Annotated in this window: 30 protein-coding genes and 1 pseudogene; 11 read left to right on the forward strand and 20 right to left on the reverse strand. The window is 73.0% G+C overall.

All coding sequences use genetic code 11. From position 1 onward, the window contains the following. From AB0J72_RS53335 to AB0J72_RS53385, 11 genes are all read right to left on the reverse strand, one after another. Positions 1-11,942 (reverse strand): amino acid adenylation domain-containing protein (locus AB0J72_RS53335; protein ID WP_363415103.1); only part of this gene is annotated, 11,942 nt, incomplete at its 3' end. 52 nt (positions 11,943-11,994) lie between these two features. After that, on the reverse strand, positions 11,995-12,276 hold the full coding sequence (locus tag AB0J72_RS53340) for an acyl carrier protein (RefSeq protein WP_363415106.1): 282 nt from the start codon (positions 12,274-12,276) through the stop codon (positions 11,995-11,997). Further along, a complete protein-coding gene (locus AB0J72_RS53345; RefSeq protein WP_363415109.1) occupies positions 12,273-13,907 on the reverse strand; it encodes an acyl-CoA dehydrogenase family protein in 1,635 nt (544 codons plus the stop codon). Before AB0J72_RS53345 ends, AB0J72_RS53340 begins: the two co-directional genes overlap by 4 nt. Continuing rightward, on the reverse strand, positions 13,897-15,693 hold the full coding sequence (locus AB0J72_RS53350; protein ID WP_363415112.1) for an acyl-CoA dehydrogenase family protein: 1,797 nt from the start codon (positions 15,691-15,693) through the stop codon (positions 13,897-13,899). The genes AB0J72_RS53345 and AB0J72_RS53350 overlap by 11 nt, the downstream gene beginning before the upstream one ends. A 29-nt stretch (positions 15,694-15,722) precedes the next feature. Beyond that, positions 15,723-17,498, reverse strand: coding sequence for a fatty acyl-AMP ligase (locus tag AB0J72_RS53355; protein ID WP_363415115.1), 1,776 nt, complete (start codon positions 17,496-17,498; stop codon positions 15,723-15,725). Between the two features lie 60 nt (positions 17,499-17,558). Then, positions 17,559-17,789: an MbtH family protein gene (locus AB0J72_RS53360; RefSeq protein WP_363415118.1), complete on the reverse strand. Its 231-nt coding sequence runs from the start codon at positions 17,787-17,789 to the stop codon at positions 17,559-17,561. 200 nt (positions 17,790-17,989) lie between these two features. After that, positions 17,990-18,787, reverse strand: coding sequence for an alpha/beta fold hydrolase (locus AB0J72_RS53365; RefSeq protein WP_363415121.1), 798 nt, complete (start codon positions 18,785-18,787; stop codon positions 17,990-17,992). A 201-nt stretch (positions 18,788-18,988) separates the two neighbouring features. After that, a complete protein-coding gene (locus tag AB0J72_RS53370) occupies positions 18,989-20,071 on the reverse strand; it encodes an ABC transporter permease (protein ID WP_363415123.1) in 1,083 nt (360 codons plus the stop codon). Then, positions 20,068-20,982 carry an ABC transporter ATP-binding protein gene (locus tag AB0J72_RS53375; RefSeq protein WP_363415126.1) on the reverse strand — a complete coding sequence of 305 codons (915 nt, stop codon included), beginning with the start codon at positions 20,980-20,982 and terminating at the stop codon, positions 20,068-20,070. The genes AB0J72_RS53370 and AB0J72_RS53375 overlap by 4 nt, the downstream gene beginning before the upstream one ends. Further along, a complete protein-coding gene (locus AB0J72_RS53380) occupies positions 20,979-21,440 on the reverse strand; it encodes a GntR family transcriptional regulator (protein WP_363415130.1) in 462 nt (153 codons plus the stop codon). The genes AB0J72_RS53375 and AB0J72_RS53380 overlap by 4 nt, the downstream gene beginning before the upstream one ends. A 167-nt stretch (positions 21,441-21,607) precedes the next feature. Beyond that, positions 21,608-21,859 (reverse strand): MbtH family protein, encoded by a 252-nt coding sequence (locus AB0J72_RS53385; protein ID WP_363415133.1) that lies wholly within the window; start codon positions 21,857-21,859, stop codon positions 21,608-21,610. Positions 21,860-22,188: 329 nt separating this feature from the next. On the opposite strand from AB0J72_RS53385, the gene AB0J72_RS53390 reads away from it, so the two are divergent. After that, a complete protein-coding gene (locus tag AB0J72_RS53390) occupies positions 22,189-23,778 on the forward strand; it encodes an MBL fold metallo-hydrolase (protein WP_363415136.1) in 1,590 nt (529 codons plus the stop codon). 58 nt (positions 23,779-23,836) lie between these two features. On the opposite strand, the gene dpgD is transcribed toward AB0J72_RS53390, so the two are convergent. From dpgD to dpgA, 4 genes are read right to left on the reverse strand one after another with little or no spacing between them, the layout of a single operon-like run. Further along, positions 23,837-24,643 (reverse strand): enoyl-CoA-hydratase DpgD, encoded by an 807-nt coding sequence (gene dpgD / locus AB0J72_RS53395; protein WP_363415138.1) that lies wholly within the window; start codon positions 24,641-24,643, stop codon positions 23,837-23,839. Beyond that, the gene (gene dpgC / locus AB0J72_RS53400; RefSeq protein WP_363415141.1) at positions 24,640-25,962 is read right to left on the reverse strand and encodes a (3,5-dihydroxyphenyl)acetyl-CoA 1,2-dioxygenase DpgC; all 1,323 of its coding nucleotides are present in this window, start codon (positions 25,960-25,962) and stop codon (positions 24,640-24,642) included. The genes dpgD and dpgC overlap by 4 nt, the downstream gene beginning before the upstream one ends. Further along, a complete protein-coding gene (gene dpgB / locus AB0J72_RS53405; RefSeq protein WP_363415144.1) occupies positions 25,959-26,669 on the reverse strand; it encodes an enoyl-CoA-hydratase DpgB in 711 nt (236 codons plus the stop codon). The genes dpgC and dpgB overlap by 4 nt, the downstream gene beginning before the upstream one ends. An 11-nt stretch (positions 26,670-26,680) precedes the next feature. Then, positions 26,681-27,838, reverse strand: a complete 1,158-nt coding sequence (gene dpgA / locus AB0J72_RS53410) for a 3,5-dihydroxyphenylacetyl-CoA synthase DpgA (RefSeq protein WP_363415147.1) — start codon at positions 27,836-27,838, stop codon at positions 26,681-26,683. Between the two features lie 532 nt (positions 27,839-28,370). Here dpgA and AB0J72_RS53415 point away from each other — a divergent pair. After that, a complete protein-coding gene (locus AB0J72_RS53415; protein WP_363415150.1) occupies positions 28,371-30,260 on the forward strand; it encodes an ABC transporter ATP-binding protein in 1,890 nt (629 codons plus the stop codon). Between the two features lie 48 nt (positions 30,261-30,308). On the opposite strand, the gene AB0J72_RS53420 is transcribed toward AB0J72_RS53415, so the two are convergent. Both AB0J72_RS53420 and AB0J72_RS53425 read right to left on the reverse strand, forming a co-directional pair. After that, positions 30,309-31,520, reverse strand: a complete 1,212-nt coding sequence (locus tag AB0J72_RS53420; protein WP_363415153.1) for a cytochrome P450 — start codon at positions 31,518-31,520, stop codon at positions 30,309-30,311. A gap of 86 nt (positions 31,521-31,606) precedes the next feature. After that, positions 31,607-32,188 (reverse strand): TetR/AcrR family transcriptional regulator, encoded by a 582-nt coding sequence (locus AB0J72_RS53425; RefSeq protein ID WP_363415156.1) that lies wholly within the window; start codon positions 32,186-32,188, stop codon positions 31,607-31,609. Positions 32,189-32,255: 67 nt separating this feature from the next. Between AB0J72_RS53425 and AB0J72_RS53430 the strand changes: the two genes are divergently transcribed. Both AB0J72_RS53430 and AB0J72_RS53435 read left to right on the forward strand, forming a co-directional pair. Beyond that, complete coding sequence (locus AB0J72_RS53430) at positions 32,256-33,293, forward strand: hypothetical protein (protein WP_363415159.1); 1,038 nt, start codon at positions 32,256-32,258, stop codon at positions 33,291-33,293. A 340-nt stretch (positions 33,294-33,633) separates the two neighbouring features. Next, the gene (locus AB0J72_RS53435) at positions 33,634-34,086 is read left to right on the forward strand and encodes a hypothetical protein (RefSeq protein WP_363415162.1); all 453 of its coding nucleotides are present in this window, start codon (positions 33,634-33,636) and stop codon (positions 34,084-34,086) included. A gap of 19 nt (positions 34,087-34,105) precedes the next feature. Here AB0J72_RS53435 and AB0J72_RS53440 read toward each other — a convergent pair whose 3' ends face one another. After that, positions 34,106-34,228, reverse strand: coding sequence for a hypothetical protein (locus AB0J72_RS53440; RefSeq protein ID WP_363415165.1), 123 nt, complete (start codon positions 34,226-34,228; stop codon positions 34,106-34,108). Positions 34,229-34,322: 94 nt separating this feature from the next. Between AB0J72_RS53440 and AB0J72_RS53445 the strand changes: the two genes are divergently transcribed. The 3 genes from AB0J72_RS53445 to AB0J72_RS53455 all read left to right on the forward strand — a co-directional run bounded on the left by AB0J72_RS53445 (position 34,323) and on the right by AB0J72_RS53455 (position 36,973). Beyond that, positions 34,323-35,000, forward strand: coding sequence for a hypothetical protein (locus tag AB0J72_RS53445; RefSeq protein WP_363415168.1), 678 nt, complete (start codon positions 34,323-34,325; stop codon positions 34,998-35,000). Between the two features lie 133 nt (positions 35,001-35,133). Next, positions 35,134-36,411, forward strand: a complete 1,278-nt coding sequence (locus AB0J72_RS53450) for a nucleotide disphospho-sugar-binding domain-containing protein (protein ID WP_363415171.1) — start codon at positions 35,134-35,136, stop codon at positions 36,409-36,411. 73 nt (positions 36,412-36,484) lie between these two features. Further along, positions 36,485-36,973 (forward strand): flavin reductase family protein, encoded by a 489-nt coding sequence (locus tag AB0J72_RS53455; RefSeq protein WP_363415174.1) that lies wholly within the window; start codon positions 36,485-36,487, stop codon positions 36,971-36,973. Positions 36,974-36,979: 6 nt separating this feature from the next. Here the strand turns inward: AB0J72_RS53455 and AB0J72_RS53460 are convergent, their stop codons facing one another. Then, complete coding sequence (locus tag AB0J72_RS53460; RefSeq protein ID WP_363415177.1) at positions 36,980-37,813, reverse strand: phosphotransferase; 834 nt, start codon at positions 37,811-37,813, stop codon at positions 36,980-36,982. Positions 37,814-37,836: 23 nt separating this feature from the next. On the opposite strand from AB0J72_RS53460, the gene AB0J72_RS53465 reads away from it, so the two are divergent. Beyond that, positions 37,837-38,223, forward strand: coding sequence for a nuclear transport factor 2 family protein (locus AB0J72_RS53465; RefSeq protein ID WP_363415180.1), 387 nt, complete (start codon positions 37,837-37,839; stop codon positions 38,221-38,223). Positions 38,224-38,232: 9 nt separating this feature from the next. Here AB0J72_RS53465 and AB0J72_RS53470 read toward each other — a convergent pair whose 3' ends face one another. After that, the gene (locus AB0J72_RS53470; protein WP_363415183.1) at positions 38,233-41,103 is read right to left on the reverse strand and encodes a CHAT domain-containing protein; all 2,871 of its coding nucleotides are present in this window, start codon (positions 41,101-41,103) and stop codon (positions 38,233-38,235) included. Positions 41,104-41,187: 84 nt separating this feature from the next. On the opposite strand from AB0J72_RS53470, the gene AB0J72_RS53475 reads away from it, so the two are divergent. The 3 genes and pseudogenes from AB0J72_RS53475 to AB0J72_RS53485 all read left to right on the forward strand — a co-directional run. Further along, positions 41,188-41,592 (forward strand): hypothetical protein, encoded by a 405-nt coding sequence (locus AB0J72_RS53475; RefSeq protein ID WP_363415186.1) that lies wholly within the window; start codon positions 41,188-41,190, stop codon positions 41,590-41,592. Between the two features lie 52 nt (positions 41,593-41,644). After that, a pseudogene (locus AB0J72_RS53480) lies at positions 41,645-42,106 on the forward strand (cadherin-like domain-containing protein); the annotation flags it as partial. Between the two features lie 84 nt (positions 42,107-42,190). Next, the coding region (locus tag AB0J72_RS53485) for a hypothetical protein (protein WP_363415189.1) at positions 42,191-42,604 on the forward strand (414 nt) is incomplete at its 3' end.

Here is a 42,604-nt window from a genome sequence, read left to right on the forward strand (position 1 = left end):
ACGGCGACCTGCTGCACGTCAGGGTGCGCGGCCAGGACGGCCTGCACCTCACCCGGCTCGATCCGGAACCCGCGGATCTTCACCTGGTCATCGGCACGGCCTACGAACACCAGATCACCGCTCGTAGTCCACCGCGCCACGTCACCCGTGCGATACAACCGTTCGCTGTGCCCGAACGGGTCCGCGACGAACCGCTCCGCCGTCAACCGCCGCTGACCGACGTAACCGCGAGCCAAACCAGCACCGGCGACGTACAACTCACCGGCCACGCCCACAGGCACCGGCGACAACGCGTCATCCAGCACATAGACACGCGTGTTCACCACCGGACGGCCGATCGCCACCAACCCGGCCACGGCGTCACACCGCCACAACGTGGCGTCCACCGTCGTCTCCGTCGGACCGTACGAGTTGAACATCCGCCGACCCGGAGCCCACCGCGCCACCAGGTCCGGCGAGCACGCCTCACCAGCCACGATCAGCGTCACCGACGGGTCCACCGACGCGGGGTCGAGCATGCCGAGGACCGCGGGTGGGAGTGTCACCACGGAGACCCGCTCGCTCTTCAGCAGACCGACGAGCGCCGCGCCGAACCGCCGCTCGGCCGGGATTACGACCAGCGCCGCCCCTCGCAGCAGCGCCATCATCCATTCCCAGCCGAACGTGTCGAACCCGGCCGACGCGAACTGCCCAACCCGATCCCCGGGGCCGACGCCCAGCCAGCGTTCGTGACCTGCGACCAGGCTCGCAATGCCGGCGTGCGACACCAGCACGCCCTTCGGCACACCCGTCGAACCCGACGTGTAGATGCAGTAGGCCGGATGCGACGGCAACAGCCGCACGTTCTGGTCGAACGCCATCGGCAGGACCGTCTCGTCCAGCACCACGGCACCGTCAAACAGGCCTGCCGTCGCTGACGAGGCCAGCACAACGGTCGGGGCGGCGTCGGCCACCATGAACCGGACCCGCTCCACCGGATACTCCGGGTCGATCGGCAGATACGCACCACCGGCCTTCGCCACGCCGAGCAGCGCCACCATCAGGTCGATGCCGCGCTCCATGCAGACGCCGACCAGCCGCTCGGGACCAACACCCAGCCCGGCCAGCAGCGCAGCGACCCGATCCGACCGCGCATCAAGCTCGCCAAACGAGATCGTGACGCCGTCACACACCACCGCTGGGGCCTCCGGCGCCCGCGCCACCTGCACCGCGAACAACTGCGGAATCGTCAACGCATCCACGGACGCATCGGCCGTGGCGTTCCACTCGGAGAGCACGAGGGCGCGCTCGGCCGAACCCAGCGCGTCCACCGCGGAGATCCGCAGGTCAGGGTCGGCAAGTAGCGTCTCCAGCACCTGCACCCAGCGCCCGGCGATCGACGCGACGGTGTCGGCGTTGAAGAGGTCCGTGGCGCCGGTCAGGACGCCGCGCAGGCCGGCGGGGGTGCCGTCGGCGGCGAAGGTCTCGGCGAGGATGGTGTTGAGGTCGAACCTGGCCGAGACGTCGTCCGCCGCAGCGTCGAGTTCCTCGACGTCCACGCCGGGAAGGTCCACCACGGCGCCGGCGATGTTCTGGACGGTCAGCATCACCTGGAACAGGGCGTGCCGGGCCAGGGAGCGGCTCGGCGCCAGCTCCTCCACCAGCCGCTCGAACGGCACGTCCTGGTGCTCGAGCCCGGCCAGACTCGTCTCGCGGACCCGTGCCAGCAGCTCCGCGAACGTCGGGTCGCCGGAGACGTCGGTCCGCATCACCAGCGTGTTGACGAAGCTGCCGACGAGGTTGTCGAGGGCTTCGTCGGTACGGCCCGCGACCGGCGTGCCGATCGGGATGTCCGTGCCCGCGCCCAGCTTCGACAGCAGGACCCCGAGCCCGGCCTGCAGCAGCATGAACACCGTCACGCCCTGCTCCCGCGCCACCTCCAGCAACCGCGCGTGCAGCTCCGCACCCGTCTGCACCGGCGCCGTGAACCCACGATGACTCGCCACCGCCGGCCGCCGCCGGTCCACGGGCAGCGTCAGCTCCTCCGGCGCACCCGCCAGGGCCGCACGCCAGTACGCCACCTGCCGCGAGATCAGGCTGTCCGGGTCGGACTCGTCACCCAGCAGCTCCCGCTGCCACAGCGCATAGTCCGCGTACTGCACCGGCAACGGCACCCACACCGGCGCCTGCCCGGCCAGCCGTGCCTGGTAAGCCACCGACACGTCCGCCGCCAACGGCACCATCGACCAGCCGTCACCGGCGATGTGATGCACCACGACGACCAGCACCGAAGCGCCGGACCCGTCGCTGATCAGCGACGCCCGGATCGGCACCTCGACCGCCAGGTCGAACGCGTGCCGGGTCGCCACGGCCACCTCGGCACGGACCTCGGCGGGGTCCGCGTGGAGCAGTTGCAGCCGCCAGTCCAGGTCGTCGACGGCGATGACGTGCTGGTAGGGCAGGCCGTCCGGGGCGGTGCGGAACACCGTGCGCAGCGCCTCGTGCCGGCCGATGACGTCGCGGAGCGCCGCCTCGAGCGCCGCCGTGTCGAGGTCGCCGGACAGGCGCAGCGTGACCGGGTCGTTGTATGTCGCGCTGGGGCCTTCCAGCTGGCCGATGAACCACAGCCGCTGCTGCGCGGAGGACAACGGCAGCCGCTCGGGACGCACCCACGGGACCAGCGGCTGCCGGGCCGATGCCGCGCTCGCCAGCCGGCCGGCCAGTGCGACCGGCGTCCGGGCCTCGAACAGCACCCGGAGCGGCAGTTCGACGTCGAAGACCGCCCGGACCCTGCTGACGAGACGCACCGCGAGCAGCGAGTGCCCGCCGAGGGCGAAGAAGTCGTCGTCGACCCCGACCGTGTCGAGCCCGAGGACTTCGGCGAACGCGAGGCACAGCAGCTCCTCGTGCACGCTGCCCGGCCCGCGTCCGGCCCCGGCGTTCGCCGCGAAGTCGGGCGCGGGCAGCGCCTTGCGGTCGAGCTTGCCGTTCACGGTGACCGGGAGCGCGTCGAGCGTCACGACGGCGGCTGGCACCATGTACTCCGGCAGTCGCACCGCGGCGAACTCCCGCAGCGCCGCACCGTCGGCGGCGCCGACGACGTACGCGACAAGCCGCCCATCCCGGGCCAGCACCGCGACCTGGTCCACGTCCGGGTGCTGCGCCAGGACCGCTTCGACCTCGCCGGGCTCGATCCGGAACCCGCGAATCTTCACCTGCTCGTCCGAGCGGCCCAGATACACCAGGTTGCCGTCCGTGTCCCAGCGGACCACGTCGCCGGTGCGGTACAGGCGACCACCATCACCGAACGGGTCCGCGACGAACCGCTCCCCCGTCAACCCGGCACGGTTGTTGTACCCGCGGGCCAGCTGGACGCCGGCGAGATACAGCTCGCCCGCGACCCCAGCCGGCACCGGAGCGAGCCGGTCGTCCAGGACGTAGGTGCGGGTGTTGAAGACCGGCTTGCCGATCGGCACCACCGGAGAACCGTCCGCCACCACCTCGAACTCGGTGACGTCCACAGAAGCCTCGGTCGGGCCGTACAGGTTGAACAGCCCGACGCCGGGCAGCACCTGGAAGAACCTGTCCCGCGCGGCCGCACCGAGGGCCTCGCCGGAGCACACCACCCGCCGCAGGTCCACGCAACCGGCGGCCTCCGGGGTGGCGAGGAACGCTTCCAGCATCGGCGGCACGAAGTGCACCGTGTCGACCCGCTCCGACCGGATCAGCTCGGCGACATACGCCGGGTCGCGGTGACCGTCGGGGCGGGCGATCACCATCACCGCGCCCTGGATCAGCGGCCAGAACAGCTCCCACACCGACACGTCGAACCCGAACGGCGTCTTGTGCAACACCCGGTCCCCCGGCTGCAGCCCGAACCGCGCCTGCATCCACACGAGACGGTTGACGATTCCGGCGTGCGGGACCACCACGCCCTTGGGCTGTCCCGTCGACCCAGACGTGTAGATGACGTAGGCCGGGTTCGCCGGCAGCACCGGCACGTCCTCGGCGGGCGACAACCCGCTCGCGTCCGTCTCTTCCGTGACCACGTAGGCCGCGTCCGCGGTCATCAGCGCCACCCGCGACTCCGGCAGGTCCGGGTCGATCGGCAGGTACGCCGCCCCCGCCTTCAGCACGCCCAGCAGCGCCACCACCATGTCCACGCCACGGGGCAGGCGGACACCCACCACCGACTCGGGGCCGACACCACGGTCGGTCAACAGCCGCGCCAGCCGCGCCGCACGGTTGTTCAGCTCCGCGTACGAGACCGACTCGCCCTCGAAGACCAACGCAGCGGCGTCCGGCGTCCGCGCCACCTGGGCCGCGAAGAGCGAGTGCAGCGTCGCGTCGGCGACCGGGACGCCGGTGTCGTTCCACTGCACCAGCAGGCGGTCCAGGGCGGCGGCGTCGAGCGCGTCGATGCCCGACAGCGGGGTGGCTCCGCCACCGGCGAGGCCGGTATCGAGCGCGGACACGAGGCCGGCGACCACCGTGTGCAGCATGTCGGCGACCGCCCGCGGGTCGATCGGCCCGACCGCGTCGACGACGAACCCGAAACCGTCGCCGTTGTCGTCGACCGCCACGGACAGCGGGTAGTTGGTCCGCTCGCGGAGGAACACCTGCCGCACGCCGTCGAACAGCACCGCCGAATCCGGGCGGGCGGTGTTGTGGCGGTAGTTCAGCAGCGTGGTGAACAGCGGCTCGTCCGAGGGCAGCGCGCTGGCCCGTTGTGCCAGGGCGAGCGGGGCGTGCTCGTGCTCCAGCAGCCCCGCCAGCTGGCCGCGCATCGCCGTGACGGCGGCGACGGCGTCGAGGTCGGCGGTCGGCACCCGGACGGGGAGCGTGTTCATGAACAGGCCCGGCACCCGGTCGGCGCCGGCACCGGCGTTCAGGCGGCCCAGCAGCACGGTGCCGAACACGACGTCGTCGCGGCCGGACATCACCGCCAGGGCCCGCGCCCAGGCCACGTGCATGACGGTCGCCGGGCTGACGCCCAGCTGCCGGGCCGCGTCGCGCAGCCGTGCGCCGAGCTCCGGGGCGAGCGCCGCGTGTGCGGTGACGACGTCGGTGCCGTCGCGGCGCACGTCGCTGATGCCGAAGGCCGCCGTGGGCTCGTCGACCCCGGCCAGCAGCCGGCGGAAGTGGTCCTCGTGGGCGGCGCCCGGCAGGCCGGCCCGGGTCTGTGCGACGAAGTCGCGGTACGGCAGCGGCTCCGGCAGCTCGTCGCCGTGGCCGGCCAGGATCGCCTTCGCCTCGTCCTGGAGGATCTCGAGTGTCGTGTGGTCCTGCACGACGTGGTGCATCAGGATCAGGCCCAGCCACCGGCCGTCGGCGCGCTCCGCGATCCGCAGGTCGAGCAGCGGGGCGGTGCGGAGATCCCGGACCAGCCCGACCGACGCGATCAGGTCGGCGAGCGGGTCGGCGCCGCCGCCGAGGCCGGCCTCGGTGACCGGCAGGGTGGCCGAGCGCCGCACGACCTGCACCGGTGCCCGCAGCCCTTCCCAGTGCACCGAGGTGCGGAACACGTCGTGCCGCTCGATGATCTGCCCGAGCGCCGCGATGAACCGGTCGAGCCGGTCACGGTCGTCGAACTCGATCGCGAGCGGCGTGACGTAGACGTCCTCGCCGCCGTCGGCGAGGAGGTGGTGGAACAGGATGCCTTCCTGCAGCGGCGTGAGCGGGTAGATGTCCTTCACGTTGCCGGCGCCGCCGGGGACCGTGCCGACCACCGTCTGGATCTCGGCATCGGTCAGCTCCACCAGCGGCAGCATGTCCGGCGTGATCGCCTTCGCCTCCGCCGGGATGCGGTTCGCCGGTGCCTGCGTGGTCGCCGTGCGGGCGACCGCCGCCAGCCGGGCCGGGGACGGGGCGTCGAACAGCGCCCGAACGGGCACCGAGATGCCGTGCGTCCGGAGCCGTTCGGACAGGCGCACCGCGAGCAGGGAGTGCCCGCCGAGGGCGAAGAAGTCGTCGTCGACGCCGACGGCGTCGACGCCCAGGACGTCGGCGAACGCGAGGCACAGCAGTTCCTCGCGGGCGTCGGCCGGTCCACGACCCACACCGGCGGCCGCGGCGAAGTCGGGTGCGGGCAGCGCCTTACGGTCGAGCTTGCCGTTCACCGTGACCGGCAGCGCGTCGAGGGTCACGACGGCCGAAGGCACCATGTACTCCGGCAACCGTTCGCCTGCGAACGTCCGCAGCGTCGGGCCGTCGGCGGCACCGACAACGTACGCCACAAGCCGCCCATCCCGAGCGAGCACCGCGACCTGGTCCACGCCGGGGTGCTGCGCCAGCACCACCTCGACCTCGCCCGGCTCGATCCGGAACCCGCGGATCTTCACCTGCTCGTCCGAGCGGCCCAGGTAGACGAGATTGCCGTCCGCGTCCCACCGGACCACGTCGCCGGTGCGGTACAGGCGGCCACCATCACCGAACGGGTCCGCCACGAAACGGTCCGCCGTCAAACCCGGACGGTTCGCGTAGCCACGGGCCAACTGGACACCGGCCAGGTACAACTCCCCAGCCACGCCCGCCGGGACCGGTGCGAGCCGGTCGTCAAGGACGTAAGTGCGGGTATTGAAGACCGGCTTGCCGATCGGCACCACCGGCGAACCATCCGCCACCACCTCGAACTCGGTGACGTCCACCGACGCCTCGGTCGGGCCGTACAGGTTGAACAACCCGACGTCCGGCAGCACCTCGAAGAACCGATCCCGCACGCTCGCGCCCAGCGCCTCACCGGAGCACACCACCCGGCGCAGACCCACGCACGACCCAGCCTCCGGTGCGGCGAGGAACGCCTCCAGCATCGACGGCACGAAGTGCACCGTGTCGACCCGCTCCGACCGGATCAGGTCCGCCACGTACGCCGGATCCCGGTGACCCTCAGGGCGGGCAATCACCATCACCGCACCCTGGATCAACGGCCAGAACAGCTCCCACACCGACACGTCGAACCCGAACGGCGTCTTGTGCAGAACACGGTCCCCCGGCTGCAGCCCGAACCGGGACTGCATCCACACGAGACGGTTCACGATGCCGGCGTGCGACACCACCACGCCCTTGGGTTGCCCGGTCGAGCCGGATGTGTAGATGACGTACGCCGGGTTGTCCGGCAACACCGGCACATCGCCGACCGGCGGTAGCCCCGACGCGTCGAGCTCCTCTGTCACCACGAAGGCGGCGTCCGCGGTCATCAACGCCATCCGCGACTCCGGCAGGTCCGGGTCGATCGGCAGATAGGCGGCGCCGGCCTTCAGCACACCCAGCAGGGCGACGACCAGGTTTACGCCGCGGTGCAGGCGGACACCCACCACGGACTCCGGGCCGACGCCGTGGTCGATCAGGTGCCGCGCCAACCGCGACGCCCGGTCGTCCAGCTCCGCGTACGACACCGGTACACCGTCGAAAACGACGGCAGGGGCATCCGGCGTCCGCGCCACCTGCGCCGCGAACAACGCCGGCAACGTCGAGGCCGCCACCGGGACAGCGGTGTCGTTCCACTCCACCAGCACGCGGTCCAGCGACGCCGGGTCCAGGACGCCGACCTGGGACAGCGACGCCTCCGCGTCGCCGTCCAGCGCGCGTTCCAGGGCCGTCACCACGCCGTCGAGCGCGACGGACACCATCGCCGCCACGGCGGCCGGGTCGATCGGTGCGACGGCGTCCACGATCACGCCGAGGCCCGCACCGTTGTCGTCGACGACGACCGACAGCGGATAGTTGGTGCGCTCGCGGACGAGGAGCGTCCTGATGCCGGCCAGTTCGACGGCGCCGGGCCGGTTGTGCCGGTAGTTCAGCATCGAGCTGAACAGCGGCGTGTCCGACGGCAGTCCGCTCGCCCGCTGCGCCAGCGTCAGCGGCACGTGCTCGTGGGCCAGCAGGCCGGCCAGCTGGCTCCGCATGCCGGCGACCGCGGACAGGACGCCGGTGCCGCCGGTGCGGACCCGGACCGGCAGCATGTTCATCAGCAGCCCGGACCTGCGGTCCGAGCCGGTCCCGGCGTTCATGCGGCCGAGGAGCATCGTGCCGAACACGACGTCGTCGCGGCCGGAGACCACGGCCAGCACCCGGGACCACGCGACGTGCGTGATCGTCGCCGGGCTGGCGCCCAGCCGGCGGGCGACGTCGCGCAGCCGGTGCACCACGCCGGCGTCGAGGTCGATGGTGGCCGTCGCCAGCCCGGACCCGTCGCCGCGCACGTCGGTCACGCCGAACGCGGCGGTCGGCTCGTCGACGCCGGCCAGCAGCTCCCGGAAGTGGGCGTCGTGGCTGTCGCTCGACAGCCCGGCCCGGGTCTGGGCGACGAAGTCGCGGTACGGCACCGGTTCGGTCAGCGCGTCGGCGCGACCGGCGAGGATGGCGCCGATCTCGTCCTGCACGAGTTCGAGCGTGGTGTGGTCCTGCACGATGTGGTGCAGCCGCAGCAGCCCGAGGCAGCGCCCGTCGGCGCGCTCGGCGACGTGCAGGTCGAGCAGCGGCGCCCGGCCGAGGTCCATCACCAGCCCGACGGCCGACACCAGCGCCGCGGCCGGGTCCGGGGTGTCCTCGGCGAGGCTGACCGGGGTGACCGGCAGCGCCGCTGAGCGCAGCACGACCTGGACGGGCTCGCGGAGCCCGGTCCACAGCACCGCCGTGCGGAACACGTCGTGCCGGTCGATCACCTGCTGCAGCGCGGCGGCGAACGCGTCGACGCGGGTGCGGTCGTCGAACTCCAGGACGAAGGGGGTGACGTACGCGTCGTCGCCGCCGCCCGCCAGCAGGTGGTGGAACAGCAGGCCTTCCTGCAGCGGGGCGAGGGGGTAGACGTCGGCGACGTTGGCCGCTCCCCCGGGCACGGCGGACAGCACCGCGTGCAGCTCCGCGTCGGTCAGGTCGACCAGCGGCAGCATCTGCCGGGTGATGACCTCCGCGCCCGGCGGGATCAGGTTGTCCGGGACCGCCGCGGTGACGGGTCCGGCCACGGCGGCAAGCCGGGCCGGTGACGGTGCGTCGAACAGCACCTGCGGCGACACGGAGACTCCCCGGGCGCGCAGCCACTCCATCAGCCGGGCGGCGAGGAGCGAGTGCCCGCCGAGGCTGAAGAAGTCGTCGTCGACCCCGACCGCCGGGAAGCCGAGGATCTCGGCGAATCCCTGGCACAGCAGTTCTTCCCGGGCGTTCGCCGGCGCGCGCCCGGGTGCGGCGGCGGCGAAGTCCGGTGCGGGCAGCGCCTTGCGGTCGAGCTTGCCGTTGGCGGTGACCGGCAACGCGTCGAGCGTCACGACGGCGGCGGGCACCATGTACTCCGGCAGCCGCGTCGCAGCGAACTCCCGCAACGCTCCACTGTCGACGGTGCCCACGACGTACGCCACGAGCCGCCCGTCGCGGGCGAGCACCACGACGTGGTCGACGTCAGGGTGCTGCGCCAGGACCGCTTCGATCTCGCCGGGCTCGATGCGGAACCCGCGGATCTTCACCTGGTCGTCGGACCGGCCCAGGTAGACGAGGTTGCCGTCGGTGCTCCACCGGACGACGTCGCCGGTGCGGTACAGGCGACCACCGTCGTCGAACGGGTCCGCCACGAACCGGTCAGCGGTCAGACCCGGACGGTTCGCGTAGCCACGGGCCAACTGGACACCGGCCAGATACAGCTCCCCAGCCACGCCCACCGGGAGCGGCGCGAGCCGGTCGTCCAGCACGTACACCCGGGTGTTGGACACCGGGCGGCCGATCGGCACGACCGGCGAACCGTCCGCGACGGCCTCGAACTCGGTGACGTCGACGGAGGCCTCGGTCGGGCCGTACAGGTTGAACAACCCTGTGCCGGGCAGGACCTCGAAGAACCGGTCCCGCACGGCCGCGCCGAGGGCCTCGCCGGAGCACACGACCCGGCGCAGGCCCACGCACGCGGAGGCCTCCGGGGTGGCGAGGAACGCCTCCAGCATCGACGGCACGAAGTGCACGGTGTCGACCTGGTCGTCGAGGATGAGGTCGGCCACGTAGGCGGGGTCGCGGTGGCCGCCCGGGCGGGCGATCACCATGACGGCGCCCTGGATGAGTGGCCAGAACAGCTCCCACACTGAGACGTCGAACCCGAACGGCGTCTTGTGCAGCACGCGGTCCCCAGGCTGCAGCCCGAACCGGGACTGCATCCACATGAGACGGTTGACGATCCCGGCGTGCGACACGACGACGCCCTTGGGCTGTCCCGTCGAACCCGACGTGTAGATGACGTACGCCGGGTTGCCCGGCAGCACCGGTACATCCTCAGCGGGAGCCAAGCCGGACGCGTCGGTCTCGTCGGTGACCACGTAGGCGGCGTCCGCCGTCATCAACGCCACCCGCTCGGCCGGCAGGTCCGGGTCGATCGGCAGGTACGCCGCGCCGGCCTTCAGCACACCCAGCAGGGCGACGACCATGTCCACACCGCGGTGCAGTTGAACACCCACCACGGACTCCGGACCCACGCCCCGCTCGATCAGCAGCCGTGCCATCCGTGCCGCGCGGTCGTCCAGCTCGGCGTACGACACCGGTACACCCTCGAACACCAGCGCGGGAGCGTCCGGCGTCCGCGCCACCTGCGCCGCGAACAGCTCCGGCAGCGTCGCGTCCGCGACCGGGACCGCGGTGTCGTTCCACTCCACCACCACCCGGTGCAGCTCGGCGTCGTCGAGCAGCGGGATGTCGCCGACCGCGGCGTCGGGGGCGGCTTCGGTGAACCAGTCCAGCACCCGCAGGAAGTGCCGGCCGACGGTCTCGCCCGCCGCCTCGTCGTGCAGGTGCCGGTTCAGCTCCATGGTCGCGAAGATCTCGTCGACCGCCGACCGGTAGTACACGTTGAGCCGCAGTTCGTCGACGGGGCCGGTGACCATGCCGGTGTACGTCGCGGCGCAGTTGCCGAACCGGGCCGGGTGGTTGAGCGGCAGGACGTTGACGACCGTGTCGAACAGCAGGCCGCCGCCGACGAGCCCGAGGTCGGCCATGGCGTCGGTGTACTGGTACCGCTGGTGCCGCAGCCCGCCCCGGATCGACCGCGCGACCTGACCGAGGAGGTCCGCGACCGACGTGTGCGGGGTCACGGCGACCCTGACCGGCACGATGTTGGCGGTCATGCCGGGGATGCCGAGCTCGCGCAGCTGCGTGCGGCCATTGACGGCGACGCCGAGGACGATGTCCCGGGCGCCGGTGACGCGGTGCCGGTAGGCGGCCGCGGCGGCGACCACCAGGCCCGCGAAGGTGGTGCGCAGCCTGCGCGCCGCGCCGGTCAGGGCGACGGTGTCGCCCGTGCCGATGTCGTGCCGGTGCTGCACCGGCCGGTCCGCCAGCCGGCTGGTCTGGTGTCCCCGCGTCACGCCCGGTTCGGGGGCGCCGGACAGGACGTCGAGCCAGTGGCCGCGGTCCCGGTCGCGGCCGTCCGACCGCCGGTACTCCTCGTCGGACTCCAGCAGCACCGACAGCGGCGCCAGGGGGCTGCCGACGGGTGCGCCGCCGTCGACCAGCCCGCCGAACACCTCGGCGAGGCGGTGCCCGAAGGCCGACATGCCGGACCCGTCGACGGCGAGGTGGTGCGCCCGCTGGAACCAGATGGTGTGCTCGTCGTCCAGCCGCAGGACGGCGTTGCCGGTGAGCCAGTCGCCGAGCAGGTCGACCGGCCGGTTGACGTCGGTCCACATCCACCGCTCGGCGGCCGCCCGCGGGTCGGCCTCGGAGCGCAGGTCGACGACCTCGATGGGGTAGGCGGCGGTGGGCGCGACGTACTGCCGCGGGGTCCCGCCGTCGAGGCGGAGCCGGATCCGGTACGCGTGGGCCTCGTCGAGCGTGTGCCGCAGCGCGTCGGCGAACAGCTCGACGTCGAGCGCACCCCGCAGCTCCGTGTACTCGCCCAGGTTGTACGCCGGGCTCGCGGGGGCGAACTGCTGGGCGTACCAGACGCCGAGCTGCCCGGACATCAGCTCCCGGAGTTCGTGCTCAGACCCACCCATGACGGTCAACCCCAAATCCTCGACACGACAACGCGGTTTGGTTCGGACAAGGTCAGTGCGACGGCGGGGCGCCGGCCGCCTCGACGACGAGGTCGGCGAGTTCGGCGAGGTTCTCCACGTCCCAGATGTGGCTCGGTTCGATGTTCACGCCCCACGCCTCGTCGATCTCGCCGCAGAGCGCGAAGGCGTACACCGACTCCAGGCCGTACCGGGCGAGGTCCGCCTCGGCGTCGATGGCCTCCGGCGGCTCCTCGAGGTAGTGCGCGACGCGTGCGACGAGCCAGCCGCGGACGGCGTCGCGCGTCGGCGCGGCGCCGGTCATCTGTTCGGTCATCGGTCTCCTCCAGGGCCTGGCGTGGGCCGTGCGGTCAGGTCGAGCGGTGCGCCGCCGCGGTGGCGTTCGGCGGCGGCGGCGAACAGGTGCTCCTCGGTGCGTTCGCGTTCGGCGTCGGTGAGGACGGCACCGCCGTCGAGGCGGCCGGCCAGCCGGTCGAGGACGCCGAGCAGTTCGGGTTCGCCGGGCCGGTCGCCGCCGTGCTCCCACACGGCGAGCGCGGACGCCGCCGCGAGCAGCACCGTGTACCGGTGCGCGAGGGTGACGCGGTACCGCGGTGGCACGGCCGCACTCTGCTCCCGCAGTGACCGCAGTTCGTCGCGGAAGCGGGCAACGAACCGGCCCACCGGCCCACCGTCCGGTTCCCGGCCGGCGATCGCACCGATGACGGGGTCGCCGCCCGGCTGGGCGGGGACGGCCCGATGCAGGTCCAGCGGTGGGAGGTCGCCGCCGAGCCGGAACAGCCGCGGATCGGCCGGCGGGTCCTGCGGCGCGTGAAGTCCGGCCGGCCGGGCGAGATGCGGGAGGACGGCCGGCAGGCAGGCGGTGCCCGGCAGCTGGATGACGGCGGCCGCCGCAAGGTCACGGGTCATCTTCTGGAAGATCGCGTAGGTGCCCTCGCGCAGGTACCCCTGGGCGCCGAGCACCGAGCGCAGGTCCTCGCACGCGTCGAGGGCGAGTCGCGACGTCAGATACCGGGCCGCGGGGGCGTACACGGCGGCGGCCGGCGACAGGTGCACCGCGCGCAGCGTCACCGCCGCGAGGGCGTCGGCCGCCAGCAGGTCCGCGTAGGCGCGGGCGATGACGGCGCGGACGTACGGGATGTCGGCGGCGGTCGCGCCGTAGAGCCGGCGGCCGGCCGCGAACCCGAGCGCGCAGCGCAGCGCGGTGTCGAGCGGGCCGACGGTGCACGACGCCAGGACCGCCAGGACGAGCTGCGTCGCCCGGGCCGTGCCGTCGGGCCGGGCGTCGTCACCGATGAGCGTGTCGGCGGGCACCGCGCAGTCGCGCAGCTCCACGCCGCCGAGGACCACGCCGCGCAGCCCGGTGCTGCCGCGGCGCGGCAGGTCCCGCACGCCGGTGGCGCGCAGGTCGGCGCGGGACACCAGGAAGCGGCGGCGGCCGGGCGACTCGGTGGTGCCGGCGGTCAGCACGGCCGCGTCGGCCCCGGCGAGGTTCGCGACGAGCTCGTGGCGGCCGTCGAGCCGCCAGCGCCCGGTCTCCCGCCGGGCGGTGCCGGCCGCGGCGCTGTCCTCGTCGGGCTCCCGCAGGGCGGTCGCGATCCTGCCGCCGGCCAGGAGCAGGTCGGCGGTCTGGCGCCGCTGGTCCTGCGTGCCGGCCGCCCAGACGGCGGCGGATCCGGCGAACGAGCCGAACGCGTGGCCGACGGCCAGGCTCGGGTCGCGCCGCCACAGCGTGCGGTGGACGGCGGCGAGATGGTCGGCGCGTTCGAGGCGGCCGCCGAGGTGGGCGGGGACGGACTCGGCGTGCACGTTGAGCCGGTCGAGCAGCCGCTCACCCTCGGCCAGCATCTCCAGCCGCTCGTCGGCGTGGATGACGGCGGCGTGACCGACCGGGTTCGCGGTGTCCCACGGGTCGCCGAGCAGCGCATCGAGCTCCTCAGCGCGCATCGGCACCCCCGCCGGCAACCGACGGCCGGTCGAACGCCACGGCCGGCATCGGGTCGCCGAACGGCGTCACCGGGGTGCCTCGCTCGACGGCGTCGGTGACCGCCCGCACCAGCGCGTCGTCGATCTGCTCGTCGCCGGGGGCGGCGGCCGGCGGCGGCGTCCGCAGGGTGCGGGCGAGCCGGGCCAGCAGCGCGCGGAGCGCGGCCCGCGCCCACAGGGCGTCCTCCCACAGGGGTTCGCCGCGGTGCGCGGTCTGCCCGGCGCTCCACGCATGCAGGCAGGCGGCGCCGGCGTAGCAGAGTTCGTAGGCGGCGGCGAGCTCGTACGCGGCCATGGCCGGCCGGGCCGCGAGCCGGGTGCCGGCCATCCGCGCGTGCAGCAGGTCGGCGAGTCCGCGGAGCGCGGCGGCCTGGTGCGCCAGGCCGAGCGTCGCGTCGCCGGCAGCGAGGTCCGCGGCGCCGGCGCTGGCGGCGAGGGACGCGGCGCCGGCGCTGGCGGCGAGGGACGCGGCGAGCCGCGGGAGTGACTGGACGAGGGAGCAGCCGTGGCGCGAGACGAGCGTCAGCGCCGCCGGGTGCAGGGCCCGCACCGGCGAGCCGACGGCCGTGGCCTGCCGCAGCCCGTCGGCGTCCACGGCCGCGTCGGCGTAGCCGCGCACCAGACGGGGGAACTGCTGGATCAGCGCGGCCCGGTTGACGGGCGTGCTGCCGTCGAAGATCGAGACGACCTGGTGGTCGCGCCGCACCTTCTGGAACGCGCCGGTCCCGCCGGCAGCCGTCCCGCCGGCGGCGGTCAGCACGGCGTGCTCGCCGAGCAGGTCCGCCAGCCCCGCCAGACTCGCGTCGACCAGCGTCGGGGCGAGGCCCTTGACCACGGCGGAGACGACGCTCATCTCGGCGGTCAGGCCGTGGATGGCGCGGCTGCTGACCAGCGCGGCCGCCTCGACCGCGGCGAGGAACGCGGCGCAGCGGGCCAGTACCGGGGCGTGCGGCGCGTGCTGACGGCCGGGCCGGGTCGCGAGGTGGCGGGCGGCGAGCCGGACGGCGTGCTCGCCGGCGCCGAGCGACAGCACCGCGCACATGGTCCGGGTCAGCTGCAGCGCGCGCAGCACCGTCTCGACGCCCGACCCTTCCGCGCCGATACGGGCGCCGGCCGGGATGTCGGCGCCGGCGAACTCGATGCCGGACACGTCGAGGCCCCGGTTGCCGTGCGTCGGTGCCTTCGGCAGTACCCGCCAGGTGCCGGGCGCCGCCGTGGTCTTGTCGAACAGCACGAGGCTGTGGCCGCGCGCGCCGCCGCGTGGGCTGGTGCGGGCCAGCACGGTGAGCAGCCGCGCGCGGGTGGCGTTGTTGATCGGCCACTTCACGCCGTCGAGCCGGTAGCCGCCGCCGTGCGGGGCCGCGGTGCATGCGCCGTTGGTCAGGTCGGCGCCGTGCTCCCGCTCCGACAGCGCCCAGCTCACCACGGCGCCGTCGAGCACCAGTCCGGCGACGCGGGCGGCCTGGTCCGCGCGCCCGGCGATCCAGACCGGTGCGACGCCCAGGTACGTCTTGGCGTGCGCGACGGCGGTGCTCACGTCCCGGCGCGCGACCGCCCGCCAGAGCCGCAGCAGCAGTTCATGGTCGGCGAGCCTGCCACCGGCCTCGACGGGCACGTAGTAGCCGGCCAGCCCGAACGCGTCGAGCCGGGCGCAGATCGTGGCCGGGAACGCCTCCGCGGCGTCGAGCGCCGCGACCTCGCGGGCAGTGCTGTCAGGATCGCCGAGCATCTCTTCCAGGACCGTCACGACCGTCCTGGCCCCCGTGGCCGGCGCCGTCACCGCGGTTCGACCGCTATCAGCCGCTGTACCTGTGGATCCAGCACGCTGTGCAGCGCCGCGACCTGACCGGCGAGGAACTGTTCACGCATCGCGCGGCGCTGGATCTTCCCGCTCGTCGTGCGGCGGACGGTGCCCCGGCGGACCAGCACGACGTTGCGGACGGGCACGCCGAACGAGGTGGTGAGGTGCCGCAGGACGTCGTTGGCGACGCCCGGCAGGTCACCGGCCGGCACCCGCGGGTCGACCTCGTGGATCACGACGATGCGCTCGTCGGGCGCGTCGACGCCGAAGGCCGCGCCGACGAACCCGTCGAGGGCGGCGTTCGCCAGCCGGGCGTGCTGCTCCAGGTCGTGCGGGAACAGGTTGCGCCCCCGGACGATCACCATCTCCTTGGTCCTGCCGGTGATGAACAGTTCGCCGTCGACGACGGCGCCGAGGTCGCCGGTGCGCAGCCAGCCGGGCGCGTCGTCCGGCTCGCCGTCCAGACGCGCCTGGAAGATCTCGGTGGAGAGCTCCGGCTTGTCCCAGTAACCCCGGCCGATCGCCGCGCCCCGCAGCCAGATCTCGCCGATCGCCGTGTCCGGCAGCGCCGCGCGGGTCTGCGGGTCGACGACGCGCAGCTCGTGGGCGCCGGGCGCGCCGACACCGACGACCTCCTTGCCGGTGCCGCCGGTGCTGCGCACCAGCCGCGGGTGCCCGGCGGTCTCCGCCTCGCGGGGGTCGACGACGAGCACGGCCGGCTGCCGGTCGCGCGGGCAGGAGGACACGAAGACCGCCGTCTCCGCCATGCCGTACCCGGGCGTGAAGATCTCCGGCCGCAGGCCGACCCGGGCGAACCGCTTCGCGAACGCGGCCATCGTTGGCGCGTGGATGGGCTCCGACCCGTTGATGAACGAGCTCATCGCCGACAGGTCGAGGCCGTCGAGGTGCTCGTCCTTGATGAGCCGCAGGCACAGGCCGAATGCGAAGTTGGGCCCGGCGGTCACCGTGGCGCCGAACCGGTCCAGCATCCGCAACCACTCCACCGGCCGCCGGACGAACTCCCCCGGCGACATCAGCACCGACGGGACGCCGTGCAGCAGCGCGACGGTGAGCTGGCCGAAGAGGCTGAAGTCGTGGTGCAGCGGCATCCAGTTGCCGAACACGTCACCCGGCGCGCCGAGGCCGGCGAACCTGCGCAGCGCCGCGATGTTCGCCAGGACGTTGCCGTGGTCGAGCATCACGCCCTTGGGCGAGCCGGTGGACCCGGAGCTGTACTGCAGCACGGCGAGCATGTCGGGTGACACGTTGCGGGCGGGCCGCGCCGCCGGGTCGCCGGTGCCCGCGTCGCCGGGCGCCTCGACGGGGACGTGGCCGAGTCCGTGGGAGCGGAGCCGCTCGACGACCGCGTCCCGGTCGGCGCCGGTGGCGTACACCAGCGCCGGCGTGCAGTCCGCGACGATCACCGCGACCCGCTCCGCGGCGACGGGCGAGCCGGCGAGCGGCGGCGTCGGCACCGCGACGAGCCCGGCGAGCATGCACGCCAGGTACAGCTCGACGAACTCGGTGCCGGTCGGCAGCGAGATCAGCACCCGCTCGCCGGGGGCCAGCCGGGCCGCGAGCGCATCCGCGCGCAGACCGGCTCGCCGGGCGAGCTCCGCATAGGTGAGGGCGGGGTGCTCGGTCTCGTTCGAGCCGCGGTACAGCGTCAACGCCATCGCGTCGGCGTGCCGCCCGGCCTGGTCGAGAAAGGCGGCGCCAACGGCCCGGCGACCTGCATCGTCGATGATCATGGCTGTCCTCCTTCTGCGGGCTGTGCCGTCACCGCGCCCATCGCGGCCCGGCCGGGTGGCTCAGGCGGTCTGACGCTCGAGGTCCTGCCGCTCCATCGCCTCGATGAGGCTCTTGGGGCGCATGTCGGTCCAGTTCTTCTCGATGTACTCGAGGCACTCCTCGCGCCCCGCCTCGCCGAACACGGTGGTCCAGCCCTTCGGGACATTCGCGAAGACCGGCCACAACGAGTGCTGCCCTTCGTCGTTGACCAGGACGAGGAACCTGCCGTCGGGATCGTCGAACGGGTTCATGACGCCGCCCTTTCTCAAGGCACAGGAGTGGGGATCGCGCCGGATCTCGTCCGGCGCCGCGACGCTACAACAGGATTCCGCCGTTCAGTCGTGTGAACGCGGCGGCGTCCTCGCCCACGACGCACACCGCGGACGGACCCGCTATGCAACCCGCGGGCGCACTGTTCAACCTCGGCGCCCGTCAGTTGAACACCCGTGGGTCAGAACTTGTCGAAGAAGTCGATGACGGCGGTGTTGACCTCGTCCGGCCGTTCCAGGTTCCCGAGGTGACCCGCGTCGCCGATCTCCACGAAGTCGCAGTCGGGGATCGCGTCGGCCACCTCGGCACCCAGATGCGGCGGGCAGATCAGGTCATCGGTGAAGGCGATCACGCGGCACGGCACGGTGATCCCGCGCAGCAGCTCCCGCCGGTCCGCGCCGACGTCGACCCAGTCCTGCCCGTTGGGTTCGGTGTCGCCGGACAGCTCGAACACGTCGAGCCACAGCGAGACGGTCGCGTCGTCGTTCAGGGTCTTCGGCGAGAACATCTGCAGCACCGTCGTGGCCGCCGCATAGCTTCCCGGCAGCCGCAGGCCGCTCTCGTTGAGCGCCTGGTCCGCCCGGCCCAGCGCCCGGCGGGCGAGGTCGGAGCGGGACCTGGTGGCCATCAGCACCGCGGACCGCACCAGTTCCGGGCGGCGCAGCGCGATCTCCTCGGCGATCACGGCACCGAGGGACGTGCCGAGGAGGTGGCACGGCCCGGCGTCCAGCGCCTCGACCAGCCCGATGGTGTCGGCGACCATGTCATCGAGGCTGTACCGGCCGGGCGGGACGTCCGACGGCTTGATGCCGCGGTTGTCGAAGGTGATGGTCTGGTACCCGGCCCGGTTGAGCGCCGGCGTCTGATGCGCCGTCCAGGTCCGGCCGCTGGCCCCGGTGCCCATGATGAGCAGGACGGTGTCGCCGGTGCCGGAACGGTCGTAGGCGAGCCTGATGCCGTTGGCGGTTACATAGCTCATGGTCCGGCCACTGCCCCTTCGCGTGATGGATCGGTCGGCCGCGCCGTCGACTCAGACAACGGCGATCGTCGGAGCGGGCCACGCCATCATCGCCAGGCAGCCGGGCGAAGGTACCAACGCGCAAACGAAAACGGTGCATGGTGTTCAACCGCGCCGCAGCGACAGTTGAACACCATGCACCGTCCACAAGGGACTGTCGGATCAGCCGGCGCTGAGGTCCGTCCGGCGGACGATCATCCACACCGCGACGAGGGCGACGACGGCGAGGCCCACGTAGCCGCCGGCGATGATGAGGTGGAAGACCGGGATGCGGTCGCTCGGCTGGTACGTGGCGAAGGTCAGCAGGTGGTTGCTGAGCATGCACGCCTCCGCCGCGGGCGGGTTGTCCAGGTTGGCGTCCGGGCACATGCGCTGCAGGTCGGCGAAGGTGATCGGGTGCCCGGGCGCGTCGAACACGTTCTCCACCTGGCCGCCGCCGATCAGCACGTTGTTGGTGAGCACCAGCACGTTGGGGTCGGCGAGCTCGTTGCTGGGCGGCTGGTCCATGCGCCAGTACATGGACTTCGGCTGCATCAGGTTGGGGTACCGCCACTGGACGGCGAGCATCACACCGATGAAGCCCACGAGCGTGGCGAACATGGCCGGCAGCGTGCGCTTCGTGACCGCGCCCAGGGCGACGCCGACCGCGAACCAGCACAGGCCGCCGGCGAGCGGGAGCATCCCGGTGACCAGGAAGATCGAGTCACGGAACAGACCACCGCCGACGACGGTCGTGTAGGAGTCCGCCACACGCTCGCTGACCAGCGACAGCACCGTGGTCATCGCGGCCACGAACAGGCCGAGCACGGCCAGCTTGCTCCACAGCCAGCGCATCGGTGAGGAGTCCTGGCTCCAGGCCAGCAGCAGGGTCCGTTGCTCGTGCTCGCGGGCGAGCACGGGGACGCCGAGGAACAACCCGATCAGCAGCGGCACGTATCGCAGCACAACGCCGAGCAGCTCGGCCTGGCGGATCGGTCCGTAGTCGCCGAAGAGCGCGGCGCCCTCCGGCGAGGACCTGGGGCAATCGATGTCCTTGCACTGGTTGTACATGTTGATCATGTCGCTGGAGAGGTAGAGCAGCCACCCCGCGAGCACGGCGGTCAGAATGAGCGAGCCCAGCAGCGCCCAGCGGTGCTGGCGCCAGGTCAGCCACAGCATGCCGGAGATGCCGCCGCCCCGTTCGCTGGTGGAACCGGAGCCGTCGTGGTGCTCCACCACGGACCGCCGCTGCGTAAGCGAACTCATGCCGCTGCCTCCAGATTCCTGCGCGCCTGGTTGGACGCCTTGAGTGTCGTGACGACCAGCTGGTCCAAGGAGACGGGCTGCGCGGTCCAGCCGGGCGCGACGATCGCGGGTGCGGCCGCCACGTCGGGGACCTCGACGATGAAGGTCGACTGCCGGTCGGCGTGCTGCGCCTGCAGGATCTTGCCCGCGATCGGCGGCTTGTCCGCCCTGGGCCCGGTGAACCGCAGGTGCCGGGCGAGCAGCTGCTCGATCTCGCCGGCCAGCACCGGCCGGCCCGCGTCCAGCAGCAGCAGGTAGTCGCCGACGTCGCTGAGCTCCGCCACGATGTGCGTCGAGAGCATGACGGTCATGTCGCTGTCGGCCGTCTCGGCGAGCAGCTCGCCAGTCACCTCGGAGCGGGCCACCGGGTCCAGGTTGGCCAGCGGCTCGTCCAGCAGCAGCACGTCGGGCCGGGAGCCCAGCGCCACGGCGAGCGCGACCTGTGCCTTCTGGCCGCCGGAGAGCTTGCCGCAGCGCCGGTCCAGCGGCACGTTGAAGCGGTCCAACCAGGACAGCGCCCGCTGCTGGTCCCACACACGGTTGGTGGCCCGGCCGAACTTCAGCATGTCGGACACGCTGAAGTCCCGGTACAGCGGCTTGTCCTGCGCGAGGATCGCCACCCGGCCGCCGGCGTCGGCGCCCACGGTCCCGCCCTTCACCACCGGGCGGCCCTTGACCAGCAGCGCACCCGACGTGGAGGACAGCATGCCGGAGATGATGCTCATCAGCGTCGACTTGCCGGCGCCGTTGACGCCGACGAGCGCGATGATGCGGTTGGCCGGCAGCTGGAAGCTGCAGTCGCGCAGCGCCCACATCTTGCCGTAGCGCTTGCTCAGCCCCTGCGCCTCGACCGCGAACTCTTGCTCGCTCACGCAGCGTCTCCCTTCCTGCGGAACCCGGCGCGCTGCACCGGTCCGTCCTGCTCATGGCGGTTTTCGGCCGGTGAACGGCGCAGCAGGTCCTCGGCGGCCACCGAGGCGATCAGTGCCTGGACGTCCTCGTCCTCGAGGCCCGCCTCCCGGGCCTGCTCCAGCCAGCGGGCGAGGCTGTGGCGCAGCCTGGCCATGACATGAGGATCGGCGTCGCCCAGCTTGCCGGTGACGAACGTGCCGGCCCCCTGCCGCGCCTCCACCAGGCCGGCCAACTCCAGCTCCCGATAGGCCTTCAGGACCGTGCCCGGGTTGACGGTGCACGAGGTCACCACGCTGCGCACCGTCGGCAGCTGGTCCCCGGGCTGCAGCACGCCGATCCGCATCGCTTCGCGGACCTGCCTGATGAGCTGCGCATACGCGGGGACACTGTCGGCGCGGTCGACATGGAAATTGATCACGTGGAGCGTTCCTCCCACCGTCTCTCCGCAGTGATTGTTCTACTGTAGCATAACACCGGCTCATCGATTCACCAGAACATCCGACCGAACCGCGCCGCCAGAACACAGAAGTCCTCCGCTCGCCGGCGCGAGCGGAGGACCTGTCGTCTCTGTGCGTTCCGGCAGGGTCAGGCCGACTGGACCTCCACGCCCTGCTCCCGCTTCTCCTGCTCCATCCGCTCCATCGCCTCGATGAGGCTCTTCGGGCGCATGTCGGTCCACGACTTCTCGATGTACTCGAGGCACTCCGCGCGCCCCGCCTCACCGAACACGGTGGTCCAGCCCTTCGGGACGTTGGCGAAGACCGGCCACAGCGAGTGCTGCCCCTCGTCGTTGACCAGGACGAGGAAGGTGCCTTCAGGGTCGTCGAACGGGTTCATCACGCGCCCTTTCTGGAAACGGACTGCCTTTTCCGAACGGCTCCGGAAAAACGCAGCCCACTATGACCCGCACGCCACCCCGATCAACAGTGTTCGATCAGCCGTTCAACCTGAGCGCCGCGTCAGTTGAACGCCGGACGCGTTCCCGGCGCACGCCGACGCGGTTGGCCCGATCGCGGTCCGATGACATAGTGAGGCCTCGCGATGCCAGGTGCGCGTGGTGGCGGAGACGTGGTTCGCACGGGGCCCCAATCCTTGGAAAAGTCGAGTTCCCGGCCACCTTTCCGACGTGTCTCCGCGGCCCTGACCAATCTACGTGGAGGACACTGATGAGTGACGCTGGCGAGCCGCGGTTCCTGCGGTCCAACGCGATTCTGGAGCCGCTGGTAGACCGCTTCTACGCATGGCTGCACACCGTCGCGCCGGTGCAGGGCTCCATGAATCTCGCCTTCCTGCAGGTGCCGCTGCTCGAGTCGTACCTGGAGAACCCCCAGGTGCACATCGCCGCGGTGAACAATCCGGAGCTGCGCGGCGGCTACTTCGTCGGCATCGAGGAGGCCCGCAAGCAGGAGGTCGCCGACCTGCTCGCCTCGATCAAGCGCGACCGCGCCGACATGCTGGCCTTCGCCAAGGCCATCATCGAGGGCGCCGACCTGGTGCGGGAGTCGGCCAACGGGTTCGACCTGACGCCGCTGTACCCGAAGCTGCCGAGCATTCTCAACGGCATGGTCGAGCTGGCGTACGACTCGGGCAACCAGGCCTCCCTGCACTTCATGGAGCCGGTGGTCTACAAGAGCTCGATGTTCGACGAGTCACGCCAGTCGGTGCAGCTGTCGCTGGAGGACGGCGTCGAGCGCCCGTTCATCCTCGCCACGCCGCGCCTGCCCGGCCCGAAGGTGCTGGACCTGCACATGCCGTTCCGCCACCCCGGCCTCGAGGAGCTGGTGAAGGCGCGCGTCCAGCCGACCACGGCGGGCCGCCTCCGGGAGGCGCTGGAGCTCGACGACACGCAGGCCCTGTGGCTGGACCGGCTGCTGGACACCAAGCCGAGCCTCAGCCCCGACCGGCACATCGAAGCCGGCGGCCGCATCCGCTACTTCGGCCACGCCTGCCTGGTCATGCAGACCCCGCAGGCCGCGATCGTCACCGACGCGTTCATCAGCGCCGACAACACCAAGGGCGACCGGTACACGCTGGACGACCTGCCCGACTTCATCGACCTGGTGCTCATCACCCACGGCCACCAGGACCACATCGTGCTGGAGACGCTGCTGCAGCTGCGCGGGCGGCTCGGCGCGGTCGTGGTGCCCCGCTCCTCCAAGGGCAGCATCGTGGACCCGTCGCTCGGCGCGTACCTGCGCAGCATGAACCTGCCCGTCATCGAGGTCGACGAGTTCGACGAGGTGCCGTTCCCGGGCGGGAAGGTGACCGCCACCCCGTTCCTCGGTGAGCACTCCGACCTCGACATCCGCTCGAAGTCGACCTACTGGGTGGAGCTGGCCGGCAAGAAGATCTTCGTCGGCGCGGACTCCTCCGGCATCGATCCGGTGCTGTACCGCCACATCCGCAGCCACCTCGGCAAGGCCGACATGGCGTTCCTGGGCATGGAGTGCGACGGCGCGCCGCTCACCTGGCTGTACCAGGCGATCCTCACCGTCACCGTGTCGAAGAAGATGAGCAAGTCGCGGAAGCTGTCGGGCTCCAACGCCGAGCAGGCGGCCTCCATCATGACGGAGCTCGGCTCGGACGAGGCCTACATCTACGCGATGGGCGAGGAGAGCTGGCAGGGCCACGTCATGGCGACGACCTACAACGAGGACACCTACCAGATCAAGCAGATCGAGGAGTTCCTCGGCTGGTGCGCCAACCAGGGCATCACCGCCGAGCACCTGTTCAACAAGCGCGAGTGGCGCTGGTGAACCTCCCGCAATGACGGAAGGCCGGCCTCGTCGAGGCCGGCCTTCGCGTTGTGTGCGGTCAGCGTCCGCGCCAGCGGGGCTCGCGCCCCTCAGCGAACGCGCGCGGTCCCTCCGCGGCGTCCTCGCTGTGCATGCGCCGCGCCTCCCACGGGTACGTGGCCGTGAACGCGTCCGGCAGCGGCATGTCCAGCGACCGCAGCACGGACTCCTTGATCGCGCGCACGGCGAGCGGGGCGGCCCGCACGAGGTCCGCGGTCCACCCGTCGACGCACGCGTCGAGCTGGTCGGCGGGCACGACCTCGTTCACCAGCCCCGCCCGCAGCGCCGCCTCGGCCGTCATCTGCCGGCCGGTCAGCAGGTGCCCCATCGCGACCTTCAGCGGCAGCTGCCTGGCGAGGCGGAACGCACCGCCGGCACCGGGCACCAGGCCGAGCCGGACCTCCGGCAGGGCGAACACCGACCGGTCGCTGGCGACGATGATGTCGCACGCCAGCGCCAGCTCGAAACCGCCGCCCAGCGCATAGCCGTCGACCCGCGCGAGCACGGGCTTGCTCAGGTCGAACCGTTCGGTGAGCCGTGGCCAGCCGGGCTGGCCGCGGCTGCCGAACGTCGTCGGTGCCGCGCCGGCCGCGTTCAGCCGGGCCCGCTCCCGAAGGTCCTGCCCAACGCAGAACGCGCGGTCGCCGGCGCCGGTGAGCACCGCGACCCGGAGCTCGTCGTCGGCCTCGAAGTCGTCCCAGACGGCCGAGAGCTCCTCGTGCGTGCGCAGGTCCATCGCGTTGAGCACGGCCGGGCGGTCGATCGTCACGTACGCGACGCCGCCACGCTTGGCGTACCGCACCCGGGGCGGCCCGCCGTCGCTCACGCGCCCCGCTCGGAGAAGCGCCGCACCTTGTCCAGCACGTCGTCGTCGTACATGCGCAACACCTGCTGCAGAGCGAACTCCGCCATGTAGTGGCGGAAGGTGTCCGGCGGTTCCTCGGCGGCGATGAGCATGTGCCGGTTGGCGACGATCGTCGGGCCCCGTAGCGTCTCCGCGGCGCGGTCGACGGCGTCGTCGAGGGCGGCCGGGTCGGCCACCTCGTCGATGAGGTACCTGGCGTCCGGCTCGGTGGCCCAGACCTTGCGACCCTGCAGGATGAGCCGGCGCGAGAACCGCGTGCCGGCCGCCCTGCCGAGACGGAAGTTGGAGGCGCCCGGGATGATGCCCTCCTGCGCCGCGGGCAGGCTGACGTAGGCGTCGGCGGCAGCGAGGACGTGGTCGAACACGAGCAGGAGCTGCGCCCCGCCGCCGATGGCGAAGCCGTCCACGGCGGCGACCCACGGCTTCTCGACGGTCCGCCCGGACCAGCGTGCCGGCTCGTCGAGCAGGATCCCGCGCTGCAGCTTGTGGATGTAGCCCAGTTCGCGGCGCAGGATGAAGCCGACCAGCGGGATGCCGCCGTGGTGCAGGGTCTTGAGGTTGATGCCGGCGCTGAACACCCGCCGGCCCTGATACCGGCGGTGCGTCATGACGCCGCCACGGACGACGCCGACCTCCGTGGCCGGGTCGAGCAGCGCCAGGTCGACGGCGGTCTCCATGTCCTCGACCTGGCGGCCGTCCTCGGCGTTGAGGCAGTCGTCGCGGCACAGGGTCAGGTGGGTGACCGCGCCGCGCCGCTCGAGCCGGACCGAGCCGAGGTCGGCGCTTCCGGTGCCGGCGAACCCGGGCAGCAGCCGCTGCGCCCGCTCGGTCGGTCGGAGCATCGCTTCCAGCAGGTGTGTCCCGCTGGTACGCGAGGCGAGCACCCGGTTGAAGAAGATGCCCTGGTCGATCTCGTGGCCTTCCTTGGCGGCCTGGGGCCGGTCGCGGTCGGCGGCGAGTTGCTCGGCGGTCGGCACCAGGCCGGGGAACCGGATCGCGGCGGACTCGGCGAGCTCGTCCAGGCGCAGGTGCCGGGCGCGGTCGCCGGTCAGCTCGGCGTAGACCGCGTCGACGTGCGCGTCCAGGAACGCGCAGCGCAGCGCCCGGACCTCGGCCTTGGCCGCCGCGGCGGCCGCCCGGTCCTGCGCGGTCCGCCGGTCCGAGGCGGGCAGCTTCTCGAGCACGGCGGCGGTCTGATCGGCGGCCGCCGCCAGCGCCTTCACCGCGTCCGGCAGGGCGCCGCCCACGGAGTGGTCCGTGGGCGGCTGCGCACCGCTCATACCGCGGCGCCCTGGCTCCGGGCCGCTTCCTGCCGCAGCGTCCGGTCGCAGGCGGCCAGATGCGTGCCGAGGGCCTCCTCGAAGCTCGTGGTCCCGGCGTCCATCATGAGCTGCCGCCGGATCGCGAGCTCCGGCCCCGACACGTCCCCGGTCCGGGCGGCGAACGCCGCCACCGCCGCCGTGACGTCGTCGGTGACCTCGTCCAGCAGTTGCAGGGCCAGCGCGTCGAGCCCGCCGATCGGATCGCCGAAGAGCAGCGCCCGGCGGACCGCGGCGGTGTGCGAGCCCTGGTGCGCCAGCCGGTACAGCGCCATGCCCGGCCAGGTGGCCTCGGATCCGGGCGGCCCGGCGGCGTCGCCGGTCGCGACAGGGGGCACGATCAGCCGCACCGAAGGCGTCGCGACGCGGTAGTCGGTGGCCAGCAACGCGTCCAGCGCGGGACCGCCGACGTCGCCGTCGGCGACCCCGATGAGGGTGACCGGCAGCCGCTCCAGCCGCCGCACCGCCCGCTCCCACCGGCTCACCAGCGCGACGGTCAGCCCTTCGGTCTGTGCCCGCGTGGGAGCGCCGGAGGCGTGCACGACCACCCGGCCGCGGCCGCCGAGCGCCTCGGCGCGGTCGCACACCTCGCCGAGGCGGGCGACCAGCTCGCCGGAGATCGGGTCCGTGCCGTCGACGGTGAGCGTCTCGGTGTCCGTTCGATGCATCGCCTTCTCCGTCACCATTGGACCAGCGCCGTTTCGATGGTCGAGCCCGGTCCCATCGTCATCAGGACCCCGTAGTCGCCCGGTTCGGCGACCCGTTCCGTCATCAGCCGCTCGTAGGAGAACAGGAACGAGCCGCTGGACAGGTTGCCGTAGTCGGCGAGCACGCCCGTGGTGTGGCGCAGGTCGTGCCGGGTGAGGCCGAGGTTGACCCGGACCGCGTCGATGACCTTCTTGCCGCCGGAGTGCACCAGCCAGTGCCGGATGGCGCTGCGCGGCAGGCCGGCCCCGCCCAGCAGCCGGTCCACGACGCGTTCGGCGTTCGCGCCCACCACGTACGGAATGTCGGGGTCCAGGAAGAAGCTGAATCGGTGCTGGTCGGCGTCCCAGTCGTAGCGCATCGCGCCGATGGCGTCGGTGATGATGTGGCTGGCGAAGGCCAGCACGCGCGGCCCTCCGGCGGGCGCGCTGCCAGCGGTCGCATCGGTGCCGCCTGTGCCGTCGGGGGCGACCAGGGCGATGGCCGCGGCGCCGTCGCCGAACAGGCTGTTGACGACCGCGGTGCGCATCGTGGAGTCGAAGGTGTAGGCGGCCGAGCAGGCCTCGGCGCACACCATGACGGCGAGCCGTCCCGGGTTGCCGCGGGCCCATGCCGCCGTGCCGTTGAGGGCGTTGAGCCCGGCGTTGCAGCCCATGCCGACGACGTCCACCCGGTGACAGCCGGGGTCGATGCCGGCCTCGCGGATGATGAGCGCGCTCAGGCCCGGGGTCAGGAACCCGGTGGAGGTGACGCAGCACAGGTAGTCGATGTCCGCGAGGCTCGCGCCGGCGTCGTCCAGGCCGGACCGGATCGCCCGCACGGCCATGTCGACGGCGAGCCGCGTGTGTTTCGCGAGGAGCTCACCCTGTGGCTCCGAGACGCGCCGGCCGTCGACGTCCGGTGGCGGGAGCGTCAGATGGCGGCGGTTGATGGCGCTGTTGAGGAACACCGACCGGATCTTCGGGTCGGTGATGCCGAACAGATCGAGGACTTCCTGCTGGGTGTAGGACTCGGCGGTGACGGCGGTGCCGACACCGGCGATGCGGGCGGCCACGGGCCGCGACACGGTCCGGGTGCGTGGTGCGGGCAGGTCGGGCAGCAGTGGGCGTTCGACGTCGATGCTGATGGTCATCGGTAGGTCCATCCCCACATGCGGGGCTTGGTGCGAGGTTTGACGGCCGTGCGGATCATTCGGATCGGACCTCCTGCGTCGGAGTGTCGGACAGCTGCGGCGCCGGCCGCGGCGGGCATCGGCGGCCCTGCGGTGGGCAGGGTCCGGCCCGGCGAGCCGGCCCGCACGATCATCACGCGGCGGTGCCGTGGTGGCCAGCCGTGTGCGCGCACACGCATTCACAGGCATCGCGGTGACGCGCGCTCAACTGCTGGCCGACGCAGTTGAACAAGCGGGTGCGAATCACCGCCCATGTTCAACCGGCCCCGCCGCACGGTTGAATGGCGCGCGATGTCGGCACGACCGGGCGCCCGGCACGGCCACCCGCCGCACCGCAGCGATCATCTCGCCGGTGGCCGACGGTTTGCCAGTGCCCGTGCTTGCCGCCCGGCCGGTGTCGAACAGTCCCGCGGTCCTCGCCGGGCCGCCACAAGCAGGGATGGTGCTAATGGCACGGACGGACGGCCCGCCTCGCGGCCCCGTGGGCATGCGTATGGATGAATCGATCACCCGCCAGCGGATCCGTCCGGGGACGTTCCGGCGGGTCATTCCGCTGATCATGCAGCGGCGCTGGGCGGTGCTGGCGTTGCTGTCCATCACCGCGGTCGAGGCGGTGCTGGTCGCCGCCGGCCCGCTGCTGCTCAAGGCGCTCATCGACGAGGGGATCGGCCGCCACCGCCTGGGGACGGTGATCGCGCTGGCCTCCGCGCTCGCTGGTCTGACCGTGTTCGGCGCGATGATCAGCTACCTGCAGGCGTGGCTGTCCGGCCGGGTCGGTCACGGCCTCGTGTACGACCTGCGCACCGAGGTCTTCGACCACGTCCAGCGCCAGCCGCTGGTGTTCTTCACGCGCGCGCAGACGGGATCGCTGGTCAGCCGGCTCAACTCCGACGTCATCGGCACCCAGCAGGCGGTGACGACGCTGCTGTCGAAGTCGCTGTCCATCGTGCTCACCCTGCTCGTCGTGCTCGCGTCGATGTTCTACCTGTCCTGGCAGCTCACGCTCGCGACCCTGGTCCTGATCCCGCTGTTCCTGTGGCCCGGCCGGGTGGTTGGTGCCCGGCTGCAGCGCATCGCCCGCGAGGGGATGCAGATCGACGCCGAGATCGGCTCGATGATGACCGAGCGCTTCAACGTCGCGGGGGCGATGCTCAGCAAGCTCTACGGCCGGCCGGCGCAGGAGTCCGCGTCGTTCGCCAAGCAGGCGGACCGGATGCGCAACATCGCGATCCTCGCCACCGTCTACGGCAGCGTGCTCGGCACCATCCTCGCCACCCTCACCGGTCTCACCACCGCGGTGCTCTACGGCTTCGGCGGCGCGCTCGTCATCGACGGCGTGCTGCAGGTCGGCACGCTGGTGGCGCTCTTCGCGCTGCTGAGCCGCCTGTACAACCCGATCGTCCAGCTCAACTCGATCCAGGTGAACATCGTCACGACGCTGGTGAGCTTCGACCGGATCTTCGAGGTGCTGGACCTGGAGCCGCTGATCGAGGAGCGGCCGAGCGCTCACGCGCTGCCGGCCGCCGGCGCGGGCGCACCGGCGCCGGACATCGAGTTCGTCGACGTGGACTTCCGGTATCCGACGGCGGCGGAGGTCTCGTTGCCGTCGCTGGAGACCATCCACCTGGCCGCGCCGGAGCGCTCCGACGACGCGATGGTGTTGCACAGCCTCAGCTTCCGCGCGCCCGCGGGGCGGATGACCGCGCTGGTGGGCCCCTCCGGCGCGGGCAAGAGCACCATCACGCAGCTCGTCCCCCGCCTGTACGACCCGGTCGCCGGGACCGTCCGGATCGGCGGGCACGACCTGCGGGACCTCACGCTGCAGTCGGTGACCGACGCCGTCGGCGTCGTGTCGCAGGACGCCCACATGTTCCACGACACCCTCCGCGCCAACCTGCTCTTCGCCCGGCCCGATGCGACGGAGGAGCAGCTGGCCGACGCGTGCCGGTCCGCGCGGATCTGGGACACGATCGCCGCGCTGCCCAACGGGCTCGACACGGTCGTCGGCGACCGCGGTCACCGCATGTCCGGCGGGGAGAAGCAGCGCGTCGCGCTGGCCCGCCTGCTGCTGAAGTCGCCGCCGGTCGTCGTGCTCGACGAGGCCACGGCGCACCTGGACTCCGAGTCCGAGGCGGCCATCCAGCGCGCGCTGAAGACGGCCCTGGCCGGCCGGACGTCGCTGGTGATCGCCCACCGGCTGTCCACGGTCCGCAACGCCGACCAGATCCTCGTCATCGACGGCGGTCGGGTCCGGGAGCGCGGCACCCACGACGAGCTGCTCGCCGCCGGCGGGCTCTACGCCGAGCTGTACCGCACCCAGTTCGCGACGCAGCTCGACGTCGCCGACATCGAGCAGGCGGTGCCGCAGACGGCGGTGCGCTGAGCGATCGGTCCGCGGGCGGCGGCCCGACCACGCCGCCCGCGGACCGGCTCAGACGCTTCTCGGCACCAGCTTCACCGGCAGTCGCTCCAGGCCGTTCACGACGATGGAGTCCAGCCGGACCGGGTCGCCGGCCGGCTCGACGTCCAGCGACCTGTCGATGAGCTCCTGGTACAGCAGCCGGATCTCGACGCGGGCGAGCACGCTGCCCACGCAGAAGTGCTCGCCGAAGCCGAGCGACAGGTGCCGGTTGGGCTGCCGCCGCACGTCGAACCGGTCAGGGTCGTCGAACACGGTGTCGTCCCGGTTCGCCGACGGCAGCCACAACGTGACGAGGTCGCCGGCGTCGATGTGACGGTCGCCGATCTGCACCGGCCGGGTCGCGGTGCGCATGATGTGCGTCGGCGTGGAGGTCCACCGCAGCACCTCTTCGACCGCGGTCGGCAGCAGCCCCGGGTCCTCGGTGAGCAGCCGCCACTGCTGGGGGTGTTCGATGAAGGCGAGCATGCCGCCCGCAGCGGCGATGCGGGTGTTCTCGGCGCCGCCGACGAACAGGTTGTCGCAGTTGAGCAGGATCTCCTGCTGGGTGAGCGGCTCGCCGTCGATCCGTCCGGTGACCAGCACGCTGACCAGGTCGTCGCCCGGGTCCGCCGCCTTGGCCGCGCTGAGGCTCTGGAAGTACCCCATGATGTCCAGGTGCGCGAACCGCCGCGTCATCGCGTCGCCTCCGCCGAACGCCTGGCGGCTCAGCGTGAACAGCCGCTCCCAGTCGGCCCGCGGGACGCCCATCATGCTGCAGATCATGTACAGCGGGATGCGCGCGGCGATGTCCTCGACGAAGTCGCACTCCCCGCGCTGCACCGCGAGGTCGACCACGCTGCCGGCGACCTCCTGCATCTTCGCCTCGATCCCGCGGATCGACCGGAGCGTGAACCACTCGTCGACCAGTCCCCGCAGCTGCCGGTGCCGCGGCGGGTCGGTGAGCGCGAGCGTCCGGCCGCCGCCCGGGTCCGCGCCGTGCCCCGAGGGGCGCAGCAGGATGCCTTGCGCCGAGCTGAACGTCTCGGCGTCACGGAAGACCGCCTTGATGTCCTCGTACCGCGTCAGGGCCCAGAAGGCCGGATAGTCGGTCGCCGCGTGGCGGTGCACGGGGTCGTTGTCGCGGAGCCATCGCCATTGCGCGAACGGATCGCCGTCGCTGTACAGCCCCGGATCGACCAGATTGATGTGTGGTGCGGAACCCGCTGAAGCATCGTAGGGCACCGGCGAACCGTGCCACCGTCCTCCCGAGCGGTCAACATGGTGCACAGGCACGCACGACGGGCGCGAGCCCGGTGGAGCGGCGCGGTTCAGCCGCGCCCGCGGACGAGGGGCAGGAACACCTCGTCGACGAGCTCGACGAGCACCTCGTCAGGTACCGAGGGGATGCCGCGCATCGCGTATTCGGCGCGCAGCAGCATCATCGGCGCGGCCGCGACCCTCGGGTGGACCGCCGCCGCCGGCGCCTCGCCGCGGGCCACGGCCCGTCCGAGCATGGTCAGCCAGGCGCGGTCCATGGTGTCCGCGCCGGAGCGTTCGCGCATGAGGGTGAGCAGTTCGGGGTCGTCGGCCGCGGCGGCGAGCAGGCCACGCAGGATCGCGCCGTGCGGTGAGGACCAGGTCTGGTTCGCCAGGCGCAGCATCTCCAGCGCGTCGCCCCGCAGGGTGCCCGTGTCCGGGTCGGGCAGCACGGCGTCGGACAGGTGCCGGTACGCGGCGATCCCCAGCGCGGCACGGTTCGGCCAGCGGCGGTAGATGGCGTTCTTGTTGGTCCCGGCCCGCCCCGCTACCCGGTCCATGGTCATGCCCGCGTAGCCGGACTCCCGCAGCTCCTCCGCCGCCGCGTGCAGGATCGCCCGCTCCAGGTCCTCGCCGCGACGTCTCGTGCTCATGGCTTGCAGGGTACTGGACGTACCTTATAGGGTACGCGTCGTACCTTACGAGCGAGGAGAGCTTCGCATGCGCGTCTTCGGCATGAACTACGACACCGGCTTCGTGAGCGCCGGGTCCACCACCCACGAGCCGTTCGACCCTCAGGTGGTGCAGCGGGACCTGCGCGTCATCCGGGACGAGCTGCACTGCGACGCGGTGCGCATCACCGGTGGCGTCCAGGACCGGCTCGAACTGACCGCACGGCTCGCCGCCGACGCCGGGCTCGAGGTCTGGTACTGCCCGTTCACCAACGGCCTCGACCGTGACGGGCTCATGGCCTTCGTGCTCGACGGCGCGGCGCGGGCCGAGCGGCTGCGGCGCGACGGCGCTTCCGTCGTGTACCTCGCCGGCTCCGAGATCTCGATGTTCACCGACGGCTTCCTGCCCGGCCGGGACCTGACCGAGCGCATGGCGCTGTTCACCGACCCGATGCGGATGCGGGAGGCCGTCCCGGCCGCACGCGCCGCGGTCCGGGACTTCTTCGCCGAGGCGGTGCCGGCGGTACGCGAGCGCTTCGGCGGACCCGTCGGGTATGCCTCGATCCCCCTCGAAGCCGCGGACTGGACGCCGTTCGACATCATCGCCAGCGACGCCGGCTACCGCGACGCGACCAACGCCGCGGCGTTCCCGCAGACCCTGGCGGCGGCCGTGGGCCAGGGCAAGCCGTTCGCCGCGACCGAGTTCGGCTGCTGCACGTTCCGCGGCGCCGCCGACGTCGCGGGCGCGGCGGAGCCGGTGACCTACGACGAACACGGCCGCGCCGCGACGCTCACCGCCGCCCTGGAACGCGACGAGGAAGGCCAGGCCCGGTACATCGTGGACCTGCTGCGCGACTACGAGGCCGGCGGCGTGGAGGCGGCGTTCGTGTACACGTTCGCGAACCGGCACCTGCCGACGACCGACGACCCGGCCCGCGACTTCGACCTGGCCGCGCGCGGGATCGTGCGGGTGCTGCCGGACGGCTCGTGGACCCCGAAGGCCGCCTTCCACGCCCTCGCCGAGTACGGCCGCGCCCGCGCGGACCTCAGGGCGCGCGAAGGAACGCCGAGCGCTCCTCGCCGGTGAGGTCCCGCGTCACGCGGCTGCGGGCCAGGGGCAGCACCCCGTGGGCGTCCTGACAGGCCGCGCAGGCCCACTGGCGGCGGCCGTCGGGGGGCGAAGGCATCGACCTGCGCGGTCGCGTCTCAGCGGTACGCGGGCGCCGAAGCCAGCGGCCGGCCGCCATGAGCACATCCATGCGCTTCCCCCGATCGTCGCGGTGTCGTCGCCTGCCGCCAGGATCGCAGAACCTGCGTGGCGACAGGGGCAGGCGGCGGTGTTCAACTGAGGACGTAGAGGTGCCCGGAAATGTCCGCTACGGTCGCCCGGCAATTGCCGCAGATCCATCTCGTGTGAGGGGACACGTATGAGCATCCGAAAGGCCGTCACCACGGCCGTCGCCGTGGCGGCCACCGCCGCCGGTCTCGTCCTGACCGCCGGTGCGCCCAGCTCGGCCGCGTCGGGCTACAACCCGCCACGGCAGTGCAGCCTGTACGACCAGAGCGGCTACAAGGGCGACGTCTGCGTCACCTACTACGGGTTCGGCGACGGCGTGTTCGTGGCCGATGCGCACGCCGAGCGCTACCCCGCCGGCTGCGCCCGGTTCCGGGTCGACCTGATCGACACGTACGGCACGCGGACGTGGACCAGCGGCGACGTCCCGTGCGTCACCGGCACGGTCGGCAGCGCACGGTACCCGGCGATCGTCTTCGTCAAGGAACGGGCGCAGGCCCGTGTCACGAGCTACGACAGCACGGGTGCCGTTCTGCTGTCGGTCACCACGGACGTGCTCGCGTCGCCGTACGCACCTCGCCTCTGACCCACGCGGGCGCCGCGCGTCACCCCGGCCATCGGGTGGCGCGCGGCGTCGCGCCGGTGCCCCACCGGTGCCGGACCGCCACGACCAGCGCGACCCCGGCCGTCCAGGCGCCCGGCACGAGCGCCGCACCACGCAGGCTCACGCTCGAACCAGGCCAGCGGCGGTCACAAAGCCGGATCATGGGTACGTGGGGCCGTCCACACACGGCCAGGCGGTTCCACAGACCCAGGAGAGCGATGACACCCGGCGGCATCGTCACGGCGGCCCTTCGAGACGGCCTGTTCCCTGACGGCGCCCGTTCCCTGGGGCGGGGCTGGGTCGTGTGGGTGGAGGGCGACCTCGAGTATCGAGTCGTGGTCGACCGCGACGGCACGCACATGCGCCGGCGCGCCTTCCTCGGCGACGCACGCCTCGGCCCTGCGATGGAGCGGTACGGGCGGCTGTCCGTGCCACTCGACCCGGCACTCGCGGACCCCGTCTGGCCTCAGGGCAGCCGGCTGGGCCCCGACCACGCCGCCGCCCTGCAGCGGCTGTGCCGCGACGCGCGGTCGTTCGCACACAGCCGGCGCGAGCTCGCGCTGCTGATGATGTCACCGGAGGACGTCCGTCGCGGCGAGCTCGTCGCGTGGCTTCCCTCCGGCGGCTGGCCCGGTCGCCTGGCGCAGGCGCTGGTCATCGCGACGGACCTCGACGATCAGCCGCTGGCCGGCGAGATCCGCGGCCTGATCGGGTCCCGGGCAACCCGCGTCGTCAGCCGGCGCCCCCGTCACGCCCCCGACGTGACGCAGGCCGAGCGAGATCGTCTGGACGCGCTGTACCTGGACCGCGGCGACCTCGAGCAAGACGTCGTGCGGCAGGTCGAACACTGGCTGGCGCAGTACAGCAGGGCTCTCGGCCGAACGATCACCCTCTGACACACCTCGGCCGGGCCGCGCCGAATGACGGTCCCGCGAGGGTTTGCGGATCGTCGATCCGGCCGGTGCCGGTGCTGCGGGGGAAGGGGTACGGTCGACGCGCGGCTGTGTCCTGTGCGGGGAGGGGTCGTCGGTGGCGCGGATCCTGGTGACCAGCTTGCCGTTCGCGGGGCATGTGGGGCCGACCGCGGCGGTGGCGGCCGAGCTTGTCCGGCGGGGGCATGACGTGACCGGGCACACCGGGGCGAAGTACCGCGGGCGGTTCGAGAGCGTCGGGGCGCGGTGGCTGCCGTGGAGCCAGGCGCGGGACTACGACGACGCCCGGCTCGCCGACACGTTCCCGCGGGTCGGTGGCGGCAAGGGGATCAAGGCGAACTTCGCGAACTTCACCGACATCCTGCTCGGCACCGCGCCGGGGCAGGCGGCGGACATCGTCGCGGCGAGGGCGTTCGACCTGATCGTGAGCGACCAGCTGGCGTTCGGTGGGGTGCTCGCCGGGGAGGCGCTCGGCGTGCCGTGGGCGTCGGTCGCGGTGATCCCGTTGACGCTGCCGAGCCGGGACCTTCCGCCGCCGGGGCTGCCGGTGCGGCCCGCGACCGGACGGCTGGCCCGGTGGCGCGACGCGGCGCTGTGGCCGCCGGTGCGGCTGGCGACCCGGTTGACCATCGAGCCGAAGCTGACCCGGGTCCGGGCCGCGGCCGGGCTCGGACCCGCCGCCGTGCCGGGGCCGGACGGGCTGTACTCGCCGCACCTGGTGCTGGCGCAGGGCGTGCCGGGGCTCGACTACCCGCGCAGCGACCTGCCGCCGCACGTGCACTACGTGGGGCGGCTCGCATCGCCCCCGACCACGCCCGGCGAGCTGCCCGCATGGTGGCCGGAGATCGAGACGGCGCGGGCCGAGGGGCGGCCGGTCGTACACGTGACGCAGGGAACGCTCGACGTCGACCCCGACGACCTGATCCGCCCCGCTCTCGCCGCCCTCGCGGACTCCCCCGCCCTCGTCGTGTGCACCACCGGCGGCCCGCCCGCCGGAGTCACGCTGCCGGCCAACGCCCGGGCGGCCGCGTTCCTGCCGCACGACCAGCTGCTGCCGCTCGTCGACGTGGTCGTCTCCAATGCCGGGTGGGGCGGCACCCTTGCGGCGATCGCGGCCGGCGTGCCGATGGTCGTCGCGGGCGCCACGCTCGACAAGCCCGAGGTCGCCCGCCGGGTCGCCTGGTCCGGGGCCGGGATCGACCTGCGCACCGGCACGCCCGGCCCGGCCAAGGTCCGCACCGCCGTGACCCGGGTCCTCGCCGACCCGGGGATGCGCCGGCGGGCCGCCGACCTGTCCGCCAGGCTCGCGGCCGCGGGCGGCGTCCCCAGGGCGGCCGACCTGCTGGAGGACCTGGCCGGCCGCGCCGGGACTTGACCTCAAGTTCGGTTGAGGTTTTAGGGTGGCGATGTTGGCGTTGGTACGAGGGGACGGAAGGCGGGCCGGGCCGGTGACCGTCGAGGTCGACATGGGGGTCGTTGCGTCGTTCAAGGCGGCGTTCCGCGGCTATCCGACGGGGGTGGCGGTCATCGCGGCGGCCGGGCCGGACGGTCCCGTCGGGCTGACGGCGTCGAGCGTCGCGTCGGTGTCGCTGGCGCCGCCGGCGTTGTCGTTCTCGGTCATGGACTCGCCGTCGGCGCGGCTGATCGTGGCGGCGGGCAGCTTCGTCGTACACCTGCTGGGGGCGGCGCACGAGGACCTGGCCCGGCAGTTCGCCGAGCCGGCCGGCCGCCGCTTCACCGACGACCAGCCGTGGACGACGCTCCCCACGGGCGAGCCGCTGCTGCACGGCGTGCCGGCGGCGCTGCGGTGCACGACCCTGCACCGGCTGCCGGTCGGCGCCTCGACCGTGGTCGTCGCCGAGGTCGCCGACGCACGGATCGGCCCGGCCGACGTCGCGCTGACCTACCGCGAGCGCCGGTTCCACGCCGGCCGGTAGCGACGGTCAGGGCGCCAGGACCTCGGCGATCATGCGGTGGCCCTGGGCCTCGAAGGTCTCGTCGCCCACCTTGTACGCCCAGGCGGCCGTGGCGATCGCCTCGCGGACCCGGGTGCGGTGCCACGCGGCGGGGTCGCGCGGGTCGGCGCCGTAGCCGTCGAGGAACGCCGCCTCCAGCGACGGGTCGTGGCGGAACTGCTGGGCGGCGAGGCGGGTGAGGTCGCTCGCGGCGGGGCGCATCGCGGCGCGGCCGAAGTCGATGACGGCGACGGCACCGTCGTGGACGAGCCAGTTGCGGGGCTGCCAGTCGCCGTGCGTCGGCACCAGGCGGGCCGGCGGCGTCGGCCAGCCGGCGATCTCGGCCCGCAGCCGCTCGGCCGTGGCCGCCGCGATCCGGTGTGGACCGTCCAGCCAGGACAGGGACCTGGCGTTCTCGCGCTGCTCGTGGTCCTCGGCGGGCTGCGCGGGCTGGGCGTGCAGCAGCGCCAGGAGCGCGCCGGCCTGCCGGTAGATCGCGGGGTCGTCCTCGGACGCGGTGCCGAGGACGAGGCTGCCCGGCAGGAACCGCGTGACGACCAGCTTCGCGTCGTCGTCGCCGTGCTCCAGCGCCGGCGCCTGGCCGCGGGACGTCCACGGGGCGAGCCAGTGCCGGTGGGCGTGCAGCTCGCGGGCGATGTGGTGGTCGCTGTCGCCGCCGGCCTTGACGATGAACCGGGCCCCGCCGCAGGTCACCTCGAGGACGGTGGTCGCGACCAGTCCCCAGCTGTGGTCGCGCTCGACGGTCGCGCCCGGCAGCCATTGCCGCAGCAGGTCCTGCTGCCGTGGTGAGAGACCTGTCACCGGCCGATTGTAGGGTCGGCCGTGTGGACGACGACGCCCGTACCAGACAGCTCGCCCTTGCGTACGTGGACAGCCTGGAGCTGCGTGACTGGCCGCGCCTGACCGACCTGCTCGCCGAGGAGGTGGTGTACGAGCTGCCGCAGACCCGCGAACGCATCCGCGGCCGGGACGCGTTCGTCCAATTCAACCGCGAGTACCCCGGCGACTGGCACCTGGGCGTGCGCCGCGTGCTCGCCGACGGCCGCCAGGCGGCGCTGTGGCTCGACGTCCGGGTCGGCGCCGACGAGATCCTCGACGCCTGCGTCTGGCTCGAGGCCGCCGAGGACGGCCTGATCGCGCGGATCACCGACTACTGGCCGGAGCCCTACGACCCGCCGGCCGGCCGCGAGCACCTCGTCGAGCGCTGGTAGCCGGCCCGGTCAGGCGCCCGTGTAGGCGAACGCGGCCCAGTAGCGGGGGTGGCGGTACGGGCACTCGTCACCGCCGACCGGTTCGGTGCCGGGCAGCAGCGCGGTCAGCTCCGCGCGGGTCGCGCCGGACAGCCACCGCTGCGCGAGGTTCAGCGCGACGGCCGGCGGCTGCCGGTCGCGGCACCACAGCCGGTAGAAGGCGGACATCAGGTACGCGGTCGCGAGGTCGTCGACCTTCCACGCGCTGGCGAGCACGCCGGCGAACCCGGCCTGCAGCAGCGCCGACGGCAGCCCGACGACCTCGTTGGGCGCGGCGACCTCGGTGAGGTTGGTCTCGCACGCCGACAGCACCGCGAGCCGGCGGCGGCCGGTCGGCAGGACCTGCCGCAGCTCCCCCAGCCTGACCTCCCGGTCGGTGAAGACCAGCCGGGTGTCCAGGATCGAATGCGGCTGCGCCACGCCGTGGCAGGCCAGGTGCCACACGGTGTACTCGTCGGCGCAGTCGCGGAACTCGTCCCAGGTGCAGTTGTGGGTGACGCGCGTGCCGGGCGCCGTCCAGGACCGGGCGACGGCAGCGGTCTCGCGGGCGACGTGCTGCAGCGGCGTGCCGCCACCGGGGCCGGTCGGCGCGTCGACGGCGAGCAGCGGCTGCGGCAGGCCGTCCAGGTCGCGGGCGAGGTCCTGGCAGCGGCGCAGGCTGCGGGCGTTCGGCGCGTACCGGATCGCGGAGAACAGGCCCGTGTGGCGCGACTCGGAGTCGCCGGCGGCGTGCAGCGGCAGCAGGCTCAGCAGGCCGACCGGGACGAGCGTCACGACGCGGCCGCGCGCCTTGTCCAGCAGCAGGTCCCGCATCCCGCCGTCCCACAGCGTGCGCAGCACGGCGTTCAACGGGTCGACGGTGGCGGCGGCGCGCGGCGCGGCCAGGTCCCGCAGCGACGCGACACCGCGGACGGACGGGCCGGTCGGTGGCGGGCCGACGAGCGCGGCGACGGTGGCCCGGTCGAGCTTCGGCAGCTGGACGAACTGCGGGTCGTGCCGGGCGGCGACGACGAGCGCGTAGCCGCCGGCCTTCGCCCCGGCGATGTACAGCAGCGCGCCGTCCCCGGTCGCCGCCGTGATCGCGGAGTAGTCGACGGCGACGCGCTCACGGGCGCCGCCGAGCGCGTCGGTCAGCGCGATCGCCCGGCCGGTCTCCAGGGCGACGACGGCCTCCCGGTACCGGCGGCTGCGCGCCAGCCAGTAGCCGGCGTCCTCGATGTGTTCCTGCGCGGCGGCGAGGACCCGTTCGCGGGCGCGGGCCCCGGTACGCTCGGCGGCGTCCAGCGGGATGAGCGCCACGAGGTGCTGGTACGCCTCGGCTGCCAGCTCCGGCTCGCCCGTGCCGACCGCCCAGCCCACCCATGCGGTCGCGAACCTGGCCCGATCGGTGGCGCTCCTGGCCGCCGCGACCGCTGCCCGCCAGGCCTGCTGCCGGCGGGCCGGATTCCGGCGCCCGGTCGCCGTGTCGTGGGCGGACAGCGCTTCCAGCAGCACGATCCGGTCCTCCGTGCCCGGCCGGCGCCAGGACCGGCAGCGTCGGCGGGCCAGCCGCAGCGCCTCCCGTACGTCGGCGGCACGCGGTGCGGGCGTCGCGCGCCGCACCCGCCACAGCAGCAGCCGCGCCAGCTCTGTGTCCGCGGCGGTGGTCCGTCGCCACCAGCGCAGGCCGAGTCGCCGGCCGGTGCGGCAGTCGGCGATCCCGGCGTCGAGCGCGGCCGCGCCGCCGGGATCGTGCAGCGCCCGGACCCGGCCGAGCGTGGCGTGGACGACCGGCCGCAGGTGCGCGCCGACGTCGTCGGTCGCCTGGGCGGCCCGGTCCAGCTCGGTCATGGCCGGCACCAGCGATCCGTCCAGGACGTGGCGCCGGGCGCGCAGCAGGTGCAGCAGGCCCGGCGAGACGCCGTCTGCGGCGAGGCGCCGGATCAGCGCGTCGAGGGGACCGGCGTCGTCGTGGAGCTCCGCGGCGTCGAGCGCGTCCGCGGCGAGCGCCACGGTGGTCCAGGGGCTCGCCGGGCCGCCGGCGCCGCGCGCCGTCAGCGGTGGGAGACGCTCGCCGACCGGCCCCGGTGCGTGGCGTGCGTCGTCGATCCGTTCCCTGGCGCGGCGCTGCGCCCGCACCAGCCGGACCCGGGCGAACCCTTCGTGGTGCCAGGTCGCCAGGACGTCCTCCGAACGCGCGGCGACGTCCTCCATGAGGCCGAAGATCTCGGCCTCGTACGGGTGCCCGATCGACGCCTCGCGTTCGAGCAGGTCGATGCATGCCGACACGAAGGTCCGGGCGTCGGTGCGCCGCTCGTTGTCCGCCTCGAGGTCATGGGTGTCGATCCGCGGGTACCAGTGCCGCAGCTCCGGCAGCGCGGCGTCGATGTCGTCGGCACGGGCAGCGATCATCAGCATCTGCCGGGTCGCCGGCGTCACCCACCAGCCCTCGCCGCTCTCCTGCTGGCGCTGCCGCGTGTGCCGGAACGCCTCCCACGCCGCCCGCCCGGCCGCGCCGTCCCCGCGGCGCCACGCGTCCTCGTACGCCCACACGTGCTGCTTGAGCTCGGCGGCGGTGCGCCCGTGCCAGTCCGCGCCCGCGAGGTCGCGCCGGATCTGGTGCCGCTCGGCCTCGTGCGCCCACGGCTCCTCGAACGCGGGGTCGGCCGGGTGCCCGCAACTCGGACAGGGAAACGGCCACCACCCCGGCACGACGTCGTCGCCGGTGTGGCAGTTCTCGTTCCAGCAACGCCACCCGCGCACCCGGGCCTCCGGCGGCGCCAGGTATCCGTACGACGTCCGCGGCGGACGTCGGCTCCGCGCCGTCATCGTGCGCTCCCACCAGCCGTCGGACGTGCTCACCCCGCACCTGACGGACAGCGGTCCGTCAGAAGGGTTCGGGTCCGAACATTCACCGGGAGGGACGGGTCACGACATGAGGCACCGATGGGCTGGCTGAGACGCACGGCCGGGACGCGGTTCCCCGCCGACATGCTGGCGCGGCTGGAGCTGATGGGCCGGTTCGAGATGGACCCCGTGAGCTCCGGCGAAGACGCGACCCAGATCTATCCGAGATGTATCGCCCCGTTCTACGTGCAGGCGAAGGCCGACCCGCAACCCTTCGTGTCGGCGCTGCTGGCCGCGGTCCGCGACGACACCGGCGGGTTCGCCACGTACGGGGCGAGCTGCCTCGTCGTGGAGCTGCTGGGCACCGGTCAGCGGTTCGAGGAGGCGCTGGAGCTGCTGGACCGCGCGATCGCGGTCAAGCGCGACCGCGGCCTGCCCAGCGCCGCGCTCAAGGGCTACGAGTGGACCCGCTGGCTCGACAAGCACGGGCCCGGCACCTGGTGACCGGCCTGCTGTAGCCGCGCGGCGCCGACCGGGCTGTGGCACCGCGACGGTCACCGCGCAGGTCAGTCCCCTGGCGGCCGCCGACCTGTACAGCACCGGGAAGAACGTCACCCTGAACGCGTCGACGAGCGTGCTGGCCAACGACGCCTGCACCGGCTGCACGGTCAGCACGACGCTGGTCACCGGGCCGCGGCTCAACGGCAGCGCCAGCGGCACCGTCACGATGGCGGTCAACGGCACGTTCACCTACGTCCCGGCGACGAACGCGACCGGGACCGTCACGTTCACGTACCGGGCCACCGACGGCGCCGGCCGCACCACCGACGGGCAGGTCACCGTCAACGTCGCCGACCTCGCACCGGACTACTTCACCACCCGCCTGGCGGTCACCGGCGCCGGCACGGCGTGGCTCACCGGCCTCGGCCTGGCCCTGCTCCTCACCGGCGCCGGCGCGGTCCACCTGTCGCGCTCCTGGCGCTCAGGCAAGACGCACCGCTACCGACCCGCGCGGTGAGGCGGCCCGGCGCCGATTCCGGAGTTGCATCCGGTACCCAGGTACAGGCTTACCGTCGAGGGACACCAGCCTGAGGAGCCTGTCATGTCGTTCGACGTCCCTGCCGCGTGCACCCTGCCGACCGCGGAACGGCCGCTGCGGTTCGCCGAGTTCGACGCGCTGTTCAGCAGCGCCGTCCGGTCGGTCGAGACCGTGAGCCCGACCCATGCCCGGATGCGGCTGGCCGGGCCGGCCGGCCTCGAGGCGACGGTCCGCGACCTCGCCGCGCGGGAGACCGCGTGCTGCTCGTTCTTCACCTTCACCGTGACGCCCGGCCCGGCAGCCGGCGCGCTCGTCCTCGACATCGAGGTACCCGCCGCGTACACGGACGTCCTCGCGTCCCTGGCCGGCCGGGCGACGGCCGCCCGCGGCACCGCCGCGACCTGGCCGACGAACCTGGGCTTCGTCGGCGGCACCGACGACCCGACGGGCCTGACCCAGCTCGGCGCCCGGCCCTAC

This window comes from Dactylosporangium sp. NPDC049742 (genome assembly GCF_040674675.1).
GTDB classification, from domain to species: domain Bacteria; phylum Actinomycetota; class Actinomycetes; order Mycobacteriales; family Micromonosporaceae; genus Dactylosporangium; species Dactylosporangium maewongense.

Bases quoted from the DNA above. Each gene is read 5' to 3' on its own strand.
- AB0J72_RS53340 (WP_363415106.1), bottom strand. From the start codon at position 12,276: ATGACCGAACAGATGACCGGCGCCGCGCCGACGCGCGACGCCGTCCGC.
- AB0J72_RS53345 (WP_363415109.1), bottom strand. From the start codon at position 13,907: ATGCGCGCTGAGGAGCTCGATGCGCTGCTCGGCGACCCGTGGGACACC.
- AB0J72_RS53355 (WP_363415115.1), bottom strand. From the start codon at position 17,498: ATGATCATCGACGATGCAGGTCGCCGGGCCGTTGGCGCCGCCTTTCTC.
- AB0J72_RS53360 (WP_363415118.1), bottom strand. From the start codon at position 17,789: ATGAACCCGTTCGACGATCCCGACGGCAGGTTCCTCGTCCTGGTCAAC.
- AB0J72_RS53365 (WP_363415121.1), bottom strand. From the start codon at position 18,787: ATGAGCTATGTAACCGCCAACGGCATCAGGCTCGCCTACGACCGTTCC.
- AB0J72_RS53370 (WP_363415123.1), bottom strand. From the start codon at position 20,071: ATGAGTTCGCTTACGCAGCGGCGGTCCGTGGTGGAGCACCACGACGGC.
- AB0J72_RS53385 (WP_363415133.1), bottom strand. From the start codon at position 21,859: ATGAACCCGTTCGACGACCCTGAAGGCACCTTCCTCGTCCTGGTCAAC.
- AB0J72_RS53390 (WP_363415136.1), top strand. From the start codon at position 22,189: ATGAGTGACGCTGGCGAGCCGCGGTTCCTGCGGTCCAACGCGATTCTG.
- dpgC (WP_363415141.1), bottom strand. From the start codon at position 25,962: ATGAGCGGTGCGCAGCCGCCCACGGACCACTCCGTGGGCGGCGCCCTG.
- dpgB (WP_363415144.1), bottom strand. From the start codon at position 26,669: ATGCATCGAACGGACACCGAGACGCTCACCGTCGACGGCACGGACCCG.
- dpgA (WP_363415147.1), bottom strand. From the start codon at position 27,838: ATGACCATCAGCATCGACGTCGAACGCCCACTGCTGCCCGACCTGCCC.
- AB0J72_RS53415 (WP_363415150.1), top strand. From the start codon at position 28,371: ATGGATGAATCGATCACCCGCCAGCGGATCCGTCCGGGGACGTTCCGG.
- AB0J72_RS53425 (WP_363415156.1), bottom strand. From the start codon at position 32,188: ATGAGCACGAGACGTCGCGGCGAGGACCTGGAGCGGGCGATCCTGCAC.
- AB0J72_RS53430 (WP_363415159.1), top strand. From the start codon at position 32,256: ATGCGCGTCTTCGGCATGAACTACGACACCGGCTTCGTGAGCGCCGGG.
- AB0J72_RS53435 (WP_363415162.1), top strand. From the start codon at position 33,634: ATGAGCATCCGAAAGGCCGTCACCACGGCCGTCGCCGTGGCGGCCACC.
- AB0J72_RS53445 (WP_363415168.1), top strand. From the start codon at position 34,323: ATGACACCCGGCGGCATCGTCACGGCGGCCCTTCGAGACGGCCTGTTC.
- AB0J72_RS53475 (WP_363415186.1), top strand. From the start codon at position 41,188: ATGGGCTGGCTGAGACGCACGGCCGGGACGCGGTTCCCCGCCGACATG.